Consider the following 49,539-nt stretch of genomic DNA (forward strand, 5'->3'; position numbering starts at 1 on the left):
GCTTTTCCAGCAGCTTGATCGACGCATCAAGGTCCAGGTCATCTGTGGTGTGGATGAGTTCCACGGCGGCCTCAGGGGTCGTTTCGCATCCTTCGCGCAGGACCTCCACGGCCGACAGTTCATCGCCCACGGCTCTGTACGCCCTCGCCAAGCGGAGCGACACGAAAGGATTATCTCCGGCAAGGCGCAACCATTTTATGGCGTCAATATGTTTGCCCAGCTCCAGGGACGTTTCTCCCAGATAAAAGGCTGCCTGAGGATCCCCTGCTTGCAACGCTTTCTGGAATTGAGCCATGGCTTCTTTGGGCCGGTTGATGTCGCGAAGGAACCACCCATAGTTTAGGTAGGCTTCCTTCACTCCGTGCTCGATGGCAAGAAGGTACAAGACTTCTATCGCTTCGGACTTGGAGATCTGAGTGAGGTCGTTGGCAGCGTTGAAGAGCCCGTCCGGATCGTTGGACAGGATCATTTCTACCGATGAACGAAAGTCCACGCGTTCTGGATTCGAGCCCATATCCTGCCTGCCTTTGAGACTCCGACGACAACAACGTAGCGCAACCTTATCGCCTGCCGCGGGTGCGTCCGTTGATAAGTCAGCGTCTGTCAATTACTGCCTTGCCCATGCTGCGGTTCATTTGTAGGAACGTCTAGTGGGGCTTTCTTCTCAGCAGGGCGGGAAGGCCGCGGAGTAGTAGCGGAGACATCTATCGCTCGCGGTTGTATGCTCCGAGCATGTCGGATCTAAGCGAGCCAGAGGCTGCCCCCCGGGAAAAGCGTCAGTTCCCGACTATTGGCGGCGTGTATGCCGGGATCCTCGTTTTAGTCATGGGGATCATTGCGCATTTTTCTAACCCTCAGCCATTCTGGGCTGCCGTCAACGCGGTGGTGATTGTTCTAAGCGTCGCATTCACGTTAGCTAACCTGGTTGGGCTGTTTGTGCTGAGAAAACGCCAGCAAAGCTAACCCCTGCGTTCATCCACCCATCTGACTGAGGAACGCTCACTGGCATGGCTACTACCAAAGGGCGTTTACGGTCGTGCTTGGACCACGGGAGTAACGATGACACTCCCTGTCGAGCGGTTCACGCCCCATAGAAGCACAGAGCCGTCATCTCTCCGGACAGCGATGGTCCGTTTGACCTCCAGGATGTCTATGTCCCGGGGGTACTCGTACCCTGTTTGGGCGCTGAACTCTGCTGCGAGTCTGCGGTTGATGAGAGGTCGAAGTGTTTTCTGCTTACGAGAGGCATAGATGGCGAACCCGCCTGCGCGCCCTGCCACTCTCGACTGCTTTCCACCCATACGTCGGAACCCGTGACTTTCGTAGTCAATCCGCGCTGGCCGAACACCCGGGTCAAGGCGTCCAACGTGTCCTGACGGGACAAGGCAGTGATCCATTGCTCCTCGTGCTGGAAGTGGTGTCGGCCGGGCCCGAACTGCAGGATGATCCCTATGCCTACCAAGTTGGGCCATGACGCGGCTAGCACCAGGTGGCGGGGATCATCGATCAGCTGCCATACGAACTGCAAAACGCCGAGCAGAACAGTAATGAGGAGAAAGATTCTCCGCCAGATCCCGGGAACCGGAACCAGGTCCGCCGTGCCACGTTTGCCGGAGGCAAGCCAGGCTCCGAGGACGAGGTTGAGGAGCGCTTGGACGCAGGCGCCGATGATCGGAACGATGTCAGATTTGGGGTCCGGGGCGGAGACGAGAACAGTGATCGCCGATGTGACGGCGAGTCCGGCCATGTCTAGCCCCGCACCGATCCGGATCCTTCGGTGCCGCGCCGATGTGTCCATGGACCACTGTCAGCGAGTCTTCGTTCCGTTGTCAACGGATCTACGAGTGGCCGGCCCATAAGCAGACCTCCAGGGTGTCGATCAACCGAATCTGGCTACGGCCGGCAACAGGGTCGGTCCTTCGTGGGGAACTCTAACCGGGCCGTAAGTTGGCCATCGCGCCCGGGCCTGTCGACTCAGCCGTTAGGCTCTGAGCGTGGAGGATGAACAGTGGGCCCGCCTGCCAGTGGGAGCGCGTGAATGGCTACAGGAACAGGTCGGTGGAAAGACGATCAGCTTTGCCTCTGCTGCCGGGGGATATGCCAGCGGAGTCGCAGGACTGTTGACCGCTGCCGGGACGGTGTTCTTTGTTAAGGCTGTTCCGGTGGATTCGCCTTCCGCAGCGGATTACATCACTGAGGCGCGGGTGGCCAGAACACTCGCCCCCAGTGTTCCGACGCCACGCCTCTTGCATGAGGGCTCAGCGGAGGGCTGGGTTCTCCTGGTATTCGATGTGGCCAAGGGGAAGACACCTGATGAGCCATGGCCGAGGGATCATCTCTTAGCGGTCATGAAGATGCTGGACGGACTGTCGCCCGGGCTAACTCCGAGTCCTGTCCGGGTTCTGCCGACCGTCGCTGATCGGATGAGGGGCCGTTGTTCAACATGGTCCCAGCTCATAGCGAATGGATCCTGCGGGCTACTGTCCATAGGGGAATTGAGCCTATGGGAACGGGAACACCTTCCGAGGCTTGCCCGTCTCGAGCGATCGTGGGAAAGCATGGTCCATGGCGAAACGCTGCTTCACTTCGACCTGCGGCACGACAACCTAAAGATAGACGAACACGGTCAGATCTGCGTGCTTGATTGGGGCCGGGCGTGCATAGGTCCGGACTGGGTTGATGTCGTCTGCTTGCTTCTGGAATCCGACACGGGATCAACAGACCTGGAGAGCCTGTTTATTCAAAGCGCACGGGCCATGGGCGCGGATCGGCAGGCTGTTGACGCATTCCTCACCGTCCTGGCCAGCTACTGGCGGCATGCTGCCACTCTCACCCACGATGTCCCCGCGGAGCTCAAGCGCCGCCGCGAGTTCTCCAGCCAGAGCACACTCCAATGGCTCCAACAGCGGTGGCACAGCTGATCCCCCAAGGGGCGGACACGGGCTTGTGAGGAACAAACGCCTCAAGGGCTCACCGTGGGCACCGGAATCGTGACACCTCGGACATCCCCGCAGCGGGAGAGGCAGTACCGGAAGACCACGTCAGCGTGCCTGTTGAACAGGACGCCGAAAGCGTCCGCCAACGCACGCGCTCTACAGGTCTTCATCGGATTCCCCATATCCCTCCTACCTCGTAGTGTCCGCAGAACCGGAAAAGGTTCCCGGTCCCCGTAGAGTTACCAATAAGTCAATACTTCTTGAGCAGCGTCCACAATCTTGTTGCAAATATCCTCGCGGCGTTGCGGCGTGTCGTCCCAGTCATCCCTGAGGACAACCAAATAGTTCAACTCCGCGGGCTGATCCAGTTCGTGCCAAGCGTGGCCCAGAATGAGATTTGTCCCCATGTGTGGTTCGAGGACGCCGTCAACGATTTGTTGGAGCCAGTGCCCGACCAAGGCGCGGCGGGCGTCGCCATCGTTTTCATAGGGCCGGCCCAACTCCTCCCGAACCTGGACCCATAAATCGCCAGCTGCGCGTGGATCATTTCGTGTGTGTCCAGCCAGTTCGCGAAGCGAGGGAGAGTCGTAGCCTTCAACCAGCAAATCTGCCGCTACATCCGGATATTTCTCGCTGGGTATCAACCCCACTTGGTCGCGCAAGAACAGCAGGCGCACATTTCCGAGTCCCTCAACGTTCATGGGAAAACCCTAGTCCCGGGGTCGACGATCCTGCACCGATAGCGGATGTCCCACAGGGTGTGCGGGTTACGGGCTCGCGGGGAGGTCGCTGCCGCGCGCCCTGTAGAGGATCGCCGAAGGAACGTTGAGCGGGACAGGGTTGGCCTAATTCCTCTCGTCGTGACTTGCAGATCCAACTGCATGAGCGGAGCCTGGATTCAGCGTTGGCGCAGTGGCCAGGGATTCCACCCTCCCGTAAAGCTACGTAGCCGTACCTCGGCTTTGCGGAGTCGATCGGCGGGTGCGGGGACAGGTTCGCTTTTTCCGCTTTCGGAGCCGGACCCGTCGAACGCTGTCAGTGCATATTCGCTCCACCGCCGGCTGCCTATGGGGTAGCGCTCGGCATATCCTCCTGCCGCCACGGAGAGCACCAGCATCTCCAGCCGGTCCGCTGTTGTCTGCACAGTTTCGTCGCATGCATCGCAGCCACACACAGGAAAGGAGAAGTCGTGCAGCACCCCGGCGTGCACCATAACGCCCGGGTATCCAGTCACCACAATGGTCAGGGGCGCCGCCCCAGAACTGCGGGGCGTGACCTTCACCGCCGCGAGCACATCGCGAGCCTCCATTAACAGATCTGCGGCACGGGTCGCATCCTCGTGGACCTCCACGTCGTACACGGCAGTCAGGTGTGCGATGAGGGCACGGGCAACGAGATGTAGTCCCGCAAAGCGTTCGGGGTGGCTGTCCACGCTATACGACTCCGAGTCGGGGCCGCCATCGTCCCAGCGACGCCCGTAGGGGATGGGGGCACCGTCTTCGGAATAGTAAGTGGCCTCCGGCAGGGACGGCCGGACGTAGGGAATTACCCCTGCTGGCTGAGCGACCGGAAGGGGGTGCATCGCCGGGGGATCGTCCGGTTCTTCCTGGGCCCAATCCGTCACCACGGCAACGAGTCCCTGGACTGCTGTGTCGTCCGCGCTGCGCAGGACATCCAGCAAGCGATCGACCTCGAACTGCATCTCCCCGTTTCCCACGGTAGGGGAACCGCCTTCGTAAGTGGTCCACACCGCGTCCGGCCTTAGACGAGCGAGAGTGTTACCGGCGAAGACCGCCGCCGCGGCCTTGAGATCACTGTCGTTCGCAATCTCAGAGCCGTTGGCGCGCAGGAACCAAAGGAGACGACCGGCATCGGCAGCCAGCTCCTTGGCCTGCACTCTCCGGCCAACACAGAACTCAACGAACTGGTCGTAGCCTGCAACATGCCTGACCTCCGGGACAGGGTCCGACTCCTCCCGGTAGACGGCCGTGCCCCGCGTCATCGGTGCCGGCAATCCGGTGGGCTTTCCTTCGAACAACTCCTTCGCAGACCCCATATCGCGATCCTAGCCCGTGCGAGCAACGCGTCGAGCCTGTGCTTCCCTTGCGCAAGCAAATCAAGATGCTGCTCAACGCCGAGGGGACCAGTCTGTCTTCCGGAACCCTTATCGGGTCAACTGCTGACCCGTGACGTGATCGTCGACGTACGGGCCGGACTGCGGAGGCAAAACCGGGCCTTCCAATCTTCATGAGAGCTTGTTGAACCCGAAGTTGTACAAGTCAGAACAACGCGGTTCCGCTTCTCTCATTTCAGTGACGAGGGCACCAAACCTCTGCTTCGTCATCGGATATTCGGCAGGGAGGCCATCCCGGATTGTCTGCGCCTTTGCCACAATCTGCTGGAGCAGCCCCTGAACGTTGATGTTGGGCCAGAAGGACAGCCCGCCCACAAGCTCCTCCTGGATCATGTACATGTCGTCCAAGAGCTGTTCGCCGCCGATCTCATCGGATAGGTAGCCGTCGGGGGTTTCCATGTCGAAGGCAGTTCCCGTGTACATGGAATCCAAAGTCACTGCTAGTCGTCGGAGCTCCCCAATGCACTTCCTGCGGGCAACAAGCCGCCGGATGGCCGTTGGCAAAATCATGAAGTCTCTTTCGCTTGCCGGAAGTGATGGATGCCGAGGTGCCAACACCCGGCTCGGTTTCCGGCAGTCTACGCTGACACCGGGAAGCTACCGGTTAAGCCTCATGAGCCGAACCCCTTCCGGTGCATAGTGCCTCCCCACAAAGTCCGGACTCCGGGCCGCGGGAAATTCGAATTGGCGGGTTCGTCGTAGCAAGATGAGAGTTTGGATGCTGCTGCTAGATCGCTCCTTGTACTGACATTGCGAGCCTGACTCTCGGCGGCAGCAGTTTGTCACTCGTAAGGAGCCTCCGTGCACTCAAGCACTTACCTCGGCCTCGCCATCGCCCTCGTTGCGGTGGTGGGGCTGCTTTTGCATGCACGCTCCGAGCACCCGGGATTTTCATCCGGTAATTCTCAGCGGCTCCACACTTTGAAGGGCCTTCCCTGGGTATTGGTTCTCCACCCGATCATCCTGTTTGCTGGATTTTATGCTTATCAAGGTGGCCAAGAGCTCGTCTCGTCGGGCCCGGCTGGCTTGGCCGCTTGGGGCGTGCTTTGGCCAGTGGCAGCGGAGACGGCTTCATCCGGCCGCCCGTATAGAATAGCCAGGCTGCTAAGGCACTACATCGGTTATCACAACGCACTACCATTCACCGCAGAACACAAAAAATACCGTAGGAAATTGCGCCCATTGCGTCCGACTGAATGGAAGCTCCTTGTTCTCGTTCTGCCCGTCATCCTCGCCTGTGTGGCCTTGACCAGATTCTTCTCTGGGGCGTCTTTGTAAGCATGGCTTGTGACCCACAGACAGACGTTGTTACCTAGAACCCAGCCTTCTCTTTCGAGTAACGTCATGCGGCACATACTCCCGCATGATCGCAGGCCGCTGATTAGTTGGATTCGTTGCCCACCGGTAGCGTTACTATATGGCCGTGGCGGAGGTATAGAGGGAGCCCCATGAAGGTAAGAGCAGTGGTGGCAAAGTCTGTTGCAGTAACGGCTTGTATCCTGTTTGCCGGCTTAGCGGCTGCTTGGTTCGCGATAAAAGTCCAGCAATCTGCCGATATGGGAGTTGCCGCCGGGTTCCAAGCGTTCAGGCTTACCTCTGCGATCGTGCTCTTTGCTCCTTTCCTGGCTTTGATTTTCCTTTGCACGAAACCTCGGCTGTATTTCAAATGGAACCCATGGTGGGGAAGCCTGTTCTTTGCTGGCGTGGCATTCGCTTGGCTCTTCTCCGCACTAGCTCTATCCGCCTTTTTAGGCTTTGGTGGGTTCTAGGCATGAGGAAGTCACGGCGGGCTGAGTCTCACAAACCGAGCGCAGATCCCCGTAGAGGGGCCGTATATAACCGTCCTGCCGGGGCCAGAAATAGTTGACACAGTCAAAGGGGTTACCGATTACAGCCGCATCAGGCCATCCAGGTCGAAGCCTTACCACGTCCCCAATGCCTTTCCGCAGCACTGCTGGCAGAACCGTGGAGTAGGGCAGAAAATCGATTCGGTACGATTTGGCAGGATTGAGCCCGACATCGTCACTGAGGTGAAGAGGCGCTTAGCGGCAGGGCAACCTGTAAGTCTAAATTGGTCCATGAACAACGATTCCGAGCGCCAAACCTGGTCTGCCCGCCAGGTTCCGGCTTCGGCATGGCTTCACAGGAGAACAGTTGACCACTATCCCTTTCAACAACATGCCGAAGTCGTAGGGAGCTGTCATCATGCGGGAGAGCACCACGATTGACAATGCGTTTGTATCCGACGGCCTGATCAGGTTGCAGAAGGAGGCGTTTTCGGAAGGTGGGCCGGCCTATGGGGCGGAGGCCATCGTTAGCACGTCTCTCACCCAACAGAGCATGTCCCGTCGATACGAGGACGTACTGCGCAACGGGCAGTGGGGCTTCCCTGACTTCGACACGGAATTTTCGGACGAAGCCATGGACAGTTGGCTTCTGGAGGTGCGCGCACGGTGCTATGTTCCCGGGGAGGGAACATGGGTGACCTACCGTGTCTACCTGTATCCGGGCGCACCGGGACGGCTTGAGGTGTTCGACGAGGAAATCCTGACGAAAGGCCTATTTGAGTCGTCCGGTCCAGAAGAGCGACTCTCTGATGCTGAAACGCTGAAATCGGAACTCGTCGCCTTTCCGCGAACGACGGATAGGATCCCCGCATGGATGCTGGACACACTTCAAGCAGCGGGCGTCACACCGCCCGTGTACAACCCAGCACTGAAAACCGTCGACTGGGACAACCGGCGTCGGCCTGTCACCGAACGGGGAACGGACTTCTCGGGAGAGGCGACCATAATTGACTCCTCTCTTGAGCCGGGCCTCTTTGCCGGAAGTGGTCGAAAGCTTTTCGACAGTTAGCGCTAATGACATGCCTGATCTGCATGCCCGGGTCTGAGCTTGTGGCCTAGGTGCGGGCCATTCTGGACACCGAACCACTCCCGGAAGGTGAACGAGCGTGTTCCGTTGCTCTTGGCGGTAATGGTCACGGTCCCGTCGTCAGCCACGCGAGCGTCGCCGGCAACTGCCAGGCCAGCCGTCAGGTCTTCGGCGAAGTTGTCCGGATTCCGCGGCGGTTCACGAGATCCGGCGGCGGATCAACATCGATAATGCCGCCTGGCACTCAATGTGGCCGGACTGGACCCTGGAGAAGGCCTCCATCGCCATGTTCTCCGTTCACGTCCGGAAGCCATCGACACTGCGCCCGAAACCGCCACCGCCCTCATCCTGGTCGAAGGCGGCGTGATCGCCCAGTAGCGTCTGCCAGCTGACCGTCGAAGGCCAGTGTGGCCGTCGCACACATCTCTGGAGAGGGCCGGACGTGCCCGACGAAACTCTCCCGGAAGGATGCCCGCCGTGACCGGTGAGAAGAGAAAACCCGGGTTCGCGCTGCCGGCCGAGCTGGTGCGCCAGCGGATTCAGTTCCTCGCCTCGGGCGCCGCCGGAAATCCGGTGGCCAAGCAGTCCGCCACCCAGGAACAACAGGACGAGTTCTTCGCCGTCCTCGCCCGTGTGGGCAGTGTCAGCATGGCCGCCCGGGAAGTCGGTCTGGCGAGATCGCATTGCGTGAGCTGGGCCCGCCACGCCGGAATCGCGTCCATCCACCGAGGGGTGGGCAAACGCGCCGAATTCCTACGGCTTCGCGAAGCAGGCGTCGGGCGGATGGAACCCGCGGCCACGGTCGGTGCGAGCCGCAAAAGCGATAGCCGGGGATTTAGGCGCACAAAGGCGACCCCCTCCGGTCTCTTCATGGTTCGCCAGCGTCAGCGCCGTACCTGATGTCGGCTCTTCTTTAGACCCGGTTTACCGCGGCTACTCTTCTTGGCGCTCGACTCGTGAATAGGGCGTTAACTTGTCCAGCCACCGCAACACAGACGAGGGCAAGTATGGGGTTTTCCGGTTGCATCATCGTCATGAGCAGTCCAGCCGCAACTGCCACAAAGGCGATCACGCCAGAGGCTATCAACTTCCGCCGATCCCGCGTCAGAACGTATTGTCTTTTCTTTCCTTCGCCCCAAACCGTGCGCCATGCCATGGCACCGATCACGATGGCCGAGATAAGAACCATAACCAACGCCACTTCGACAATGGCGTTGGTTCGCGTGGTAGCCAAAACGACAGCAACGGCCACGATGGCCAGCGCCAACTGGCCCACTGCTCCGAGGGCCCGTTCGTTGGTATCGCTGCTGGTCATGCACCAATGCAAGAACTTGCTACAAGCAATGTCAACAGAGTGCTCCAAGGAGCAAATTGGGTGTGCTTTTGCCTTCATTTCTGCACTTGGCAGCGATCACCAGAGGTGCCGGCAACGGAATGATTCTGATGGGCTAGTTCAATCGAAGCGAATCAGCCGAGCGCTATGGATACCTCTACGGGGAGTGTGACGGGTCGGCAGGAATTCCGCCTCCGGAGCCTGTTGCTTGGAAGGTACCGACTTTGGTTTGTCCGTCGCTGAGGTACACGGGGATCTCCCGCGGCGGGCGTGTGGTGCTGAAGTTCCTGGCGGCGTCTTCGGGGCTGGTGGGCGTGGGGCCGCCGTAGCGGTCCTTGGCGTAGGCGTAGCCGGAGGCGCCGTTCGATGCGGTGACGGCGACCAGGTCGGGGGTCCCTTTTTCGGGGCTTTCGACACCGTATGTCTCGCCTTTGGCGTTGACGCCCCATTCTGTTCGTGCCTGTTTGACGTATCTCGCGGTGAGCTTCCAGCGGCTTTCGGGTTCTGTCTTGATCGTCACGCTGTGCTGGCCCGGAGTGAGGCTGATGGTGTAGCCGGACCAGCCGGCGGTGGGGCTTGCCGCGTCCGCAGCCGAGCATAGGCTGGCGGCTCCGTCGGGCCACTCAAAGCGTCCGGCGCTGAGGCAAGTGAGTTCCATGGCGATCCCTGTGGTTCCTTCGGGCGCTTCGCCCAGTTCAACCGTGGCAGTCCCCGTGTGGACCGTCGTTGAGGGGGAAGCCAGCGGGGTTGTGTTCTCGCCTCCGGGGAGTGTGAACAGACCGGCGGTTGCCGCTCCGATGCCACCAAGGAGGCCGGCACCGGCCAGCGCTCCGGTGCTTAGCCATAGCCATGCGTGCCTGCGGTTCCGGGCCGGACCGGATTTTTGGACCCGGGAGACGAGTTCGGCTTCGAGTGCCTTGCTGAAGCGCTCATCGACGCGCAGCTCGTTCATGACAGTTCTCCTTCCAAAACCGGAGTTGCCGAGGCAGTGGTGGGATGTTCATCCGATAGGGCGTTCTTCATGCGCTGGCGGGCACGGTGCATCCGTGTTTTCGCCGCACCCGGGGTCAGGTTAAGGACGGCGGCAGCGGCGGAGATGGTGTATTCCTCGAAGACGACCAGGCTCACTAGGTGCATGTCCTGGGCGCTCAGCGTGCCGAGGGCCCGGGCGACATTCTGGTCGAGACCATCCTGGGCCGCCCCCGACAGGTCTTGGGCGGTGCGGTCTGCTTCGTCCGTTCGTGGGAGGGAGTCCAGGAGCCGACGGTAGCGGATGGCTGCGCGTCGGCGGTTGCGTGCGGTGTTCGTGGTCGTGACCAGCAGCCAGGGAAGAATCGATCCTTCCACGACCCGCACCTTTGCCCGGCGCCGCCAGAGTTCAAGGAAAGCTGTGGCCATGAGGTCCTCGGCATCATGCCGGTCCCCGCAGAGCCGGTATGCGTGGCGGAAAACCCTGTCGCGGTGTCGGGAGTACAGCACCCTGAAAGCCTCACCCTCGCCATTGATGCTCCGGTTCCAGAGCCCCGTCTCGTCGGATTGAACGTTCCCCATGCCCTGTATTGTCCGCGACAGCCCAAAAGGTTACACGTATCCGAAAAATCTTTGGAGGGAAGGCTGAGCGGCACGGGCTCCTGGTCTGCTTCGGGGCTCATTATGCACAGCTCTGCTGCCTCTCTCATGTTCGCTACTGGCGGCGGTCACGGCGGCGGAAAAGACGTTTGAAGACTGAGGATCGGGGAGCCGAGACTACCTCGCTCGCCAGCGACTGATAACGCTCCTTGAGGCTGTTTAGGAGCAGCTCGTACTGCGTTCGATCGAACATGAACGTCTGATCCTCAAAGAGCCAGGGCTGTGGCTCGTCAGTTATGCCATCCTGCCACCCAAAGCGCCGCCAGGTGACCGTGTCCGGCGTCGTTGTCAGGTCCATAGTCATCGCCCCGCAGGCCTGATCGCCGCACACCGGGCAGATTAGGAGGGAGGCACGTCCGTCGCTGAAGTCTCCCGGGATGAGGGACATCAGCCGGTCCAGTTGGTCCACTGCAGCATGGGGCCAGTCGTCACGAAGGGCCGTGGTCTCCTGCTCCGGCTTCGCCATCTCGGCAGGTACGCTGAGCAACTCCCGGAGTGGTTGGCCGTCAACCAAGAAATCGAGAAACTCGACCTGGTGCTTGTCTTCGCGAGGGTACTCGTCATAGGCGGTCACGGCAGGCGCCACGCTCAGTTGTTGTAGCTCCCTGCTTTCCATGCGAATCAGTATTGCATCTGTCAGCAGTGGCATTGGCGCGCTTGCCAAAGGGGCAACCCTAAAGGGTGCGATCAGGGTTAGCTAGGGTGCGATGATGCCGTAGCCAGCGAGCAGCAGCAGCGCGACGCCTCCTCCGCCCACGAGGCATGCAGCAATAATGCTGCCTTTTCGTTGTGGCTCCAGTGTCTTGAATTTCGACTTCTCCGGCAAGCCCGACCATGCTGACTCCTGTTCGGGCCATGACGTTCCGGAGTAGATAAAGGCCCATACCACTGAGAAGTAGAAACAACCCTGCAACTGCCAGGAACAGGTTACTCGGCTCAAAATTCTGGTTCATGGTTGAAAAATCAGGTGTAGAACGACCAATGCGGCACCGGCGAGGACCAAGAGCGCGCTAAACATCGTTCCTATGCGTTCGAAGGCGTGGATCCGCTCACCGTCCTGGACCGGCTCCCTGCGGAGCATTTCCAGCGAGATTTGGTATTGCCGAGCGGCGATCCACTTCCGAAAGACCAGCCAAACGATCCCAACGACGATGAAAGCTATCCCTAGTCCCATAGGTCATTCCCGTCCATGCAAAGCTCGGCCTGGTCCTCCGAAGCGAGGAGAAGACTATGGCTGGAGCCTACGGCACTACAGACGCCTGTAACAGGACTGACTTGTGGCGAGAGGCCCCTTGGGAACCGCTACCGGAATGGTTCTGATGGACTAGCCCAATCTAAGCGGGAAACCCCGAGCGTATCGCCACGTCGGGCCAATGCTGCCCACTCCAATCTTGAGATACTTTCATCATGACCACCGACAACAAGGCCATGCTCGGCCGCGTCATGACTGAGGTGTTTAACGAAGACTTCGACACTATGCCAGTCAACTCTGACGAAGCCCGCGGGTCGCATAGTGTCCAGGTCAGTAGCCGCTACCACGAGGGCCGGACAGTGATCATACGAGCCGGCCACGTGTGGATGGACGCCTTCATTCCTGAACTGAATGTTCAAACGAGCGTTCTGGTGGACGACGGCGAAGAAGACGACGAAGACGAAGAAGCGATAGAGGCCTACAAAGAGGGAGAGTTGAAAAGGATCTGCCGCGTCATGCATGCGTACCTCGAAGGACGAGGACGTATCAGCGAGCGGCGCAGCCTGCTGGGCCGTGGCATTGTCCGCAAACTGGTCATCGAGTCAGACGGCTTGGAGTGGCGCTTAGGTCGAAACCACTGGAGCGGGCCGAAACCGGTATGACCTGCTTAGGGATCCAGCCGAGGAACCCTGACTGGACGGCCAGCATCGGGAACCGCGAGCCAACAGCAACCCCATTTGTCTGGCAATTTCCATCAGGAAACTCTAGGGTGGCGGCATGACGCCTAGATGGCTTGGAATAGCCCTACTCTGTGTGGGTGCAGTGAACGCCCTCATCGGAACCATGCTGGTCCTCCAGTCCGCATCAAACAACATCTGGGCGTACCTCGTTGTGCTTGGTGGCGTCGTTCTAATGTTTTGTGGCTACCTCATCGGAAAGCGCAAAAGCTGGAACTGACGCCATTGGGAACCGTTTACGGTCATGGGCGTGACTTCGATAGCACCCGTTGATCGGTTCACGCTCCAGAGGAGAACAGAACCGTCATCTTTTCGTACGGCGATAGATTGCTTGACGACCAGTATGTCGACGTCCAAGGGGTATTCGTGCCCAGTTTGGGCCCTGAACTCCTCTGCGAATCTGCGATTGATGAGAGGCCGAAGCGCTTTCTGCTGACGAGATGCATATAAGACGAAACCACCTGTAACGACAACGGCTACACCCATAACGGCCAAGTTGATCTCACGCGGGCCTTCTGCATTTCCAAAAAAAATGACGCCCCACACGATCCACAAGACTAAGAAGAGTAACCGCCACGCGATGTCCAGCACCTTGTATTTCCGCATCTCGGGTAAGGCGATGGTAAAAGACTTCAAGTCACTGTCCATGGACCTCTTCCGATGATGCGTTTTTCAACAATCTAGGCTTTCAGAACGAACTCGAACTGTACGGCGGGCGAGCAGTTCTGCCGTCTGAGATGGGCAAAGCCTATTACCCGCTCAGCATCAGTGAGAAGACGTCTCAGCCTCTCATGCTGGTCAGAACCGTATACGGATGTCTCTGTAGCCCCTGCCGAAAGTCACCGCGCTAACCGTTGATCACCCGGTCCTTTGCGCCTCCGGGGGAACCCCGCACGGCACACGTCGTCAGGTCTAGTCCTTTTTCCTTCAGGAACCTCAACCGGACAAGTTTCCTTGGTCTGCTCCAAAGCGGAAGCCGGAGAGGTCGGATCACCATGCCGCAGCACCATCGGGTAGATCATTGAAGCCATGATCGGACGAAGAACACCAGGTCCTCAGTGGCCATCAGGCAACATTGCTCTAAGTTCTTCTGCACGGGAAGCGAGGGCCTGACGCTGGTCTCGGGCGAATCTTCTGGCCTGCAGGTCGAGGACTGCCCGGCTGCCCAACTCTCCCACACCCAACAGCTGACCCACCCGACGGATTGCCTCGTTTCCGTCCGCTGAATCCTCAATTATCTGGAAGACCTCGTCACGCCGATCCATCGCCTGTACCAGGGCAGCGAGGATCATCAATTCTTGCCGTATCTGCCACTCATCCCCATCCATGCGCCGATTCTCGCACGAGGCAAGGGGCCTCGTTATTCATAAGGAATAGTTACGAATCCGTCGGTCCATTGGTCCTCGCCCAGCGCAAAGGTGTCAATCATGAAGCAATCAGGTTCATCTTTGAAGCCTGGCTGCTGCCGTGCTCTTTCAATTCGGCCTTCGGCTTCGGCTTTTGTTGCGTAGATCCCCAGGATCTTCGGATCGTCACCGGATTGTTCGTCCCAGCTCAGTTCCCCGTCCTCGCCGAAATGTTCTGTTGGGGATCCGTCCAAAAATTTGGCATGACGGACATGCCAAACCATAAATACGTCCATGTCGAAAGTATCTCATCGTTGTGCACGGCGCCGTCCCGTGAATCGCACGAACGAATCCAATCCTGGTCGGATTCTCAGGAGTCGAACCCTTCGCGGTGCGAGCGTCAAAAATCAAGGACATAGGCAATGGGGAGGCTGGCAACCAGGCCAGGTTCCCAGGCATCGTCACGGACTGTAGCCTCAGCTCATGAACGAGGCTAAGTGGCCCAGGAGGTTGCAGCCCAGGATGACCCGCGGCGGCTTTCGCTTCCTATTCGTCGTTTGGACGGCGACCGCTCTGTTTCAGCTGGTAGTGCTGATCCTCTTTTGGGTGGCAGGGATACCGTGGGAATTGGCCAGCTATCTTTGGCTCGCCACGATTCTTGTCGCTTTGGGCGGGCTCGCATTTCTGCTCTATGTTCGCCGGAATGACAGGCCGTTCTGGGACGAAGAAGAAACCCGCAGAGCTGAGTGGGACCGGCGGGGGCGGGCACTTTAGGGCCTGGCGAATCCGCCGCGAACTACCGTCCGTCTCCTGCTCCGAGGCTCATGGACGGGGATTCAAACGCCCAGAGACGAACCTTCAACCCGACGGTTCCGCCGGCTGGATGAGGCTTCAGATCGATTTTGTTGTTGACCAAGCAGACACCGCTCACGACACGCGGATAAAATTGGGAAAGAGCACGTTCGCAGAAGGGCTCTCGCATGCAACGCCCATCAGAAGAATCAAAAGGCGCCACTCTCCGGTTCGTGGCCTTCCTGGTGGTGTCCCTTTTCGTTATCCTCCTTGTCTGGGGACACACGGGGGTCGAGTTGCTAGTCTTTCTGGGCCTGGTTCTGGCCCTCACGGACATTCAATACCTGATCGACAAGTTCCTGTTGGATAACTACCGCCAGTAACGCACTCTGAAAAGGCAGCTTCCTGCTCAGCTCGAAGGACCGTGCTGCATGAAATAGGGGAACCCTCTACGGTTCTTGCCTGACGAGTTCGAGGACGTGGGCATAGTTTTGTTCGAGGGTGGGCTCCGGAGTAGCCACGCGCCGTAGCGCGACTCTGACGACGTCGACGGCAGTTTTCCTGGTGACACGAACCCGAGGGTATCCTTCCGCGACGACTTCCCAGTGGGCGCCAGGAACAGTGTGCGTGAGGAGATCGCCGTAGAACATCCCGATAGGGCGGGCAAGCTATCATTGATGGCTTGGTTAAGATTGGCGAGGCTTTCTGCTTTGCGTGGCAGTGTTTGACCTTGCTCCTGGAAATAGCTGAGGAGTTCGTCGTATCCGCCGACGTAGGTTGGCGGGGGAACGACGGCATCCGAAGTGACTGGTTTATATTCTGCGTATCTTCGCGGCATTCCCACTGGCAGTTTCTGCAGAGGTTCGTCGGGATCTTCGGGGATGCTATGTGGTCATCCTAAGCGCAGCCCATTTCGCCCTAATCGGATTACCAGGAGGCGAACGTCTACGTGACGGCCTCTTCTGCAGGAAGTTCGAATGCTGTACCGGCTACCTATATGGCATTAGTGCCGATCGCACCAGAATGATGTCAGCGCCGTATTTGTTGTCCAGTTCCCGCTGGATATTGCCGTTGTCGTACGCAACCAATATGACGAGGTATCCATTCTGGATGCCCGATATGAGGATGGGCTGGCCGCCTGCAGATTGAAGATCGTGCTGAATCTGCAGGAGCCGTGCTTTGTTCCCCTTTCCCGGCTTCCCCATGACGGGCTTTGCAGCGTCGGGGATACCTGTCTCCGTGGGCGAGACTGGAACCGGTTCCCGGGTTCGGACGAATTCGCCGTTGTCCCAGGTTCCCCTCACCGTGTAGCTTCCCCAAGTGACGCCAGCTGCCCTTTCGTATCCGGTCACCGCCGACCAGTCCCAGTTCCTGAGTACAGGACCACCGCACGTTTGTGGGGGATAGGAAGCAGTCATGGCACCCAGGCAAAACACCGGCGGGCCGTCGCCTTTCTGAAGAACCGCCCCACTGCCGGTCAGTTCTCCCGGCAAGGGAGTTTGCACAGCAGTCGTTGTAGGCTCGGCAGCAGGCGGGGCTGGAGAAGCGCATCCGCTCAATAATGCGGCCACTGTCGCAACACCACAGGTCACGCGCCTATTCATAGGGACATGATCCCCTGCTGTTCCCGCTCGGAGAACGACTCGGGCAATATTGACGCGTGCTCGTGACCTGTTAGCAGCATCAGCAGCTAAAATTTTACGAGCGCCAAACGGGCATCTGAGGCAAATCGAGCAAGACCGAACCGTGGCGGGAACACGAACTCCAACCCGGCCATTGAGGAACGCAGAGGATCGGGTTCAATCACTCATGAGTCGTGCCACTGCGTGCTTCGAACAACGACGAAACGGAAGTATTCCCGCAAATCGGCTCCGTTTGTGGAAGACCGCCGAGCAACTGAAAGCGGATGAAGTACGGCGAAGTGTCTACGTGTCCAGCCTGCGGTGAATCCGGAGCCTTGGAGGGCGAACAGGTAGATAACATTCGGGTCGAAGGTCCCGGTTGGGTCCGTGTCGGCGAGGAGGATTACGAGTTTCATGGTCGCGGATTCGGAGACGTTCTTGCCGACCACTTCTCATGTGACAACTGCCAACTCGTATTGGACACCTATGAACTGCTTGAGGCCGCGGGAATGGATCTCGCCTTCGAAGTGGAAGACGAGGATTTCGTAACTGACGAGGGGGAGCAGGAGTACGGGAGCGACTAGGACGGGCATCCAACTCTGTGCGTAGCGAGGATGAGTTCAACGTCAGGCGATGGCCATCAGTGCAGGGTCGGTGCCGTCTCACCAAAGGACCTGATGTCTGCATTCTGGCGGTGGGAACGGCCGCGCGGTCGCTTGATTGACGCGTCAGGCTTTTCGCGGGCTGAACAGCCGCCATGTCTGGGTGCCGTTGGGAAGAGTCGCTTCAATCGGCTCCCCGGCGTCGGGATAATCTCTGCGCAGCCGGTCTCGAAACGGAACAATCTGAATCCCCGTGGTACGGCCCTATAGACCGCATCCCATTTACCTCGATGTGGAGACTAGGGTGTTCTCCTACGTTCTCGGACCAAGCAATGACCAGGTCTCCGCAGGTGCTCCCGACGAACTCCTCGACAGACTTGAACCATGAAACCTCGCCCCGGTTCGGAAACGTGCGCAGAGCCGGATGGGGGCCTCCTGCGAAGGATCCACTAGTGTCACAGGAACGGAGCCACTAGTTGTTGTCGCGAGGAACGTGCGGGTCCCGGCGTCACTGGGAGGGAAGGAATAGCCGATGACGTCCAGGGCTTTCGCCTGCCGAAGAGCCGCCGCTGCACGTTTCCACTGAACCCGCAGTGGCGCTCGATCGTAGTAGTGGCTCTTGCTGCTGGCAGGAGGGACGACGAACGGAGCGAGATCCTCGTAGAGGTAAGACGGGATGTGGTCTGAGTCATCTCTCTGCCGCTGTCGGTGTCCACCCATTCGATCCAATCGCGTTGCTTCCACTCGTGGCCAGTGCTCGACATGACCAGGATCTGCATAGTGTCTGCCCAGCGGTTCCCCGCTTGCACGAGGTCTGTGACAATGTCTCGCAGCTCGCTCTTCCTTGTGGCCTCACGCAACGCGGCGCCCTCTGCCTCGGAGCCGCTGAGCAACCGACTGCTACATTTCCAATTCGGCACGAGACGCACGCTCGGTGGCTCCTGGCCGCCGCACAAATATCGTCCCTTCTGAAACCATGGGCCCCTTCGCCGCCTGAAAGGACTTCTGCAACAAGGCGATGCGGTCACCATCGCGCGGGGGCTCCACCGTTACTACGAGCACTGTCACATCGTTGAACGTCAAAGTTCGAGCGTCCCAATAAGGCCACCCGTGCCCCGTGTAACGATGAATGGCGTTTACGAGCTCTGCACTGTCGGGGACTTGTTGTCCTTCAAGCGACCCTGGTCCGACTCCGACTAAGACGTAACCGACGCCCTCGAATGAGGCGGGCGCGACGGCGACGGGACGATTTGCCAACCCGAGAATCGCGCGACTAATGGCGAACGAGGCTTCTGTGCTGGTGAGGTCGGTGTATGCCGACTTCCATTCGATGGATCGACTCTCGTCCTCGGGCGCTGCCTCGAAGACAGCTTGAATGAGCGACCGTACTTGGTCGGGGGAGCGGAGCGCACGAGAGGTGTCAATTGAAAGAACCAGATCACGATCCTGCCAGTCATTCTGTGATGTCGGTAGCCGAGCCGACCGTCCGTAAGCCGGCCCCGCTTTGGAAGCACATGGATCTGACTTGGCATGTCGGTCCTTCGCCTCTCGCAGCCATTCATTGGACCAGGCCCATTCACCGTCTGGAGATGGGCCTCAAACGGTCAGTGTCAAAGGCGCCGTGCGACATCCGGCTCTTCGTCAACAAGCGTCTCGCCCCGGTTGGGCGTGCCAGTATCCAGGCTCGGGCAGCAGACGGGTGCGTGCCCCTTGCACGCAGGGTTATGCAACTGCCGCCAGGCTGCCTATGTGCGCACGCCCATTCGTGCTTAGGAGTGACTCACCCCCCTTTTGAACGATGTCTGGCGCCAACTGCAGCCTGATACTCGGCGCACTGCTGTTGGCGGCACGTTCGCTGCGCCTGGCCAGGATTCCGGGGGCGGCCGTCGCCCTCGCAGGCCTCGGCCTGTTCGTCCTCATGGTTGGGCCGGATGCGAGCGTGCTCCGGTCGTCGCTCATGGGTGCGATTGCTGTGGCGGCCTTGGCAGGCGGCCGGGCCGGCCGCGGACTGAGTTTCCTTTGCCTGGCGGTGATTGCCCTGCTGCTCGTGGAGCCGGAGCTGGGCGTCAGCTTTGGGTTCCTGCTGTCCGTCCTGGCCACGCTGGGAATTATTGTGCTGGGCCGCAGCGTCATGGGCTGGATTCCGGCGAGGGTGCCGCGCTGGGCGGCTGCAGCTGTAGCCGTGCCGCTTTCAGCCCAGGTGCTGTGCGGCCCCGTCATAGTGGTGCTGCAGCCACAGTTCTCCACCTACTCACTGCTGGCCAACGTGCTTGCCGCCTCGCTCGTAGCGCCGGTTACCGTCCTGGGTACGGCTGCCGTGGCCATCCTGCCCATCGCGCCGTGGCCGGCAACCGTCCTGATCGGCGTTGCCGGCTTCTTTGCCGGGGGTGTGGCAGCCATCGCCCGGTTCACCGCCGGTCTTCCCGGTGCCGCGCCGCCCTGGCCGGAGGGGGTGTTCGGGTTGCTGACCATGCTGCTGTTCTCCGTTGTGACATTGCTCGCCGTGTGGATGGCTGCCCATCCCGCCCGGACCATCAAACTGGTCCTCGCCGCTCACGCCGGCACCGTGCGGTTACTTGACCGGCTGCCGGAGGCCACGTTCCGCCGCGCCGGCCCCGGCGATCATGGGAGACTTAGAGTCTGCAATCTGAACTCCGGGAGGAATCACCAGTGGCCGCTGCCCAGCAACGACCGAAGACGCCGGCAGCCAATTCGGCATCGTGGCGGGACGTAGCCCCTGCGGCGGTCGTCCTGATCACAGGTCCAGAGGAGTACCTCGGCATCCGGGCGATGGACCGTGTCCGGACACAAGTACGTGCGGCCGCACCGGATGTGGAAGTCAGCAGGCTGACTGCCGGCTCGTACGAGGCCGGGGCGCTGGCCATGAATGTCAGTCCGTCACTGTTCGGTGAGAGCAAGCTGATCGAGGTGGACGGCCTCGAATCGATGAACGACGCCTTCCTGGCGGACGCACTGACCTACCTCAAGCACGTGGAACAGGATGCCGTCCTCGTGCTCCGCCATGGTGGCGGAACCCGCGGCAAGAAGCTCCTCGATGCTGTGAAGGCCGGCGGATGGCCGACTGTCGACTGCCAGCCGCTAAAAAAAGATGCGGAAAAGACCGCCTTTGTCACGGCGGAGTTCAAGGCCGCCGGGCGGCGGATCACTCCGGAGGCAGTCCAGTCCTTGGTCAACGCGGTCGGCGCCAACCTGTCCGAGCTGGCGGCGGCCTGCAGCCAGCTCGTTGCCGACGCCTCCACTGCCGTTGATGCCGACATGGTGGACCGCTACTACGGCGGCAGGGTCGAGGCAACGGCCTTCAAGGTGGCCGACGCCGCGATGGCCGGCAATGGTCCTGTGGCCCTGTCCACACTCCGGCATGCGCTGGCCACCGGCGCCGATCCGGTGCCGCTCGTGGCGGCGTTGGCGGCGAAGCTGCGGACGGTCGCCAAGGTGGCCGGGGCCAAGGGCTCGGCGGCGCAGATCGCCAGGCAGCTGGGCATGCAGCCGTGGCTGGTGGAACAGGCGCAGCGGGACGTCCGGAGGTGGACGCCGGAGGGCCTGGCTCGGTCCATCCAGGTCACGGCCGAAGCCGACGCGCAGGTCAAAGGACTGTCGCGTGATCCTGTCTACGCCGTGGAACACGCCGTGACGGTGATAGCAGCCGCTGCACGCGGGCGCTAGCCCGTCGATCCGGAAGCGGGCGGCGGCTGGCTGACGCAGAGGGGGGGGCGTGACCCCCGTTCGGAAGTCCCGCCGTCGGAAGTTAAAAGAGAAGTGGCCGGCACCATCGGTGCCGGCCACAAGCATCAGTTCAGATGAACTGGAAAACCTTAGAGTGCGTTGACCTTTTTGGAGATCGCCGACTTGCGGTTTGCAGCGTTGTTCTTGTGCAGAACACCCTTGCTGACAGCCTTGTCCAGCTTACGGCTGGCAGAAACGAGCGCAGTAGTAGCAGCGTCCTTGTCGGAGGACTCAACGGCGGTGTTGACGGCGCGGATGGCCGTCTTTAGCTCGGACTTGACTGCGTTGTTGCGCAGGCGAGCCTTTTCGTTGGTGAGGATGCGCTTCTTCTGGGACTTGATATTTGCCACGTGTGAACTCTCTTTGTAATGCGGAAATGGTCTAGAGGGCTTTCAAGCTGGCCTTGACTGAGCGGCGTGGGGATACCTATGGCGGCCAGCCATCAGTGACCGTCGACCTGCACGGACACACAGCTATACATATTAGCAGGTCGGGGCCATTTGTGGCCATTCCGGGCGCGGACGGCGCGCCGGCGTCATTTCCAGCCGTGCAACCGCCGCAACTCGTCCGCCACCAGCCTAAACTTCTTCCGGTCCAGCACCGAGCCCTCGCGCCGGATGTCGGCCGGGTGGATCTGCAGGACGCGGTCCAGTTTGGCCTCGCTGGGGCGGCCCTGCTTGTCCCACGGGCCAGTGCCGATATCAACGTAATCGAGGCGGGCCTGCGGGTGGCCGTCGTGGTCCTTGCTGGTCAGCATCAGGCCCAGCAGATACCGCCCGTGGCTGCCAACCAGCAGGACCGGCCGGTCCTTGCCGCGCGAGTGGTCCTCTTCGAAGGGAACCCAGGTCCATACGATCTCGCCGGGGTCCGGGCGCCCGTCGGGCGAGGGGAAGTAGCGCAGGGTCGCCGTGCCGGTGAAGTCGCCCGGGTATGTCCCCGTGACTCCGGCCGGGAGCCGCGCTGCGTTTCCGGATCTGCCCGGGGCGGCAGCAGGACGGCGGGTGGCCCCAGACGGACGTCTGGGTGCCGGAGTGCGGACCGCCGGGCGCTTCAACACGCCGAGGAAACGGAGCGATGCACGGACGGCGCTGCCTATTGAGGAGAAGTTCAAAGCCATGCGGGCCACCATACCGGCGCGGGTTTCGCGGCGGCTGGACATCCGGCCGTGCTGGCCGCGCAAAATGTACTGCCAGCGCCCTGGACGTGGGAGACTAGAGGTTCAGATATTGCGGCAGGCAGCAGGATGGCCAGAGTTCAGCCTGAACAACGCCGCTGAAATGCCAACAGTAAGGACCCTGCGTGTCTCCCATGGCCCGCACCGCCCCGGTGCCCGCCGCGACAGATCCGGCCATTATTCGGAATTTCTGCATCATCGCGCACATTGACCACGGTAAGTCCACCCTGGCCGACCGCATGCTGCAGTTCACCGGCGTCGTGCAGTCCCGCGACATGAAAGCCCAGTATCTGGACCGCATGGATATCGAGCGGGAGCGCGGCATCACCATCAAGTCCCAGGCTGTCCGCATGCCCTGGGAGCTCGATGGCATGAGCTACGCCCTGAACATGATCGACACGCCGGGCCACGTGGACTTCACCTACGAGGTGTCCCGGTCGCTCGCAGCCTGCGAAGGCGCTGTTCTCTTGGTGGACGCCGCGCAGGGCATCGAGGCCCAGACGCTGGCCAACCTGTATCTGGCGATGGAAAACGATCTCACCATCATCCCGGTCCTGAACAAGATCGACCTGCCGGCCGCCCAGCCGGAGAAGTACGCCGCCGAACTGGCCAGCCTGATCGGCGGCGATCCCGAAGATGTGCTGCTGGTCTCCGGGAAGACCGGCGTCGGTGTCGAGGCACTGCTGGACAAGATCGTGCGCGACCTGCCCGCACCCGTCGGCGACCCGGATGCACCTGCCCGGGCCATGATCTTCGACTCCGTCTACGACACGTACCGCGGCGTGGTCACCTATGTCCGCGTGGTTGACGGCATGCTGCACCCGCGTGAGCGCATCCAGATGATGTCCACCAAGGCCAGCCACGAACTGCTGGAAATCGGCGTCAGCTCCCCGGAGCCCATACCGTCCAAGGGCCTGGGCGTCGGTGAGGTGGGATATCTCATCACCGGCGTGAAGGATGTCCGCCAGTCGAAGGTGGGCGACACCGTCACCAACCTCGCCAAGCCAGCGGCGGAATCGCTGAGCGGCTATGCGGATCCCAAGCCGATGGTGTTCTCGGGCCTCTACCCGCTGGACGGCACCGACTACCCGGTGCTCCGCGACGCGCTGGACAAGCTCAAACTGAACGATGCCGCCCTGATCTACGAACCGGAAACCTCCGCCGCACTCGGCTTCGGCTTCCGCGTGGGCTTCCTCGGCCTGCTGCACCTGGAGATCGTCCGTGAGCGCCTCGAACGCGAATTCAACCTGGATCTGATCTCCACAGCGCCGAACGTCGTATACGAGGTCACGCTCGAGGACAAGAACGTGGTCACCGTGACCAACCCCAGCGAGTTCCCCTCCGGGAAGATCAATGAGGTCCGCGAACCCATGGTGGCCGCGACAATCCTGGCACCCAACGAGTTCGTCGGTGCCATTATGGAGCTCTGCCAGGGCCGCCGCGGTGTCATGCGCGGCATGGACTACCTGTCCGAGGACCGGGTTGAGCTGCGGTACTGGATGCCGCTGGCCGAAATCGTCTTCGACTTTTTCGACCTGCTCAAGTCCAAGACGCGCGGCTACGCCTCGCTGGACTGGAAGGCCGACGGCGAACAAGTCGCCGACCTGGTCAAGGTGGACATCCTGCTCCAGGGCGAACAGGTGGACGCCTTCAGCGCCATCACCCACAAGGACAAGGCCTACGCCTACGGCGTCATGATGACCGGCAAGCTCCGCGAACTCATCCCGCGCCAGCAGTTCGAGGTGCCCATCCAGGCCGCCATCGGGTCCCGGATCATCGCCCGCGAGTCCATCCGCGCCATCCGCAAGGACGTTCTGGCCAAGTGCTACGGCGGTGACATCTCCCGTAAGCGCAAACTGCTGGAAAAGCAGAAGGAAGGCAAGAAACGCATGAAGATGGTGGGGCGCGTGGAGGTGCCGCAGGAGGCCTTCATCGCAGCCCTGACCACCGACGAATCCAAGGACAAGGCCAAGAAGTAGTGATGATCGTGGCCGGAACCTCCGCAGGCCGCACGCATGCCTAGCGTTCTTCCCCTGGGTGACCCCGCGCCGGCAGACGGCCTGCTGCCCCAGCAGGCGGCCGCCGGTGCAGCGGACCGGGCCTTCGGGCTCTATGTGCACATCCCGTTTTGTGCCGTGCGCTGCGGTTACTGCGACTTCAACACCTACACCGCAACCGAGCTCGGAGGCGGCGCGTCCCAGGACGCGTACGCCTCCACGGCCATCTCCGAAGTGGACTTAGCCGCGCGGGTACTTCGGGACTCCGGCCTGCCTGCCCGCAGGCTGAGCACCGTGTTCTTCGGCGGCGGGACGCCGACGCTCCTGCCTGCCGGGGACCTGGCGCGAATCCTCCGTGCCGGCATAGACACGTGGGGGATCGAACCCGGTGCCGAGGTGACCACGGAGGCCAACCCCGATTCCGTCACGCCGGAGTCCCTGCAGCTGCTCGCCGACGCCGGCTTCACGCGGGTTTCCTTCGGCATGCAGTCCGCGGTGCCCCACGTTCTTAAGGTGCTCGACCGCACCCACACGCCGAGCCGTGTCCCGCTCGTGGTGCAGTGGGCCCGCGACGCCGGACTCGCCGTCAGCCTGGACCTCATCTACGGCACGCCGGGCGAATCATTGGAGGACTGGCGCTTTTCGCTCGAGACGGCCCTGTCCTACAAACCGGACCACATCAGCGCCTACGCGTTGATCATTGAGGACGGAACCAAGCTCGCCGCCCAGATCCGCCGTGGCGAAGTTCCGGGAATCGACGACGACGACCACGCCGACAAATACGAACTCGCCGACAAGATGATCTCCGACGCCGGCCTGAACTGGTACGAGGTCAGCAACTGGTCCGCGATGCCCGAGCAGGCGTGCCGTCACAACCTCGCCTACTGGCGCGGCGACGACTGGTGGGGCATCGGACCCGGTGCCCACTCGCATGTGGGCGGGGTGCGCTGGTGGAACGTGAAGCACCCCACCGCCTATGCCGGCCGGCTCGGCTCAGGCGTCTCGCCGGCGGCAGGACGCGAGACGCTCGACGCCGGGACCCGGGTCGTCGAAAAGGTCATGCTGGAGGCCCGGCTTTCCTCAGGCCTCGAAACCGATGCCCTTGCGCCATCAGGAAGGAAGGCCGTGGCCGGGCTGATCGCCGACGGCCTCGTGGTGCCCGAGGAGGCCTTCAGGGGACGCCTGGTGCTCACGCTGAAGGGCCGCCTGCTGGCTGACGCCGTGGTCCGCCGGATCCTGCCGGACTAACGGCCGAAACAAGAGCTGCAGGCTACTTGATCCAGCGGAGGTTGTACTGGTACCGGTGCGGCTGGCCCTTGTTGACGTGGACGCCCGCGGACACCGCGAAGCAGGTCAGCGCAATCCAGATGAGCGTGGCCACGACGGCGAACAGATTGCCGACGACGGGAAGCAGCACCAGCAGGTTGGCCACGAAGGCCGCAATCGTCGGCGGCAGGGTGAAGTTGAGGGCCTCTTTGGACTCCTGCGCGGTGAACGGGCCGCGGTCGCGGAAGATGAGGTAGATCAGCAGGGCCGGAACACAGCCGAGGATGCCGCCGAAGTGAGCCAGCGTGGCCCACTGCCGGTCCTCGCCGGCGGTCAGCGGAAGCGCGTTGGCCGGAACGCCATGGTACTGGGGCAGGTCCTGGCCGGACTGTGTGTCCCTGCGGTCGCGAGCGTCTTCTGCCACGGTGTCTTCCTTTAGCTTGCGTTGGTGCGATAGTGCTTTGATACGGCGCCCGGGCCGCAGTGCGGTGACGCCCTACCAAGGATACCGGGCCGTCAGGGCAATCGCGGGCTCAACGCCCAATCGCGGGGCAGTAGCTATGGAACTGTTAGGAAATCGATGACCTCTTCCACCCGGCCCAGCAGGGCCGGCTCAAGGTCAGCGTAGGTGCGCACGGCGCCCAGGAGTTTCTGCCAGCCGAGGCCGATGTCCTCCTTGGTCGCGTGCGGCCAGCCGAAGGCGGCGAGGATGCCGGTTTTCCAGTCCGTGCCGCGCGGCACCACCGGCCACTGCGGAATGCCCAGCACCGACGGCCGGATCGCCTGCCAGACGTCGACGTACGGGTGGCCCACGATCAGCACGTTCCCGGCGGCGCCGGGGGACGACATGACGGCGTCGGCGATCCTCGACTCCTTGGAGTCGGGAACCAGGTGGTCCACCAGGACGCCCAGCCGGCGGCCGGGTCCGGGGCGGAACGAGGCAACGGCCGCCGCCAGGTCATCGATGCCGTGCAGGGGTTCGACGACGATGCCCTCCACCCGGAGATCGTCGCCCCAGACTTTTTCCACGAGTTCGGCGTCATGCTTGCCTTCGACCCAGATCCGGCTGGCCTTGGCCACCTGTGCGCGCTGCCCTTCCACCCGCACCGAACCCGACGCCGTCCGGCCGGTCGTGCCCGGCCCTGCGGGCTTCGCTTTGGGCGCCGGCGGCATCAGGCGTACCGGCTGACCTTCCAAAAGGAATCCGAAACCCAGCTTGAAGGACCGGGACTTTCCGCGGCGGTCCTCAAGCGCCACCACGTGCATGCCGCCGGACTTCTCCACCCGGGTCACCGCACCCACCCAGCCGGACTGGACGTCCTCGAGCACCATGCCGCGCTCCACAGGAACCTCAGGCAGGCTGTTCTTGGCGGGCGCTGCGATCTCCTGCGGGCCCCAGGTCTGGTACTGCATTTCGTTCACCGCTCTGCACTAGGAGGGAGCCGCTCCGGCCGCGGGCATACCGCCGGGGGACAGGCGCCCGGAATTTCGCCCGGAGCGGTACCAATGCTAACAACGCGGCGACTCATATTAGACTTGTTAGCACTTAGGCATGTCGAGTGCTAACCACAGCGTTTACGGGCAGGATCAACGCCCGGCGCGGTCAAGGCCAAAAGGAGGTGGACTGTGAGCGAACCACGGAAGCTTGAGGTGCTGCGCGCCATCGTGGAGGACTATGTCCATTCCCGCGAACCTGTCGGCTCCAAGGCCCTGGTGGAACGGCACCATCTGGGCGTATCCAGCGCCACCATCCGCAACGACATGGCGGCCCTTGAGGACGAGGGCCTTATCACTGCCCCGCACACCAGCGCGGGCAGGATTCCGACGGACAAGGGTTACCGTCTGTTCGTCGACCAGATTTCAGCCGTCAAGCCGTTGTCCCCGGCGGAGAAGCGCGCCATCCAGACCCTCCTCGAGGGGTCAGAGGACCTTGACGACGTCCTGGACCGGACGGCGCGGCTCCTGTCCCAGTTGACCAACCAGGTCGCCGTCGTGCAGTACCCGCACCTGAGCCGCGCCGTGGTGCGGCACATTGAATTTGTGCTGCTGGCGCCGCGGAAGGTGCTGATCGTGCTGATCGCCGACTCCGGCAAGGTTGACCAGCGAGTGGTCGACGCCGGACAGGACCTGTCAGACGACACGCTCGCCGCACTCCGCACCCGGTTCCTGACCGGTGTGGCCGGAACGCCGGTGGCCATCCTGCCCCAGCACCTGGCCGCCGTCGTGGCCGGCTGCACGCACGCCGAGCGCCCCATTGCCATGGCCCTCGGCAAGGGGCTGGAGGGCCTGGCGCACAACAGCCGGGAAGACCGTATGGTCCTCGCGGGAACGGCCAACCTCGCGCGCTCCAACGTGGACTTTCCGCTCAGCATCGGACCTGTTCTGGAGGCCCTCGAGGAGCAGGTGGTGATGCTGCGGCTCCTGAGCGACATGGCCCAGGACCCGCGGGGCGTGGCCGTGAGCATCGGCCGGGAAAACCCCTACGACGGTCTGGCCGAGGCATCGGTGGTGGCCACCGGCTACGGCCCCGACGCCAGCGCCAAGGTGGGCATCCTTGGCCCCACCCGGATGGACTATCCCACCACCATGGCCGCCGTGCGCGCGGTGGCCCGCTACCTTTCGAGGATTCTGGGCCCGTGACCGCACGACCCGGACATCCTCTGACCACAGGCAGTACAACCAGGAAGAGATACGAACTTTGAGCAGCCACTACGACGTTCTTGGAGTCTCCGCTGAAGCCACCGGCGAGGAGATCAAAAAGGCCTACCGCAAGCTGGCCCGCTCCCTCCACCCGGATGTCAACCCCGGGGAAGACGCCGCCGAACGCTTCAAGGCCGTCACCCACGCCTACGAGGTGCTGTCCGATCCGCAGAAGCGCAGGATCTACGACACCACCGGCAATGAGAACGGCACCGACAACGGCTTCGGCGGCGGCTACGCCGGCCAGGGCTTCGCGTTCCAGGACATCTTTGACACCTTCTTCGGCGCGGGCGGAACATCCGGGCCCGCGTCCCGCGTCCGCCGTGGGCAGGACGCGCTGATCAGCGTCCGGATCGACCTGCGCGATGCCGTCTTCGGCGTCAACAAGAAGCTGGAAGTGGACACAGCCGTCACCTGCCCCACGTGTGAAGGCTCGTGCTGCCGCGAGGGTAGCCACCCGGAACGCTGCGATATCTGCGGCGGCAGCGGCCAGGTGCAGCGGGCGGTCCGTTCCATCCTCGGCCAGGTCATGACCGCCGCGCCGTGCGGTTCCTGCGAGGGCTTCGGGACGGTCATCAAGGACCCCTGCAACGAGTGCAGCGGCCAGGGCCGTATCCGCAGCCGCCGCTCCCTGACCATCAAGGTGCCGGCCGGCGTGGCCACCGGAACCCGGATCCAGCTCTCCGGGCAGGGCGAGGCGGGCCCCGCAGGCGGCCCCTCCGGCGACCTTTATGTGGAAATCCGGGTCAACAACGACTCCACCTACATCCGCGAGGGCGACGACCTCCACGCGACTTTGAACATTCCCATGACGGCCGCCGCCCTCGGCACCGAACTGAGCCTGGAAACGTTCGACGGCAAGCAGGAGATCGACGTTAAGGCGGGCACCCAGTCCGGCGAGATCATCACCCTCCGCGGCCTGGGAGTTACCCATCTGCGGGGCTATGGCCGCGGTGACCTCAGGGTCCACCTGCAGGTGGAAACGCCGTCCAAGCTCGACCCCGCCCAGGAAGACCTGCTCCGGCAGTTGGCCAAGCTCCGCGGCGAGCAGTTCTCCGAGGGCAAGCTGGCGGCCAGCGGCGGCGTTTTCGCCAAGCTGCGGGACCGCCTCGGTAACCTGTAGCGGTGAGCAACGCCGTATTCTTCACCCCTGCCGGCGCGCTGGACGGCACCGCTCCCGGTTCGCTGTTCGTCCTCGACGGCGCGGAGGCCCGGCACGCGGTCACAGTCAAGCGTCTGGCGGTGGGCGAACAGGTGGACATCGCCGACGGCGCGGGCAGGCGTATCACCGGAACCGTGACTGGTGCCGCTCCCGCCCAGTTGACGGTCGAATGCACCTCCGTGAGCGTGGAACCCCGGCCCGACGTCCGCCTGGTCCTCGTGCAGGCCCTCGCCAAGGGGGACCGGGACGAGCTGGCGATCGAGACCGCCACCGAACTGGGCATCGACGCCGTGATTCCCTGGCAGTCGGAACGCTCCATCGTCCGGTGGAAGGGTGACCGGGCAGCCAAGGCGCACGGGAAATGGCAGTCCGCCGTGACGGCGGCGGCCAAGCAGGCCCGCCGCGCCTGGATCCCGGAGGTGCGTCCCGCCGTCGATACCCAGGCGCTGGCCAGGGAAGTGGCGGAGGCCGGCCTTGCCGTGATCCTGCACGAAGACGCCGTCACGCCGCTGCGGCGGGTCCTCGGCAAATGGTCCGGGGAGCGTCAGGAGGCGTCCGGCCCCGGCGAGATTCTCCTCATCGTTGGTCCCGAAGGGGGCATCAGTGCCCGCGAGGTCACCCGGCTGTGCAGCGCCGGGGCGGTTACGGCACTGTTGGGACCGCACGTGCTGCGGTCATCGACGGCGGGACCGGCCGGCGTCGTGGTGGCCAGCGACGTCCTGGGCCGTTGGTAACCTCAGGCCGTTGGTAACGTCAGGCCGCTGGTAACGTCAGGCCGCTGAGTTTTGGCCAGGGCCGGTTCGCTGGCGGACGGTGAACCGCTGGCGGACCTGAACCTCTAGCGAACGTTGAATCTCTACCGAACCGTGAACCCGCGCGAGTCCACGTTGAGTTCGTCCCCCGGCTTGCCCGCGTCGATCTGGGAAACGCGCACCTCGTAGTTCCCGGGCGCCAGATTCACCGTGATCCCGAAGATCCCGGAGGCGGCGGGATCCGCCGAGGCCCTGGCTTCCCCAGTCAGGTAGCTTTCCTTATCGCCGTTGTCCTGGACTTTGAGGATGCGCCAGTGGAGTTTGCCGTTGGGGACGGTGCTTCGCCCGGAGATTTTGACCCGGCCGTCGCCGACTCCGGTGCCTTGCTGCGGATCGATGATCCACACCGGCGCCACCATTCCCGCGCTGCGGGACGTCGGGGCGCCGAGCTTGACGTGCTTGAACGCCAGATAGTCCGTGTGCCCGTCCACGAGGATGACTACTTCGATTTGCTGCCCGGCGTCAATCAGCCCGGAGCTGGCACCGGCCGCCGTTGCGGTGTACACCAGCTGCTGGATGGCCCGCTGGGCCATGTCCGCGTCGAGGTTGCTGTTGAAGGCATCCGCGGAAACGTCCACGGTGATGACATTGGTGCCCGAGATCGAGGTCGCGAGGTTCTTGGGGTTCTGCCACGGCGTGAAGTAGTCAGGATCCAATGGCGTCTCGGACATCATGGCGCGCAGGGCCCGGGTGATCGGGTTCTCATCGTCAGGCACGTCGCGGAACTCGCGGTAGAGGAAGACATTGCTGTTGCTCCGCCCGATCCAGTAGACCGGCGCTTTGTTGGACGACTGCGTTGTTTCCAGCGGTGCGCTGGTGGTGGGGACACCGTCCGTGCCGGCGGCCCGGCGCGACGAGGACGTCGGCGAGTTCGCGGAGGTCACCGAGGGGTCGGGAGCGGCGATGCACCCTGACAGCAGCAGGGCAGCCGGAAGCAACGCGGACAGCAGCACGGAGCGCATCCGCGGTACTTTCCGGCCCGGAGTTCCTGGCTGACTGATGCTGGCGATCCCTTCGAATAAGCAGTTGTGTGCGGGCACGCCGGACCGTTGCCGGCAAGCTCCTTTTCCAGCATTACACGAGACTTTGGAGCGCCGGGCGCCTTTCGGGGCAGGCGGCCGAACTGCAACGGGAACGATATGAGGCCGATACAAAGTTGATACCTAATGGCGGGAACGCGTTACAGAAATGCGGTCCGCCGTGACCTTCCGGGACAGCAGGCCGGGGCGTGCGCTGGCGTAAGATGTAAAGACACAAACGAGTTATATTCCGAACTGGAGGGAACCGAAGGCCCGAGGGCCGTCACCATGACTGAATCAGCAAACGGAAAGCGCCGCCTCAACACGGGGGACCGAACCACGGGCGAATTCCCCCATACTCTTCCCGGTGTCCGGACGGAGGTGGTCATCTTCGATAACTCTGATCAGATGGTGCAGTCGCTGGGAAGCCACGACGAGGCCCTTCGCTTCATCGAGGACCAGTTCCCGGCCGTCAGTTTCCACGTTCGCGGCAACGAACTCTCCATCAACGGACCCGCGGCCGATGTTCCGCGGATCATGCGGCTGCTCCACGAGGTCAGGGGTCTCGTGGCCCGCGGCACCGTTATCACGCCGGCAGTTCTCCAGCAGCTGGTGTCGCTGCTCCGCAGCCAGTCGCTGCAGAATCCGGTGGAGGTGCTGACGCACGACATCCTGTCCAGCCGCGGCAAGACCATCAGGCCCAAGACGCTGAACCAGAAGAACTACGTGGACGCCATCGACGCGAACACGGTGATCTTCGGGATCGGTCCGGCCGGTACCGGCAAGACCTACCTCGCGGTGGCCAAGGCCGTTCAGGCCCTGCAGCAGAAGGAAGTCAGCCGGATCATCCTCACCCGTCCCGCCGTCGAAGCGGGCGAACGGCTGGGGTTCCTTCCGGGCACCCTCAGCGACAAGATCGACCCGTATCTGCGGCCGCTGTACGACGCGCTGCACGACATGATGGACCCCGAGTCGATTCCCCGGCTGATGGCGGCCGGCACCATCGAAGTGGCGCCGCTGGCCTACATGAGGGGCCGGACGCTGAACGACGCCTTCATCATTCTCGACGAGGCACAGAACACCACGCCGGAACAGATGAAGATGTTCCTGACCCGTCTGGGCTTCGGTTCCAAGATGGTGGTCACCGGCGACGTCACGCAGGTGGACCTTCCGTTCGGGACCCGTTCCGGCCTGCGCATTGTCGAGGAGATCCTCACCGGAATCGACGACGTCAGCTTCTCTGTTCTGGACGCCGCCGACGTCGTCCGCCACCGCCTGGTGGGGGACATCGTCAACGCCTACGGCATCTGGGACGAAGCACAACGCAACCGGGTCAAGCATTCCGTTCCCCGGGAACGACGGGAGAGCACGCATGAGCATCGAAGTTAACAACGAGTCCGGCATCCAGGTGGACGAAGCCCGTCTGGTGGCGTTGGCACGCTTCATCTTCGAACAGCTGTACATCCACCCGCAGGCGGAGCTGTCCATCCTGCTGGTGGACGAGCCGGCCATGGAAAAGCTGCATATCGAACTGATGGATGAGCCTGGCGCCACGGACGTCCTGTCCGTGCCCATGGACGAGCTGACCCCGGGCACCCCGGACAAGCAGACGCCGCAGGGAATGCTGGGCGACATCGCAATCTGCCCGCAGGTGGCCGAGGTGCAGGCCCGCAATGCCGGGCACTCCACGCAGGACGAGATGCTGCTGCTGACCACGCACGGAATCCTCCACCTGCTCGGCTATGACCACGCCGAACCCGAGGAGAAGGCAGAAATGTTCGGCCTGCAGCGCGAACTGCTGACGGCATTCACCGGCAAAGAAGCACCGGCCGAGACCACCCAGTGACCTCCCTGCTCCTTGTCTGCATGGCGCTGGCGTTTCTCGGTGCCGCAGCGCTGCTGACCGCTGCCGAGGCAGCGTTCAGCTTTCTGCCGCGCCACGACGCCGAGCAGGCCTTGCAGGGGAGCCAGGGCCCGGCGCTGCGGAGGATCCTGGATCAGCCGATGACGCACATGCGTGCCCTGCGCTTCTGGCGGATCTGGTTCGAATCGGCCTCCGCCGTAGCCGTGGCTGTGCTGCTTTACAGCTGGCTGGACAACGTCTGGCTGGCAGGCCTGGCCGCGACGGGCATCATGGCGGTCCTCGGGTTTGTGCTCGTGGGCGTCTCGCCGCGCCAGCTTGGCCGCTCGCATCCGGCCGCGGTGGCGCGGAATTCGGCGTCGCTGGTCCGGTTCCTGGCCTGGATACTGGGGCCAATCCCCGCCTGGCTGGTCCGGCTGGGCAGCGCCGTGGCTCCGGGTTCGCCCAACGGTGACGACTCCTACTTCAGCGAGGAGGAGTTCCGCGAGCTGGTTGACCGGGCCACCGAATCGGACATGATCGAGGACAACGAGGCCGAACTCATCCAGTCCGTCTTCGAGTTCGGCGACACCCTGGTCCGCGCCGTGATGGTGCCGCGGACGGACATCCTGACCATCGACGCCGGTTCGAGCCTGCACAGCGCAATGGCGCTGTTCCTGCGGTCGGGGTATTCCAGGATCCCCGTCATCGGGGAAAACACAGATCAGATCCTGGGCATCATCTACCTCAAGGATGTGGCCGCCGCGATTCACGGCATGGACCCGGAGGCCGAACCGCCTGTGGTGGATGTGCTGGCCCGGGAGGTGCGGTACGTGCCGGATTCCAAGCCGGTGAGCGACCTCCTGCGGGAACTCCAGAAGGAGTCCACGCACGTCGCCATCGTCATCGACGAATACGGCGGGACCGCAGGGCTGGTAACGCTCGAGGACCTGATTGAAGAGCTCGTCGGCGAAATCGTGGATGAGTACGACTCGGAAAGCGCCGCCGTCGTCGATCTGGGCGACGGAACATTCCGGGTGAGCGCCCGGATGGGGATCGACGACCTCGGCGAGCTGTTCGGCATCGAACTGGAGGACGACGAGGTGGACACCGTGGGCGGCCTGCTGGCCAAGGCCCTGGGCCGGGTCCCGATCGTGGGGAGCGCCGTGGATGTCGACGGCGTTTCGCTGCGCGCCGAGCGGCTCGAGGGCCGCCGGAACCGCGTCAGCCACATCATTGCGGGGGCCGCGCCGAAAGGGGCCGTTCCAAACAATACTGACCTTGAAGAACTACTCGACGAGGCCGAATCAATGCAACAGGGAGTTCCACGTGAGCAAGCAGAATAAGGCCGACGGCGGCGAACCGTTCGGCGGATACCATGCCGGATTTTCGGTGCTGGTGGGCCGGCCCAACGCGGGCAAATCCACTCTCACCAACGCCCTGGTGGGCAAGAAGGTGGCCATCACGTCCGCCAAGCCGCAGACCACGAGGCATACCATCCGCGGGATCGTCCACCGCGAGGACGCCCAGCTGATCCTCGTGGACACCCCGGGCCTGCACCGGCCCCGCACCCTGCTGGGCAAGAGGCTTAACGACCTCGTCGCCGACACACTCTCAGAGGTGGACGCGATCGGGTTCTGCATTCCCGCCAACGAGAAGATCGGGCCCGGTGACAAGTTCATCGCCGCCCAGCTCGCGGCCGTAGGGCGCAAGCCGGTGATTGCCCTCGTTACGAAGGCAGACCTGGTGGACCGGCAGGCACTGACAGAGCAGCTGCTGGCCGTCGCCGAGCTCGGCAGGGAAGTGCTGGGCGAGGACGGCTGGAAGGACATCGTTCCGGTCTCGGCCGCGGACGGGTTCCAAGTGGGCACGGTGGCGGACGTCCTGATCAGCCACATGCCGCCGTCGCCCCCGCTCTATCCGGACGGCGAGCTGACCGATGAGCCGGAGGCAGTCATGGTGGCCGAACTCATCCGGGAGGCTGCGCTGGAGGGTGTGCGCGACGAGCTGCCGCACTCACTGGCCGTGGTAGTGGAGGAAATCGTACCCCGCGAAGGCCGGACCGAAGACAACCCGCTCCTGGACGTCCGCGTCAACCTCTACGTGGAGCGTCCGTCGCAGAAGGCGATCATCATCGGCAAGGGCGGAAGCCGCCTGCGCGAGGTCGGCACCAATGCCCGCAAGGGCATCGAGGCGCTCCTGGGCACCCGCATCTACCTCGACCTGCACGTCAAGGTGGCCAAGGACTGGCAGCGCGACCCCAAGCAGCTGGTGAAGCTCGGGTTCTGACCCGCTGCCGCTTGCCCGCCGGACCGGCGCCCGCAAATCGGGGCTTCCGGCTGCCCGCCGGGCCGTGAACGCCGGATTTCCGGCGTTTTCCCAGAAACGGCTACTAAAATAGGCCGGATCCCATTTTTTCGAGGAAGGTACACCCTGTGGTGCGACGCCGCGACAACCGCGCCCAAGGACCGGGCACACCCGCCCGTTCCGAGCCAGCTGCCCGGCATGCCGAGGACTCCCGGCTGGGCGCTGCCCGGCACCTGAATGTCCGCCACATGCCCACGTGGCTCAAGGTGACCACCGCCGTCGTCGCCGTGGTCCTGGCCGGCGGCCTGGCCTTTGCCGGCTACTGGTACTTCAGGTTGCAGTCCAACATCTCCACGGCAGCCCTTGGTGCCGGCAGCAGCCGCACCGACACCACGGACGATGCCACCGGCCGGCTGCAGATCCTGATCCTGGGCTCTGACACGCGCGACGGCAAGAACTCCAATTACGGCAGCACCGAGGATTCCACCGGCTACGGCAACTCCGACGTCATGATGCTCATGGACATCTCGGAGGACAACAAACGGGTCAATGTCATCAGCTTCCCCCGCGACCTGCTCGTGGACATCCCCAAGTGCACGGACCAGAAGACCGGCAAGCAGTACCCGTCCCGCAGCGGCATCATGATCAATGAGGCCATGAAAGAGGCCGGCATTGGCTGCGCCGTGGACACCGTCAACAAGCTGACCGGCATGGAGGTGGACCACTTCATGATGGCCGACTTCAACGCCGTCAAGGAGCTGTCGAACGCCGTGGGCGGCGTCTCGGTGTGCATCAGCGACGCCGTCTATGACCCCGACTCGCGGCTGCGGCTGCCCAAGGGCACCTCCCAGGTGCAGGGCGAACAGGCCCTGGCGTTCCTCCGCACCCGCCATGCGTTCGGCGACGGCGGAGACCTCGGCCGCATCAAGGCCCAGCAGGGCTTCCTGTCCTCCCTGACCCGGAAGATCAAGGATGACGGCACCCTCTCCAACCCGGCGAAGCTGCTGAACATCGCCGATGTCATCACCAAGAACCTGACGGTCGACGACGGATTGGCCTCCGTGCCGTCGATGATCACCATCGCCAACCGGCTGAAGACGATCGACGTCGGCAAGGTCGCCTTTGTGGCGATGCCGACTGTCCCTGCCACCAGCGATCCCAACCGGTTGGAAGCCGCGCAGCCCGCCGCCTCACAGCTGTTCGCTGCCTTGCGCAAGGATGTCGACCTGACCGACCCGGATGGCAAGGAAACCCCGTCACCGTCGGCGACGCCCAAACCTTCGGCCAGTTCCACTCCGAAGGCCACGCCGAAGCCCACCGCGACGGCGGCACCGTATGACAAGGCCCTGCAGCCCATCACCGTGGCCAACGGAACCGGCTCGGCCACCCGGACCCAGGAAATCGTGGACGCCGTTGTTGCGGGCGGCTTCACCCAGGTGGGGCAGTTGGAGGCCGACCCCACGGCAAAGACCATGGTGTACTACGGGCCCGAGTTCGCGGACGTCGCCGCCGATGTGGCAGCCCTGTTTGGCATTCCGGCCGCCCAGGTGGCACCGTCGTCCGGCGTCGCGGGAGTGCAGCTGTACCTCGGCTCCGACTTCCCGTCCGGGACCAAGTTCGGCAAGACGACCGTGCCCAAGGACATCGTCAACCAGACAGCCAGCGACACCGTTTGCCAGCAGGCAAACCCGGAGCTGGTCGTCCAGCAGTAATCCGCCTACAGGCCGCAATCAACTGTAGGCCGGACAAAAAATGCCGGGCCGCCCCGAACAGGGTGGCCCGGCATTTTGCGCTCACCAGACGCTCACCAGATGCTGACGCGCTCCGCAGGGGGCATCCACATGCCGTCCTTCTCCGTTACGCCGAACGCGGTGTGGAAGGAGTCGAGGTTCTTGGCAATGGCGTTGGTACGGAACTCGTTGGGGGAGTGCGGGTCCGTGGCGAGGCGCCGGATGGCCTCCTCGGTTCGGATCACCTGGCGCCAGCCCGCAGCCCAGGAGGCGAAGAAGCGCTGTTCACCCGTCAGCCCGTCGAGCACCTCGGGTTCTTGGCCGTCGAGGCTGAGGCGGTAGGCCTTGTGCGCAATGGTGAGCCCACCCAGGTCGCCGATGTTTTCGCCCAGCGTCAGCTTGCCGTTGACGTTGTGGCCGGGCGCGGCGTACGGGGACAGCGCGTCGAACTGCTCCACGAGGCGTCCGGTCAGGGCTTCAAAGGCCTTGCGGTCATCTTCGGTCCACCAGTTGCGCAACTCGCCCGTGCCGTCGAACTGGGAGCCCTGGTCATCGAAGCCGTGGCCGATCTCGTGTCCGATCACGGCCCCGATGCCGCCATAGTTCACGGCGTCGTCCGCTTCGGCGGTGAAGAAGGGCGGCTGAAGGATGGCGGCCGGGAAGACGACCTCATTCAGCATCGGGTGATAGTACGCGTTGACGGTCTGCGGCGTCATGAGCCACTTGTTGTGGTCCACCGGCTTGCCCACCTCGTCGAGATGACGGTCGACGTCGGCGTTGTGGGCCCGTTCGACGTTCCCCAGCAGGTCTGCGGGGTCGATCACCACTGCGGAGTAGTCGATCCACTCGTCGGGGAAGCCGATCTTTGCCCGGAACGCCCCCAGTTTCCGGAGTGCCTCGGCCTTGGTGTCCTCGCCCATCCATTCCAGGCCGCTAATGCTCTGCCGGTAGGCCTCGATCAGGTTCCCCACCAGCGTCTGCATGCGTGCCTTGTGCCCTCCGGGGAAGTGCCGGGCAACGTAGATCTGGCCAACGGCTTCGCCCAGTGCGGCCTCGACGACGGCGACGCCCCGCTTCCAGCGGTCCTTGTTCCGCGGCGTGCCGCTGATGGTGGTGCCGTAGAAGGCGAAGTTCGTGTCCACATAAGCTGATGAGAGATACGGGGCCGCCGAGTTGATGACCCGCAGGGCAAGCCATTCCTGCCACACCGGCAGCGACTCCGAGGCCAGCAGTGCGGCGGCGCCGGCGAAGAAGTCAGGCGTGCTGACCACGATCTCCTGGCGCTTGTCCGCGGCGATGTCCGCTGCGTCAAACCACGTGTCCAGCAGGGGAAACAGCTGGTGTGCCTCGTCTGCCGACTTCAGGTTGTACGTCTTCTGCGGGTCGCGGAGCGTGACCTTGTCCCAATGGTGCGAGGCGAGGGAGGTTTCCAGTGCCACCACCCGGGCCGCGGCGTTTTCGGGATCGGCCACTCCGGCCAGGCCGAACATGGTGCCCACGTACTCCCGGTAGGACTCCACCACCGGGGCGAATTTCTCCTCGCGGTAGTAGGACTCGTCGGGGAGCCCGAGGCCGCCCTGGCCCGTGTACAGGAGAACGCGGTCGGGGTTGCCGGCGTCGGGTGCCGGGTAGATGTAGAAAAGTCCCGACACATCGGCGCGGAAGAGCCGGCCGGCCAGTGCCAGGAGCTCAGAAATGCTGGCCGTGGCGAAGACCTCGGCCAGGCGTCCGCGGATGGGGTCCAGGCCCTTCGCCTCCACGGCGGCCTCATCCATGAAGCTGCTGTACAGGTCGCCTATCTTTCGCTCGATGCCGCTCGCCTCGGACCCCTTGGCAGCGGCTTCCTCGATGATTTCCCGGACTGCCAGCTCGGAGCCGTCGCGAAGGGCAGTGAAGGTGCCTTCCAGCGGACGGTCGTCAGGGATGGTGGTGTCCTTCAGCCAGGCCCCGTTCACATGCTGGTAGAGGTCGTCCTGTGGCCTCACGCTGTGGTCGATGTTTGACTGGGCGATCCCCGAAATTGGCACATGAGCTCCTTCGATGACGGGCTGCGGCCGGCACTTTCACCGGTGCAGCGTCTGCATGGTGGACGTTGCTGGAGGTGTTGCCCCTTCATCTTACGCACCCGTGTTACTGTGAAATGGTGCGTGCAGAGCTCCTTCTTCTTAGCTGCCGCGGCGAGGCCTCAGACGCGATCTAGCGCAAGGCCCACCCTCGTCGCGGAGTTTGTGTTGCCCGGCCACCCTTTCACTCAGAATCACAGAAAAGGCCAGATTAATGCGAAACGCACAGAAGCCCTCCGGAATGCCGATCCACCGCTACATCCCCTTCCAGGACCAGATCAAGGTCGATCTGCCGGACCGCACCTGGCCGGATAAAACAATCACCACGGCCCCGCGCTGGTGCGCAGTGGATCTGCGCGACGGAAACCAGGCACTGATTGACCCCATGAGCCCGGCCCGCAAGATGAAGATGTTCGACCTGCTGGTCCGCATGGGCTACAAGGAAATCGAGGTCGGCTTTCCCTCCGCGTCCCAGACCGACTTCGACTTCGTCCGCCAGCTGATCGAAGGCAACCACATCCCGGATGACGTCACCATCCAGGTGCTGACCCAGGCCCGCGAACACCTCATCGAGCGGACCTATGAATCCCTGGTGGGTGCCAAGCAGGCCATCGTGCACCTGTACAACTCCACCTCCGTCCTGCAGCGCCGCGTGGTGTTCAACCAGGACGAGGACGGCATCCTGGACATCGCCCTGCAGGGCGCCCGCCTGTGCAAGAAGTACGAAGAAACGCTGGGCGACACCCACATCACGTACGAGTACTCGCCGGAGTCCTTCACCGGAACCGAGCTGGAGTACGCCCTCCGCGTCTGCAACGCCGTCGCCGACGTGTTCGAGGCGTCCGCCGACCGTCAGGTCATCATCAACCTGCCGGCCACCGTGGAGATGGCTACCCCGAACATTTACGCGGACTCCATCGAGTGGATGAGCCGCAACCTGCACCCGCGCGAAGGCATCATTCTTTCGCTGCACCCGCACAACGACCGCGGCACCGGCGTGGCCGCAGCCGAGCTGGGCTACCAGGCCGGCGCCGACCGCATCGAGGGCTGCCTGTTCGGCAACGGGGAGCGGACCGGCAACGTGGACCTGGTGACCCTCGGCCTGAACATGTTCGTGCAGGGCGTCGACCCGATGATCGACTTCTCCGACATCGACGACGTCCGGCGCACCGTGGAGTACTGCAACCAGCTGCCGGTTGCGGAGCGTGCACCCTACGGCGGCGACCTCGTCTTCACCGCATTCTCCGGGTCCCACCAGGACGCCATCAAGAAGGGGCTCGAAGCCCTGGAGAAGGACGCGGCGGCCGCAGGCAAGGACGTCAGCGACGTCACCTGGCAGGTTCCGTACCTGCCGGTGGACCCGAAGGACCTCGGCCGCAGCTATGAGGCCGTGATCCGCGTCAACTCCCAGTCCGGCAAGGGCGGCGTGGCCTACCTGCTGAAGAACGAGCACAGCCTGGACCTGCCGCGGCGGGCGCAGATCGAATTCTCCGGCGTCATCCAGAAGCAGACTGACACCGTGGGCGGCGAAGTCAGCGGCGCCCAGCTCTGGCAGGTTTTCCAGGACGAGTACCTGCCCTCCGCCAAGACGGAAAGCCAGTGGGGCCGGTACTCGCTCGGCTCGGTGAAAACCGAAACCGACGAGGACGGTGCCATGACCCTGCTTGCCTCGCTGGGCGTCGACGGCACCCACGCCAGCCGCACCGGCACCGGCAACGGTCCCATCGCCGCGCTGCTGGACATCCTCGGCCAGGACGGCGTGGACGTTCGGGTGCTGGACTACAGCGAGCACGCCCTGTCTGAAGGCGGCAGCGCCCTCGCCGCAGCGTACGTCGAATGCGCCGTGGGGGAACGTGTCCTGTGGGGCGTCGGCATCGATTCCAACACCAGCACCTCGGCGCTGAAAGCAGTCATCTCTGCCGTAAACCGGGCCATCCGGGACGCCCAGGCCTGAGCTTCCTGACAGCTGCGCCGCCGGTCCGTACCGGCGGCGCAGCTGTTTCGGCGGCTCACCTGTTTTCATTGAGTCAATGGGAAGATTAAGCGTGGTCCAATCATTTGCAGCGCGCAGCTACCGCGATGACGCGGTGGTGTTGCGCACCCACAAGCTGGGCGAGGCGGACCGCATCATCACCCTCCTGACCAAACACCACGGCCAGGTCCGGGCGGTTGCCAAGGGAATCCGGCGGACCACCAGCCGCTTCGGTGCCCGCCTGGAGCCCTTCATGGTGGCAGACCTGCAGCTCGTGTCCGGCAAGACCCTCGACATCGTGACGCAGGCGGTCGCGAAGGGGGTGTACGGGGGCAACATCGCCGCGGACTACGGTCGGTACACGGTGGCAGCGGCCATGACCGAGACCGCCGAAAAGCTTACCGACGTCGACGGTGAAGCCGGAACCGCGCAGTACAACCTGCTGGTCGGCGCTTTGGCGTCGCTGAGCCGGGGGGACCACGCGCCGGAACTGATCCTGGATTCCTACCTGCTGCGGGCCCTGTCAACCGGCGGCTGGGCGCCCAGCTTCACCGACTGCGCACGCTGCGGCGCGACCGGACCACACACCGCCTTCTCCGCACCGCTGGGCGGCATGGTCTGCGGCGACTGCCGCCCGCCGGGCTCTCCAGCGCCCGCCCCTGAAACGGTGTCCCTGCTGGGCGCGCTGCTCACCGGGGACTGGACGACGGCGGACGCCTCACTTCCGGTGCACCGCAGGGAATCCGCGGGCCTGGTGGCAAGCTATCTGCAGTGGCACCTGGAACGTGTCCTGAAATCCCTCAAACATGTGGAGCGTACCTAACAGTGTCCTTGGGAAAGAAGACCAGTCCTGCCCGGCGCCGCACGGCCCCGGTGGTGGCCCCGTACCCGCACGAATCGGGCGCGGTTCCGCCCTCCATTCCGGCCGAGTTTGTGCCCCGGCACGTGGCCATTGTGATGGACGGCAACGGCAGGTGGGCCAACCAGCGCGGCCTGCCCCGCATCGAAGGCCACAAGGCAGGGGAGCCGGCACTCCTGGACGTGGTGGCCGGCGCCATCGAGCTGGGCATTGAATATGTCAGCGTGTACGCCTTCTCTACGGAGAACTGGCGCCGGTCTCCCGAGGAAGTCCGGTTTCTGATGGGATTCAACAAGGAGGTGCTGCGCAGGCAGCGCAACCAGCTGGACGACTGGGGCGTGCGGATCCGCTGGTCCGGCCGCCGTCCCCGGCTCTGGGGTTCGGTCATCCGCGAACTCGAGGAGGCGGAGGAGTACACCGCCGGAAACAGCACCTGCACGCTGACCATGTGCGTGAACTACGGCGGCCGGGCGGAAATTGCAGACGCCGTGTCCGCCATCGCCCGGGATGTGGCCGACGGAAGGCTCAAGCCCGGCGCCATCACCGAGAAGACGATCCAGAAATACCTTGACGAGCCGGACCTGCCCGACGTCGACCTCTTCCTCCGCAGTTCGGGTGAGCAGCGGCTGTCCAACTTCATGTTGTGGCAGTCCGCCTACGCGGAGTTCGTCTTCCTGGACACCCTGTGGCCCGACGTCGACCGCCGGACCCTCTGGGATGCGGTGGAGATCTACGCCCGCCGGGACCGCCGGTACGGCGGCGCCGTGGACGCTGCCAGGGCCCTCTAGGCCCCGGCAGTCCGGGGCCCTGGAAGCGCGCTACTGGATACGCTGCACCCGGATTAGGCGGCGTAACCCCTGATCCACCTGGCCAGGCGCCCGTATGCGTCGGCGCGCACGACCGCCCGTGAAAGGAACACGTCGTGCAGTGCGCCGTCGATGCGCTCCACGGTGACGCTCCTGCCCAGCGACATGGCTCGGGCGGCGATGGTGTTGACGTCCAGCACCGCGTCCGTCCGGCGCATTTCCTCGTTCCATACCATCCCGTTCTCACTCGCGGCAGACAGCAGGACCAGGATGGGCGCCCCGATGCCCAGTCCGCGGGCCACCCTGGCCTGTCCGGCAAGGATGGCACTGAGCCAGGCGGCGCGCACCGGAAAGGCCATGGGCGGCCGGTAGGCAGCGTCCACGGTCCACTCGCCTTCGGCGGCACTGCTGATGCTCCGCCAGTAGAATCCGCGCTCCGGCAGCCTGAGCACCGCCTCCGGACGCAGGCGGGCGATCGGCTCCACCATCGTCCAGGCCGCGCGCCGGACCAGGGCGCTGCCGTGCATTTCGAGCCATGGGCTGTTCAGGATCAGCTGGGAAACCGCGCCGGGATTGCGGCTGGCCCACAGGGCGGCCACGAGGCCGCCCGTGGAATGGCCCATGAGCGCCAACTGCACGGGTCCTGCACCGCCGGATCCGGCGATCATGCCCACCGCGGTGCCGATCTCGGCGTCGTAGTTTCCAAGGTCTGCGACGTAGCCGCCATGGGTGCCTGGCTGCAGGCTGCGTCCGTGGTTGTGCATGTCCAGGGCGAAGAACTCGAAGCCCTGCGCGTCCCAGAACCGCGCCAGCTCAACGTTGAAGAAGTAGTCGCTCCAGCCATGCAGGAACAGCACCGCCCGGCGCGGCCCGGCAGGCTGGACGTGCCAAGCGTCCGGGGGAGTGAAGCGGACCAGCGTCGCCCGGCGGCGGACGCCGTCCGGGCCTGCGGCGTCGAAAGCGCAGGACTCGAAGCCCGGGCCCAGGATGTCGCTCTGCCACTCCATGGCACCAGCGTAGGCTTTCCGGTTCCAGCAGGGCGGTGTTGTGTCGTTCCAGTTTGGTCTGCACCGCCGAAGACGGAAAACTAGAGGCATGCGCGTATACCCCACTTTCTTCAGGCTGGCCTTTTCATGGATGGACGCCGAACGCGCCCACAAGATCGGTTTCAAAGGAATCCGGCTGGTCCATTCCGTGGGCGCGGGACGAGTGCTGGAACGGTTTACGGCTCCGCCGGCCTCGCTTCAGACGAATGCCCTCGGCCTGACCTTCCCGTCGCCGTTCGGGCTGGCCGCCGGTTTCGACAAGGAGGGCCACGGAATCGAGGCCCTGACGGAGCTCGGGTTCGGCCACGTCGAGGTGGGCACCATCACCGGCCAGGCCCAGCCCGGCAATGAAAAGCCCCGGCTGTTCCGGCTGATTGAGGACCGGGCCGTCATCAACCGCATGGGATTCAACAACGACGGCGCCTCTGCCGTGGCTCCGCGGCTGAAGTCCGCCCGGGCCGCACTGCAGCGGCGTCACGCCAAGGTGCGGCCCGTGATCGGCGTCAACATCGGCAAGACCAAGGTTGTGGAGCTCGAGGATGCCGTGGAAGACTACCTCGTCAGTGCCCGCGGCCTTTCCCCGGCGGCGGACTACCTCGTGGTGAACGTCAGCTCGCCGAACACGCCGGGCCTGCGGCTCCTGCAGAACGTGGAAACCCTCCGGCCGCTGCTGAAGGCCGTGGGGGAGGAGGCCGACAAGTCAGCAGGCCGGCACGTCCCGCTGCTGGTCAAGATCGCACCCGACCTCACCGATGAGGACATCGACGACGTCGCCCGGCTGGCGATGGACCTCGGGCTCGACGGCATCATCGCCACGAACACCACCATTGGCCGGGACGGGCTCAGTTCCGCCGCGGACAAGGTGGGGGCCTGCGGCGCCGGAGGCCTCTCGGGGGCTCCGCTGAAGAGCCGTTCGCTGGAGGTGCTGCGCCGGCTGAAGTCTGTCACCCAGGACCGCCTGACGCTGATTTCCGTGGGCGGCGTGGAGACCGGCCAGGACGTCCAGGACCGCCTGGACGCCGGCGCCACCCTGGTCCAGGGCTATACGGCGTTCCTGTACGAGGGGCCGTTCTGGGCCGCCCGGATCAACAGGGAACTGGCCCGGAAGCGCTAGTACCCGATTAAACACAGCAGCCCGGCGGTTCCACCGCCGGGCTGCTGTGTTTAGGTCCGGGACCCCCTGGCTGGCTGTGCCGCAGGCTAGGACGAGGAATCAGGACGGGTACTGCCCGCGGCGGACCAGGGGCTTCGGCAGGCGAAGCTTCCGGAACTGCAGAGAACGCATGGAGCCATACCAGACGGTGCCGCGTTCTACTTCACCGAATTTTTCGGCGAGGCGCTTGCGGAGCTTGCGGGACAGGATGAACACGTCCACGAAAACAGCCAGGAACATCACCCAGAAGCCGCCGAGCACGTAAACCATCATGTTGCTGCTGGCAGGCACCAAGAGGGAGATGATGACGAACACCAGGGCGCCGAACATCAGGTACTCGCCCAGGCTGAAGCGGGCATCCACGTAGTCACGGGCGAACCGCTTCTGCGGGCCCTTGTCACGGATCGGCAGGAACCTTTCGTCGCCCGTGTCCAGTGCCTGGCGCATCTTCAGGCGCTGCTCCTGGGCGGCAACACGCTCCGCTTCCTTGGAGGCTTTGCGGTCCTCCGGCACGAGGGGGCGCCTGCGGGCCGCTTCCTGTGCCTTGCGCTTGGGCGTGGGTGCGCCTTTGCCTGCTACTGCGGCTGCCTCGGCAGCCTGCTGGTCAACTACATCCTGCGCCGCTGGCGCTTCCTTTTTACGTCCGAACACCACAACAGAATACCTTGGTGGGCTGTGCCCGAGGTCATGCCCGGCCACCGAGGGGTGCGGTGCTGTGGCGCCCGGCGCCTCCGCGGCGGCGAGGTTTGTTGTGGTGTGTGACACAGGTAGTGTTTGGCCATGACTACATTGCCTGCGGCGACCCCGCAACAGTACGACGCCCAGTTTGGGGGGACAGTGGCCGGCATCGACACCGACGCCCTGCGGGCCGCCGTTGACGCTGCCTTCGACACCACAGTTGCACAGCTGAAGGATCTGGTGGCCTTACCCGGCATCGCCTGGCCCAGCTTTGATCCTGCCCCGCTGGACGCCAGCGCCGAAGCCGTCGCCGAACTCGTGCGCGCGGCGGGCATCGGGGATGTCCGGATCCTGCGGTGCGACAAGGAGGACGGCACCCCCGGCGGGCCCGCCGTCGTGGCACGCCGCGAGGCCGCGCCCGGCAAGCCGACCATCCTTCTTTACGCCCACCACGACGTCCAGCCGCCCGGCGATCCGGCGCTGTGGGAGTCCGAGCCGTTTACCGCCGTCGAACGCAACGGGCGCCTCTACGGGCGCGGCGCGGCCGACGACAAGGCCGGGATCATGGCCCACGTCGCTGCGTACGGCGCCGTCACCCGGGTGCTCGGTGACGAATTCGGGCTGGGTGTCACCCTGTTCTTCGAAGGAGAGGAAGAGGCCGGTTCGCCCACCTTCAGGCCGTTCCTCGAAACGCACCGCGAACTGCTCCGCGCCGACGTCATTGTCGTGGCGGATTCCAGCAACTGGAAGGTCGGCGTGCCGGCCCTGACCACGAGCCTGCGCGGACTGGTCGACGGAACCATCGAGGTTCGGGTCCTGGACCACGCCGTGCATTCGGGAATGTTCGGCGGGCCCGTGCTCGATGCACCCACCCTGCTCTCGCGCCTGATCGCCACTCTCCACGACGACGACGGCAGCGTGGCCATTTCGGGGCTGGTGAGCCGGGACGAAACCGCAGTTGACCTCACCGAGGCCGAGTACCGGGCGGACGCCTCAGTGCTCGACGGCGTCAAGCTGGCAGGCACGGGAACCATCGCCTCACGCCTGTGGACCAAGCCGGCACTGTCGATCATCGGCTTTGATGCACCAGCCGTCAGCGTTGCCTCCAACACCCTGCTGCCCCACGCCCGCGCCAAGTTCAGCCTCAGGCTGGCGCCCGGCCAGGACCCCGCGGACGCCATGGAGGCCGTGCGCCGGCACGTGGAAACCCACGCGCCGTTCGGCGCCCAAGTGACCTTCACGCCGGGGGAGAGTGGCAACGCCTTCCAGACGGATACGGGATCCGCAGCTGCCGGCCTGGCCATGTGGGCGCTCGGCGAAGCCTGGGGCGTGCCCGCCGTGGAAATGGGAATTGGCGGTTCGATTCCGTTCATCAGCGACCTGACCGAGCTGTACCCCGAGGTTCAGATCCTGGTGACGGGCGTGGAGGACCCCGATTCACGGGCGCATTCAGCCAACGAATCGCTGCACCTGGGGGACTTCCGTAACGCGGTGGTCGCCGAGGCGCTACTGCTGGCGCGGCTGAACTCAGAGGGCCTCCGCTAGCAGCCCGCGCAGGGAACATTCAGGGGCCGGGCAGGGTTACGCCTGAAGTTAGAGCTCCGCGCCGGATCGACGTAGCATGTAGCTATAGCCCGTACCGTTTCCGTAGGGGCAGGCACCGTGCAAGCGGGGCAGCCACAACCGTCGTTAGTAAGGTAGGCCAATGAGCACTACGACCAATGAAAACAGCACCGAACCCACCGGCACGGCCAGTGAGGAACTGGCGAGCCACGAGGTTCAGCTGACTGACGTTGCAGCAGGCAAGGTCCGCAGCCTCCTGGAGCAGGAAGGCCGCACCGATCTTCGCCTCCGCGTAGCCGTGCAGCCGGGTGGCTGCTCCGGCCTCATTTACCAGCTGTACTTCGATGAGCGCCTCCTTGAAGGTGACGCCGTACGCGACTACGACGGTGTCGAGGTCGTCGTCGACAAGATGAGCGTGCCGTACCTCAGCGGTGCCAGCATCGACTTTGAAGACACCATCTCCAAGCAGGGCTTCACCATCGACAACCCGAATGCGGGCGGCTCATGCGCCTGCGGTGATTCGTTCCACTAAAGGGTAAGTAAGCCCTTCCTGAACCTCTTGGCGGCGTCGGTGAAAACCGGCGCCGCCACACGGTGGGGACATGTGGGCGAAAACCTGCGGGGAGCGGTAAGCTCTACACCGAGTAGTAAAACTTTTAGTGTGCCCGGGAAGCTTTTTGCCGCCCTGGCAACAGCAACAAGTAGGAAGGGCCGTCTGTGAGTTCGCAGAACCGAACCGGCAGCCGACGCAAAACGATCACTACGATCACTGGCTTGGCAACTGCCGGCGCGTTGGTTTTGACTGGATGTTCGCCAGAGGTAGAGAAGGGGTGGCTGCCCACCGAGCGTGGCACCACCAATCACACTGACCGCATCATGGACCTCTGGGTCAACTCATGGATTGCCGCCCTCGTGGTGGGCATCATCACTTGGGGCCTGATCGTCTGGTGCCTCGTTGCCTACCGCCGCCGCAAGGGCACCGTGGGCTTCCCGCGGCAGACCAGCTTCAACCTGCCCCTTGAGGTTTTCTACCTGACGATCCCGCTCTTCATGGTCCTGGTGTTCTTCTACTTCACCGACCGTGACCAGCAGGCGATCGATGACCGCTCGCAGCCGGCCGACGTCGTAGTGGACGTCCGCGGCAAGCAGTGGGCATGGGACTTCAACTACAAAAAGGGCGACGTCATCACCGAAGACGTCCACGAAGCCGGCGTCCAGGCGCACCTGACCGGTGAGGCAGTGGACAAGGAGAAGCTCCCCACCCTGTACCTGCCCATCAACAAGTCTGTTGACCTGGAATTGAACTCGCGCGACGTCATCCACTCCTTCTGGGTTCCCGCGTTCCTGCAGAAGCGGGACATGATCCCGGGCAAGACCAACTACATCCGGTTCACCCCCACCAAAGAGGGCACCTACGACGGCAAGTGCGCCGAGCTCTGCGGTGAGTACCACTCCGAGATGCTGTTCCGCGTCAAGGTTGTTTCCGAGTCCGAATTCCAGGCTCACATGAACCAGCTTCGCCAGGACGGCAACACGGGCCTGCTTGGTGACGAGTACGACCGCAACCCGAACCTGAACGCAACGAAGTAAGGGAAGCGAAGTGGCTACTTACACCCAGACCCCCGGGATCCTCGAGGCTCCCGTAGTTCCCAAATCCAAGGGGCGCATCGTCGTCAACTGGATCACCTCCACCGACCACAAGACCATCGGGTACATGTACCTGATCGCGTCCTTCGTGTTCTTCTGCTTCGGCGGCGTGATGGCGCTGCTGATCCGCGCCGAGCTCTTCGAACCCGGTATGCAGATCCTGCAGACCAAGGAACAGTACAACCAGCTGTTCACCATGCACGGCACCGTCATGCTGCTGATGTTCGCCACACCGCTTTTTGCCGGCTTTGCGAACGTGATCATGCCGCTCCAGATCGGTGCACCGGACGTCGCGTTCCCGCGACTGAATGCATTGGCCTTCTGGTTCTTCCTGTTCGGCTCCACGATCGCCGTTTCCGGCTTCATCACCCCGCAGGGTGCTGCATCCTTCGGCTGGTTCGCCTACGCACCGCTTTCCAACACCACCTTCAGCCCCGGCGTGGGCGGTGACCTGTGGGTCTTCGGCCTGGCGCTGTCCGGCTTCGGCACCATCCTGGGCGCGGTCAACTTCATCACCACCATCATCTGCATGCGTGCCCCCGGCATGACCATGTGGCGCATGCCGATCTTCACCTGGAACACCCTGGTCACGGCCATCCTGGTCCTGATGGCGTTCCCGCCGCTGGCCGCAGCCCTCTTCGCCCTCGGTGCGGACCGGCGTTTCGGTGCCCACATCTTCGACCCGGAGAACGGCGGCGCCGTCCTGTGGCAGCACCTGTTCTGGTTCTTCGGCCACCCCGAGGTGTACATCATCGCGCTGCCGTTCTTCGGCATCGTGTCCGAGATCTTCCCGGTCTTCAGCCG

At 63.5% G+C, this 49,539-nt stretch carries 51 protein-coding genes (1 of these 51 cut by a window edge); 28 read left to right on the plus strand and 23 right to left on the minus strand.

The window, feature by feature from the left end:
• Positions 1-514, minus strand: partial view of a tetratricopeptide repeat protein gene (locus ACFRAU_RS14655; RefSeq protein ID WP_378000461.1) — the 5' portion only. 350 nt of this gene lie to the left of the window's left edge; 514 of the gene's 864 nt are visible here — the first part of the coding sequence; the start codon lies at positions 512-514; its stop codon lies off the left edge, out of view.
• Between the two features lie 218 nt (positions 515-732).
• Between ACFRAU_RS14655 and ACFRAU_RS14660 the strand changes: the two genes are divergently transcribed.
• Positions 733-963: a hypothetical protein gene (locus ACFRAU_RS14660; protein ID WP_378000462.1), complete on the plus strand. Its 231-nt coding sequence runs from the start codon at positions 733-735 to the stop codon at positions 961-963.
• Between the two features lie 187 nt (positions 964-1,150).
• On the opposite strand, the gene ACFRAU_RS14665 is transcribed toward ACFRAU_RS14660, so the two are convergent.
• Positions 1,151-1,747, minus strand: a complete 597-nt coding sequence (locus ACFRAU_RS14665; RefSeq protein WP_378000463.1) for a hypothetical protein — start codon at positions 1,745-1,747, stop codon at positions 1,151-1,153.
• A gap of 247 nt (positions 1,748-1,994) precedes the next feature.
• Between ACFRAU_RS14665 and ACFRAU_RS14670 the strand changes: the two genes are divergently transcribed.
• Positions 1,995-2,921: a phosphotransferase gene (locus ACFRAU_RS14670; protein ID WP_378000464.1), complete on the plus strand. Its 927-nt coding sequence runs from the start codon at positions 1,995-1,997 to the stop codon at positions 2,919-2,921.
• Between the two features lie 254 nt (positions 2,922-3,175).
• On the opposite strand, the gene ACFRAU_RS14675 is transcribed toward ACFRAU_RS14670, so the two are convergent.
• From ACFRAU_RS14675 to ACFRAU_RS14685, 3 genes are all read right to left on the minus strand, one after another.
• Positions 3,176-3,637, minus strand: coding sequence for a hypothetical protein (locus ACFRAU_RS14675; protein ID WP_378000465.1), 462 nt, complete (start codon positions 3,635-3,637; stop codon positions 3,176-3,178).
• A gap of 197 nt (positions 3,638-3,834) precedes the next feature.
• Positions 3,835-4,992, minus strand: a complete 1,158-nt coding sequence (locus tag ACFRAU_RS14680; RefSeq protein WP_378000466.1) for a DUF6226 family protein — start codon at positions 4,990-4,992, stop codon at positions 3,835-3,837.
• Between the two features lie 189 nt (positions 4,993-5,181).
• Positions 5,182-5,580, minus strand: a complete 399-nt coding sequence (locus tag ACFRAU_RS14685) for a hypothetical protein (RefSeq protein ID WP_378000467.1) — start codon at positions 5,578-5,580, stop codon at positions 5,182-5,184.
• Between the two features lie 938 nt (positions 5,581-6,518).
• Here ACFRAU_RS14685 and ACFRAU_RS14690 point away from each other — a divergent pair.
• The 3 genes from ACFRAU_RS14690 (at position 6,519) to ACFRAU_RS14700 (ending at position 8,844) form a co-directional block, all read left to right on the plus strand.
• A complete protein-coding gene (locus ACFRAU_RS14690) occupies positions 6,519-6,839 on the plus strand; it encodes a hypothetical protein (protein WP_378000468.1) in 321 nt (106 codons plus the stop codon).
• 436 nt (positions 6,840-7,275) lie between these two features.
• Complete coding sequence (locus ACFRAU_RS14695) at positions 7,276-7,926, plus strand: hypothetical protein (protein WP_378000469.1); 651 nt, start codon at positions 7,276-7,278, stop codon at positions 7,924-7,926.
• Positions 7,927-8,421: 495 nt separating this feature from the next.
• Entirely contained in the window at positions 8,422-8,844 is a 423-nt protein-coding gene (locus ACFRAU_RS14700; RefSeq protein WP_378000470.1) for a hypothetical protein, read from the plus strand.
• Positions 8,845-8,857: 13 nt separating this feature from the next.
• Here ACFRAU_RS14700 and ACFRAU_RS14705 read toward each other — a convergent pair whose 3' ends face one another.
• From ACFRAU_RS14705 to ACFRAU_RS14720, 4 genes are all read right to left on the minus strand, one after another.
• Positions 8,858-9,259, minus strand: a complete 402-nt coding sequence (locus ACFRAU_RS14705; protein WP_378000471.1) for a hypothetical protein — start codon at positions 9,257-9,259, stop codon at positions 8,858-8,860.
• Between the two features lie 175 nt (positions 9,260-9,434).
• A complete protein-coding gene (locus ACFRAU_RS14710) occupies positions 9,435-10,229 on the minus strand; it encodes a peptidase M56 family protein (protein ID WP_378000472.1) in 795 nt (264 codons plus the stop codon).
• Positions 10,226-10,828: an RNA polymerase sigma factor gene (locus ACFRAU_RS14715; protein ID WP_378000473.1), complete on the minus strand. Its 603-nt coding sequence runs from the start codon at positions 10,826-10,828 to the stop codon at positions 10,226-10,228. The genes ACFRAU_RS14710 and ACFRAU_RS14715 overlap by 4 nt, the downstream gene beginning before the upstream one ends.
• A gap of 133 nt (positions 10,829-10,961) precedes the next feature.
• Positions 10,962-11,555, minus strand: a complete 594-nt coding sequence (locus ACFRAU_RS14720) for a hypothetical protein (RefSeq protein WP_378000474.1) — start codon at positions 11,553-11,555, stop codon at positions 10,962-10,964.
• Between the two features lie 758 nt (positions 11,556-12,313).
• Between ACFRAU_RS14720 and ACFRAU_RS14725 the strand changes: the two genes are divergently transcribed.
• Positions 12,314-12,760, plus strand: coding sequence for a hypothetical protein (locus ACFRAU_RS14725; protein ID WP_378000475.1), 447 nt, complete (start codon positions 12,314-12,316; stop codon positions 12,758-12,760).
• A gap of 261 nt (positions 12,761-13,021) precedes the next feature.
• Here the strand turns inward: ACFRAU_RS14725 and ACFRAU_RS14730 are convergent, their stop codons facing one another.
• The 3 genes from ACFRAU_RS14730 to ACFRAU_RS14740 form a co-directional block, all read right to left on the minus strand.
• Positions 13,022-13,471: a hypothetical protein gene (locus ACFRAU_RS14730; protein WP_378000476.1), complete on the minus strand. Its 450-nt coding sequence runs from the start codon at positions 13,469-13,471 to the stop codon at positions 13,022-13,024.
• A gap of 419 nt (positions 13,472-13,890) precedes the next feature.
• Positions 13,891-14,163 (minus strand): DNA gyrase subunit A, encoded by a 273-nt coding sequence (locus ACFRAU_RS14735; protein ID WP_378000477.1) that lies wholly within the window; start codon positions 14,161-14,163, stop codon positions 13,891-13,893.
• A gap of 32 nt (positions 14,164-14,195) precedes the next feature.
• Positions 14,196-14,477: a hypothetical protein gene (locus tag ACFRAU_RS14740; protein WP_378000478.1), complete on the minus strand. Its 282-nt coding sequence runs from the start codon at positions 14,475-14,477 to the stop codon at positions 14,196-14,198.
• Between the two features lie 684 nt (positions 14,478-15,161).
• Here ACFRAU_RS14740 and ACFRAU_RS14745 point away from each other — a divergent pair.
• Complete coding sequence (locus ACFRAU_RS14745; protein ID WP_378000479.1) at positions 15,162-15,356, plus strand: hypothetical protein; 195 nt, start codon at positions 15,162-15,164, stop codon at positions 15,354-15,356.
• Between the two features lie 66 nt (positions 15,357-15,422).
• Here ACFRAU_RS14745 and ACFRAU_RS14750 read toward each other — a convergent pair whose 3' ends face one another.
• Together ACFRAU_RS14750 and ACFRAU_RS14755 are read right to left on the minus strand one after the other, a co-directional pair.
• Positions 15,423-15,623 carry a DUF6278 family protein gene (locus tag ACFRAU_RS14750; protein WP_378000480.1) on the minus strand — a complete coding sequence of 67 codons (201 nt, stop codon included), beginning with the start codon at positions 15,621-15,623 and terminating at the stop codon, positions 15,423-15,425.
• 339 nt (positions 15,624-15,962) lie between these two features.
• Positions 15,963-16,325: a hypothetical protein gene (locus ACFRAU_RS14755; protein WP_378000481.1), complete on the minus strand. Its 363-nt coding sequence runs from the start codon at positions 16,323-16,325 to the stop codon at positions 15,963-15,965.
• Between the two features lie 554 nt (positions 16,326-16,879).
• Here ACFRAU_RS14755 and ACFRAU_RS14760 point away from each other — a divergent pair.
• Positions 16,880-17,179 (plus strand): hypothetical protein, encoded by a 300-nt coding sequence (locus ACFRAU_RS14760; protein ID WP_378000482.1) that lies wholly within the window; start codon positions 16,880-16,882, stop codon positions 17,177-17,179.
• A gap of 918 nt (positions 17,180-18,097) precedes the next feature.
• Here ACFRAU_RS14760 and ACFRAU_RS14765 read toward each other — a convergent pair.
• A complete protein-coding gene (locus tag ACFRAU_RS14765) occupies positions 18,098-18,751 on the minus strand; it encodes an RNA-binding domain-containing protein (RefSeq protein WP_378000487.1) in 654 nt (217 codons plus the stop codon).
• Positions 18,752-18,995: 244 nt separating this feature from the next.
• Between ACFRAU_RS14765 and ACFRAU_RS14770 the strand changes: the two genes are divergently transcribed.
• Both ACFRAU_RS14770 and holA read left to right on the plus strand, forming a co-directional pair.
• A complete protein-coding gene (locus ACFRAU_RS14770; RefSeq protein ID WP_378000483.1) occupies positions 18,996-19,931 on the plus strand; it encodes a ComEC/Rec2 family competence protein in 936 nt (311 codons plus the stop codon).
• Positions 19,868-20,881 carry a DNA polymerase III subunit delta gene (holA, locus tag ACFRAU_RS14775; RefSeq protein WP_377994234.1) on the plus strand — a complete coding sequence of 338 codons (1,014 nt, stop codon included), beginning with the start codon at positions 19,868-19,870 and terminating at the stop codon, positions 20,879-20,881. Before ACFRAU_RS14770 ends, holA begins: the two co-directional genes overlap by 64 nt.
• Before the next feature lie 149 nt (positions 20,882-21,030).
• Here holA and rpsT read toward each other — a convergent pair whose 3' ends face one another.
• The gene (gene rpsT / locus ACFRAU_RS14780) at positions 21,031-21,291 is read right to left on the minus strand and encodes a 30S ribosomal protein S20 (RefSeq protein ID WP_111903413.1); all 261 of its coding nucleotides are present in this window, start codon (positions 21,289-21,291) and stop codon (positions 21,031-21,033) included.
• A 185-nt stretch (positions 21,292-21,476) separates the two neighbouring features.
• Positions 21,477-22,058: a type II toxin-antitoxin system PemK/MazF family toxin gene (locus ACFRAU_RS14785; RefSeq protein WP_377994233.1), complete on the minus strand. Its 582-nt coding sequence runs from the start codon at positions 22,056-22,058 to the stop codon at positions 21,477-21,479.
• Between the two features lie 182 nt (positions 22,059-22,240).
• On the opposite strand from ACFRAU_RS14785, the gene lepA reads away from it, so the two are divergent.
• Complete coding sequence (lepA, locus tag ACFRAU_RS14790) at positions 22,241-24,094, plus strand: translation elongation factor 4 (RefSeq protein ID WP_377994232.1); 1,854 nt, start codon at positions 22,241-22,243, stop codon at positions 24,092-24,094.
• Between the two features lie 36 nt (positions 24,095-24,130).
• Positions 24,131-25,360 carry a radical SAM family heme chaperone HemW gene (gene hemW / locus ACFRAU_RS14795; RefSeq protein ID WP_377994231.1) on the plus strand — a complete coding sequence of 410 codons (1,230 nt, stop codon included), beginning with the start codon at positions 24,131-24,133 and terminating at the stop codon, positions 25,358-25,360.
• Between the two features lie 22 nt (positions 25,361-25,382).
• On the opposite strand, the gene ACFRAU_RS14800 is transcribed toward hemW, so the two are convergent.
• A complete protein-coding gene (locus tag ACFRAU_RS14800; RefSeq protein WP_377994230.1) occupies positions 25,383-25,802 on the minus strand; it encodes a DUF4870 domain-containing protein in 420 nt (139 codons plus the stop codon).
• A 134-nt stretch (positions 25,803-25,936) separates the two neighbouring features.
• Complete coding sequence (locus ACFRAU_RS14805; RefSeq protein ID WP_377994229.1) at positions 25,937-26,791, minus strand: DUF3097 domain-containing protein; 855 nt, start codon at positions 26,789-26,791, stop codon at positions 25,937-25,939.
• Between the two features lie 213 nt (positions 26,792-27,004).
• On the opposite strand from ACFRAU_RS14805, the gene hrcA reads away from it, so the two are divergent.
• From hrcA to ACFRAU_RS14820, 3 genes are read left to right on the plus strand one after another with little or no spacing between them, the layout of a single operon-like run.
• On the plus strand, positions 27,005-28,018 hold the full coding sequence (gene hrcA, locus ACFRAU_RS14810) for a heat-inducible transcriptional repressor HrcA (protein WP_377994228.1): 1,014 nt from the start codon (positions 27,005-27,007) through the stop codon (positions 28,016-28,018).
• A gap of 58 nt (positions 28,019-28,076) precedes the next feature.
• Positions 28,077-29,201: a molecular chaperone DnaJ gene (gene dnaJ, locus ACFRAU_RS14815; protein WP_377994227.1), complete on the plus strand. Its 1,125-nt coding sequence runs from the start codon at positions 28,077-28,079 to the stop codon at positions 29,199-29,201.
• A 2-nt stretch (positions 29,202-29,203) separates the two neighbouring features.
• Positions 29,204-29,974: a 16S rRNA (uracil(1498)-N(3))-methyltransferase gene (locus tag ACFRAU_RS14820; RefSeq protein ID WP_378000484.1), complete on the plus strand. Its 771-nt coding sequence runs from the start codon at positions 29,204-29,206 to the stop codon at positions 29,972-29,974.
• A gap of 122 nt (positions 29,975-30,096) precedes the next feature.
• Here ACFRAU_RS14820 and ACFRAU_RS14825 read toward each other — a convergent pair whose 3' ends face one another.
• Entirely contained in the window at positions 30,097-31,014 is a 918-nt protein-coding gene (locus ACFRAU_RS14825; RefSeq protein WP_377994225.1) for a GerMN domain-containing protein, read from the minus strand.
• Positions 31,015-31,359: 345 nt separating this feature from the next.
• Here ACFRAU_RS14825 and ACFRAU_RS14830 point away from each other — a divergent pair, with 345 nt between their 5' ends.
• The 5 genes from ACFRAU_RS14830 (at position 31,360) to ACFRAU_RS14850 (ending at position 36,930) form a co-directional block, all read left to right on the plus strand.
• Positions 31,360-32,460 (plus strand): PhoH family protein, encoded by a 1,101-nt coding sequence (locus ACFRAU_RS14830; RefSeq protein WP_377994224.1) that lies wholly within the window; start codon positions 31,360-31,362, stop codon positions 32,458-32,460.
• Positions 32,444-32,917 (plus strand): rRNA maturation RNase YbeY, encoded by a 474-nt coding sequence (ybeY, locus tag ACFRAU_RS14835; RefSeq protein WP_377994223.1) that lies wholly within the window; start codon positions 32,444-32,446, stop codon positions 32,915-32,917. The genes ACFRAU_RS14830 and ybeY overlap by 17 nt, the downstream gene beginning before the upstream one ends.
• Entirely contained in the window at positions 32,914-34,257 is a 1,344-nt protein-coding gene (locus ACFRAU_RS14840) for a hemolysin family protein (RefSeq protein ID WP_377994222.1), read from the plus strand. Before ybeY ends, ACFRAU_RS14840 begins: the two co-directional genes overlap by 4 nt.
• On the plus strand, positions 34,241-35,200 hold the full coding sequence (era, locus tag ACFRAU_RS14845; protein WP_331569399.1) for a GTPase Era: 960 nt from the start codon (positions 34,241-34,243) through the stop codon (positions 35,198-35,200). The genes ACFRAU_RS14840 and era overlap by 17 nt, the downstream gene beginning before the upstream one ends.
• Positions 35,201-35,346: 146 nt before the next feature.
• Positions 35,347-36,930, plus strand: coding sequence for an LCP family protein (locus ACFRAU_RS14850; protein ID WP_377994221.1), 1,584 nt, complete (start codon positions 35,347-35,349; stop codon positions 36,928-36,930).
• Positions 36,931-37,022: 92 nt separating this feature from the next.
• On the opposite strand, the gene ACFRAU_RS14855 is transcribed toward ACFRAU_RS14850, so the two are convergent.
• The gene (locus ACFRAU_RS14855; protein ID WP_377994220.1) at positions 37,023-38,975 is read right to left on the minus strand and encodes a M13 family metallopeptidase; all 1,953 of its coding nucleotides are present in this window, start codon (positions 38,973-38,975) and stop codon (positions 37,023-37,025) included.
• A gap of 250 nt (positions 38,976-39,225) precedes the next feature.
• On the opposite strand from ACFRAU_RS14855, the gene leuA reads away from it, so the two are divergent.
• The 3 genes from leuA to ACFRAU_RS14870 all read left to right on the plus strand — a co-directional run bounded on the left by leuA (position 39,226) and on the right by ACFRAU_RS14870 (position 42,630).
• Complete coding sequence (leuA, locus tag ACFRAU_RS14860; protein WP_377994219.1) at positions 39,226-40,965, plus strand: 2-isopropylmalate synthase; 1,740 nt, start codon at positions 39,226-39,228, stop codon at positions 40,963-40,965.
• A 76-nt stretch (positions 40,966-41,041) separates the two neighbouring features.
• Positions 41,042-41,806 (plus strand): DNA repair protein RecO, encoded by a 765-nt coding sequence (gene recO / locus ACFRAU_RS14865; protein ID WP_377994218.1) that lies wholly within the window; start codon positions 41,042-41,044, stop codon positions 41,804-41,806.
• A gap of 2 nt (positions 41,807-41,808) precedes the next feature.
• On the plus strand, positions 41,809-42,630 hold the full coding sequence (locus ACFRAU_RS14870) for an isoprenyl transferase (RefSeq protein ID WP_377994217.1): 822 nt from the start codon (positions 41,809-41,811) through the stop codon (positions 42,628-42,630).
• 53 nt (positions 42,631-42,683) lie between these two features.
• On the opposite strand, the gene ACFRAU_RS14875 is transcribed toward ACFRAU_RS14870, so the two are convergent.
• On the minus strand, positions 42,684-43,655 hold the full coding sequence (locus ACFRAU_RS14875) for an alpha/beta hydrolase (protein WP_377994216.1): 972 nt from the start codon (positions 43,653-43,655) through the stop codon (positions 42,684-42,686).
• Positions 43,656-43,743: 88 nt separating this feature from the next.
• Here ACFRAU_RS14875 and ACFRAU_RS14880 point away from each other — a divergent pair, with 88 nt between their 5' ends.
• Positions 43,744-44,808 (plus strand): quinone-dependent dihydroorotate dehydrogenase, encoded by a 1,065-nt coding sequence (locus ACFRAU_RS14880; protein ID WP_377994215.1) that lies wholly within the window; start codon positions 43,744-43,746, stop codon positions 44,806-44,808.
• A gap of 99 nt (positions 44,809-44,907) precedes the next feature.
• On the opposite strand, the gene ACFRAU_RS14885 is transcribed toward ACFRAU_RS14880, so the two are convergent.
• The gene (locus ACFRAU_RS14885; RefSeq protein ID WP_377994323.1) at positions 44,908-45,498 is read right to left on the minus strand and encodes a DUF3043 domain-containing protein; all 591 of its coding nucleotides are present in this window, start codon (positions 45,496-45,498) and stop codon (positions 44,908-44,910) included.
• A 129-nt stretch (positions 45,499-45,627) separates the two neighbouring features.
• Here ACFRAU_RS14885 and ACFRAU_RS14890 point away from each other — a divergent pair, with 129 nt between their 5' ends.
• The 4 genes from ACFRAU_RS14890 to ACFRAU_RS14905 form a co-directional block, all read left to right on the plus strand.
• Complete coding sequence (locus ACFRAU_RS14890) at positions 45,628-47,070, plus strand: dipeptidase (protein ID WP_377994214.1); 1,443 nt, start codon at positions 45,628-45,630, stop codon at positions 47,068-47,070.
• Positions 47,071-47,230: 160 nt separating this feature from the next.
• Positions 47,231-47,620 carry an iron-sulfur cluster assembly accessory protein gene (locus ACFRAU_RS14895; protein ID WP_306923786.1) on the plus strand — a complete coding sequence of 130 codons (390 nt, stop codon included), beginning with the start codon at positions 47,231-47,233 and terminating at the stop codon, positions 47,618-47,620.
• 185 nt (positions 47,621-47,805) lie between these two features.
• Entirely contained in the window at positions 47,806-48,678 is an 873-nt protein-coding gene (gene coxB, locus ACFRAU_RS14900; protein WP_377994213.1) for a cytochrome c oxidase subunit II, read from the plus strand.
• A 10-nt stretch (positions 48,679-48,688) separates the two neighbouring features.
• Positions 48,689-49,539, plus strand: an 851-nt coding sequence (locus tag ACFRAU_RS14905; RefSeq protein ID WP_378000485.1) for a cbb3-type cytochrome c oxidase subunit I, incomplete at its 3' end; no start/stop codon positions are given.

It is taken from the genome of Arthrobacter sp. NPDC056691 (genome assembly GCF_042791415.1).
In the GTDB taxonomy this organism is placed as follows: domain Bacteria; phylum Actinomycetota; class Actinomycetes; order Actinomycetales; family Micrococcaceae; genus Arthrobacter.

Coding starts and splice junctions, on each gene's coding strand:
- ACFRAU_RS14660 (WP_378000462.1), top strand. CDS start 733: ATGTCGGATCTAAGCGAGCCAGAGGCTGCCCCCCGGGAAAAGCGTCAG.
- ACFRAU_RS14665 (WP_378000463.1), bottom strand. CDS start 1,747: ATGGCCGGACTCGCCGTCACATCGGCGATCACTGTTCTCGTCTCCGCC.
- ACFRAU_RS14675 (WP_378000465.1), bottom strand. CDS start 3,637: ATGAACGTTGAGGGACTCGGAAATGTGCGCCTGCTGTTCTTGCGCGAC.
- ACFRAU_RS14680 (WP_378000466.1), bottom strand. CDS start 4,992: ATGGGGTCTGCGAAGGAGTTGTTCGAAGGAAAGCCCACCGGATTGCCG.
- ACFRAU_RS14685 (WP_378000467.1), bottom strand. CDS start 5,580: ATGATTTTGCCAACGGCCATCCGGCGGCTTGTTGCCCGCAGGAAGTGC.
- ACFRAU_RS14690 (WP_378000468.1), top strand. CDS start 6,519: ATGAAGGTAAGAGCAGTGGTGGCAAAGTCTGTTGCAGTAACGGCTTGT.
- ACFRAU_RS14695 (WP_378000469.1), top strand. CDS start 7,276: ATGCGGGAGAGCACCACGATTGACAATGCGTTTGTATCCGACGGCCTG.
- ACFRAU_RS14705 (WP_378000471.1), bottom strand. CDS start 9,259: ATGACCAGCAGCGATACCAACGAACGGGCCCTCGGAGCAGTGGGCCAG.
- ACFRAU_RS14710 (WP_378000472.1), bottom strand. CDS start 10,229: ATGAACGAGCTGCGCGTCGATGAGCGCTTCAGCAAGGCACTCGAAGCC.
- ACFRAU_RS14715 (WP_378000473.1), bottom strand. CDS start 10,828: ATGGGGAACGTTCAATCCGACGAGACGGGGCTCTGGAACCGGAGCATC.
- ACFRAU_RS14720 (WP_378000474.1), bottom strand. CDS start 11,555: ATGCCACTGCTGACAGATGCAATACTGATTCGCATGGAAAGCAGGGAG.
- ACFRAU_RS14725 (WP_378000475.1), top strand. CDS start 12,314: ATGACCACCGACAACAAGGCCATGCTCGGCCGCGTCATGACTGAGGTG.
- ACFRAU_RS14735 (WP_378000477.1), bottom strand. CDS start 14,163: ATGGATGGGGATGAGTGGCAGATACGGCAAGAATTGATGATCCTCGCT.
- ACFRAU_RS14740 (WP_378000478.1), bottom strand. CDS start 14,477: ATGGACGTATTTATGGTTTGGCATGTCCGTCATGCCAAATTTTTGGAC.
- ACFRAU_RS14745 (WP_378000479.1), top strand. CDS start 15,162: ATGCAACGCCCATCAGAAGAATCAAAAGGCGCCACTCTCCGGTTCGTG.
- ACFRAU_RS14750 (WP_378000480.1), bottom strand. CDS start 15,623: ATGTTCTACGGCGATCTCCTCACGCACACTGTTCCTGGCGCCCACTGG.
- ACFRAU_RS14760 (WP_378000482.1), top strand. CDS start 16,880: ATGAAGTACGGCGAAGTGTCTACGTGTCCAGCCTGCGGTGAATCCGGA.
- ACFRAU_RS14770 (WP_378000483.1), top strand. CDS start 18,996: ATGTCTGGCGCCAACTGCAGCCTGATACTCGGCGCACTGCTGTTGGCG.
- ACFRAU_RS14785 (WP_377994233.1), bottom strand. CDS start 22,058: ATGGCTTTGAACTTCTCCTCAATAGGCAGCGCCGTCCGTGCATCGCTC.
- hemW (WP_377994231.1), top strand. CDS start 24,131: ATGCCTAGCGTTCTTCCCCTGGGTGACCCCGCGCCGGCAGACGGCCTG.
- ACFRAU_RS14805 (WP_377994229.1), bottom strand. CDS start 26,791: ATGCAGTACCAGACCTGGGGCCCGCAGGAGATCGCAGCGCCCGCCAAG.
- ACFRAU_RS14825 (WP_377994225.1), bottom strand. CDS start 31,014: ATGCGCTCCGTGCTGCTGTCCGCGTTGCTTCCGGCTGCCCTGCTGCTG.
- ACFRAU_RS14830 (WP_377994224.1), top strand. CDS start 31,360: ATGACTGAATCAGCAAACGGAAAGCGCCGCCTCAACACGGGGGACCGA.
- ybeY (WP_377994223.1), top strand. CDS start 32,444: ATGAGCATCGAAGTTAACAACGAGTCCGGCATCCAGGTGGACGAAGCC.
- leuA (WP_377994219.1), top strand. CDS start 39,226: ATGCGAAACGCACAGAAGCCCTCCGGAATGCCGATCCACCGCTACATC.
- recO (WP_377994218.1), top strand. CDS start 41,042: ATGGGAAGATTAAGCGTGGTCCAATCATTTGCAGCGCGCAGCTACCGC.
- ACFRAU_RS14875 (WP_377994216.1), bottom strand. CDS start 43,655: ATGGAGTGGCAGAGCGACATCCTGGGCCCGGGCTTCGAGTCCTGCGCT.
- ACFRAU_RS14880 (WP_377994215.1), top strand. CDS start 43,744: ATGCGCGTATACCCCACTTTCTTCAGGCTGGCCTTTTCATGGATGGAC.
- ACFRAU_RS14890 (WP_377994214.1), top strand. CDS start 45,628: ATGACTACATTGCCTGCGGCGACCCCGCAACAGTACGACGCCCAGTTT.
- ACFRAU_RS14895 (WP_306923786.1), top strand. CDS start 47,231: ATGAGCACTACGACCAATGAAAACAGCACCGAACCCACCGGCACGGCC.